Source organism: Stenomitos rutilans (genome assembly GCF_059505485.1).
This window is the reverse complement of sequence record NZ_JCACKR010000100.1, coordinates 1-50,447: the sequence shown is the minus strand read 5'-3', so window position 1 is coordinate 50,447 and position 50,447 is coordinate 1. Positions and strand designations below refer to the sequence as shown.

At 51.5% G+C, this 50,447-nt stretch carries 46 protein-coding genes and 1 tRNA gene; 23 read left to right on the top strand and 24 right to left on the bottom strand.

Annotation, left to right across the window (positions count from 1 at the left end; translation table 11 throughout):
* Positions 1 to 237: 237 nt before the first annotated feature.
* The gene (locus AC5JLP_RS20020; protein ID WP_496069707.1) at positions 238 to 1,860 is read right to left on the bottom strand and encodes a tetratricopeptide repeat protein; all 1,623 of its coding nucleotides are present in this window, start codon (positions 1,858 to 1,860) and stop codon (positions 238 to 240) included.
* A gap of 358 nt (positions 1,861 to 2,218) precedes the next feature.
* Here AC5JLP_RS20020 and AC5JLP_RS20015 point away from each other — a divergent pair, with 358 nt between their 5' ends.
* Positions 2,219 to 2,608, top strand: coding sequence for a hypothetical protein (locus tag AC5JLP_RS20015; protein ID WP_496069706.1), 390 nt, complete (start codon positions 2,219 to 2,221; stop codon positions 2,606 to 2,608).
* A gap of 188 nt (positions 2,609 to 2,796) precedes the next feature.
* On the opposite strand, the gene AC5JLP_RS20010 is transcribed toward AC5JLP_RS20015, so the two are convergent.
* The 4 genes from AC5JLP_RS20010 to AC5JLP_RS19995 all read right to left on the bottom strand — a co-directional run bounded on the left by AC5JLP_RS20010 (position 2,797) and on the right by AC5JLP_RS19995 (position 7,597).
* A complete protein-coding gene (locus tag AC5JLP_RS20010; protein ID WP_496069705.1) occupies positions 2,797 to 4,515 on the bottom strand; it encodes a mechanosensitive ion channel family protein in 1,719 nt (572 codons plus the stop codon).
* 341 nt (positions 4,516 to 4,856) lie between these two features.
* A complete protein-coding gene (locus AC5JLP_RS20005) occupies positions 4,857 to 5,330 on the bottom strand; it encodes a cupin domain-containing protein (protein ID WP_496069704.1) in 474 nt (157 codons plus the stop codon).
* 119 nt (positions 5,331 to 5,449) lie between these two features.
* A complete protein-coding gene (locus AC5JLP_RS20000) occupies positions 5,450 to 6,226 on the bottom strand; it encodes a cysteine hydrolase family protein (RefSeq protein WP_496069703.1) in 777 nt (258 codons plus the stop codon).
* Between the two features lie 408 nt (positions 6,227 to 6,634).
* Positions 6,635 to 7,597 carry a DUF1517 domain-containing protein gene (locus AC5JLP_RS19995; protein ID WP_496069702.1) on the bottom strand — a complete coding sequence of 321 codons (963 nt, stop codon included), beginning with the start codon at positions 7,595 to 7,597 and terminating at the stop codon, positions 6,635 to 6,637.
* Between the two features lie 512 nt (positions 7,598 to 8,109).
* Between AC5JLP_RS19995 and AC5JLP_RS19990 the strand changes: the two genes are divergently transcribed.
* Entirely contained in the window at positions 8,110 to 8,280 is a 171-nt protein-coding gene (locus AC5JLP_RS19990; RefSeq protein ID WP_496069701.1) for a hypothetical protein, read from the top strand.
* 71 nt (positions 8,281 to 8,351) lie between these two features.
* On the opposite strand, the gene AC5JLP_RS19985 is transcribed toward AC5JLP_RS19990, so the two are convergent.
* A complete protein-coding gene (locus AC5JLP_RS19985; RefSeq protein WP_496069700.1) occupies positions 8,352 to 10,787 on the bottom strand; it encodes a GAF domain-containing protein in 2,436 nt (811 codons plus the stop codon).
* Between the two features lie 115 nt (positions 10,788 to 10,902).
* On the opposite strand from AC5JLP_RS19985, the gene AC5JLP_RS19980 reads away from it, so the two are divergent.
* Together AC5JLP_RS19980 and ffh are read left to right on the top strand one after the other, a co-directional pair.
* Complete coding sequence (locus tag AC5JLP_RS19980) at positions 10,903 to 11,136, top strand: hypothetical protein (protein ID WP_496069699.1); 234 nt, start codon at positions 10,903 to 10,905, stop codon at positions 11,134 to 11,136.
* Between the two features lie 17 nt (positions 11,137 to 11,153).
* Entirely contained in the window at positions 11,154 to 12,620 is a 1,467-nt protein-coding gene (gene ffh / locus AC5JLP_RS19975) for a signal recognition particle protein (RefSeq protein ID WP_496069698.1), read from the top strand.
* Positions 12,621 to 12,637: 17 nt separating this feature from the next.
* Here the strand turns inward: ffh and AC5JLP_RS19970 are convergent, their stop codons facing one another.
* The gene (locus tag AC5JLP_RS19970) at positions 12,638 to 14,608 is read right to left on the bottom strand and encodes an ATP-binding protein (RefSeq protein ID WP_496069697.1); all 1,971 of its coding nucleotides are present in this window, start codon (positions 14,606 to 14,608) and stop codon (positions 12,638 to 12,640) included.
* A 586-nt stretch (positions 14,609 to 15,194) separates the two neighbouring features.
* On the opposite strand from AC5JLP_RS19970, the gene AC5JLP_RS19965 reads away from it, so the two are divergent.
* Positions 15,195 to 16,523: an ATP-binding protein gene (locus AC5JLP_RS19965; protein WP_496069696.1), complete on the top strand. Its 1,329-nt coding sequence runs from the start codon at positions 15,195 to 15,197 to the stop codon at positions 16,521 to 16,523.
* A 121-nt stretch (positions 16,524 to 16,644) separates the two neighbouring features.
* Here AC5JLP_RS19965 and AC5JLP_RS19960 read toward each other — a convergent pair whose 3' ends face one another.
* Positions 16,645 to 16,914: a GlsB/YeaQ/YmgE family stress response membrane protein gene (locus AC5JLP_RS19960; protein WP_496069695.1), complete on the bottom strand. Its 270-nt coding sequence runs from the start codon at positions 16,912 to 16,914 to the stop codon at positions 16,645 to 16,647.
* Between the two features lie 594 nt (positions 16,915 to 17,508).
* Between AC5JLP_RS19960 and AC5JLP_RS19955 the strand changes: the two genes are divergently transcribed.
* Positions 17,509 to 19,698, top strand: coding sequence for a DEAD/DEAH box helicase (locus AC5JLP_RS19955; protein ID WP_496069694.1), 2,190 nt, complete (start codon positions 17,509 to 17,511; stop codon positions 19,696 to 19,698).
* 40 nt (positions 19,699 to 19,738) lie between these two features.
* The gene (locus AC5JLP_RS19950) at positions 19,739 to 20,125 is read left to right on the top strand and encodes a hypothetical protein (RefSeq protein ID WP_496069693.1); all 387 of its coding nucleotides are present in this window, start codon (positions 19,739 to 19,741) and stop codon (positions 20,123 to 20,125) included.
* 112 nt (positions 20,126 to 20,237) lie between these two features.
* Here AC5JLP_RS19950 and AC5JLP_RS19945 read toward each other — a convergent pair whose 3' ends face one another.
* From AC5JLP_RS19945 to AC5JLP_RS19935, 3 genes are all read right to left on the bottom strand, one after another.
* Positions 20,238 to 20,495, bottom strand: coding sequence for a type II toxin-antitoxin system RelE/ParE family toxin (locus AC5JLP_RS19945; RefSeq protein ID WP_496069692.1), 258 nt, complete (start codon positions 20,493 to 20,495; stop codon positions 20,238 to 20,240).
* 4 nt (positions 20,496 to 20,499) lie between these two features.
* Complete coding sequence (locus tag AC5JLP_RS19940; protein ID WP_496069691.1) at positions 20,500 to 20,751, bottom strand: type II toxin-antitoxin system Phd/YefM family antitoxin; 252 nt, start codon at positions 20,749 to 20,751, stop codon at positions 20,500 to 20,502.
* A 69-nt stretch (positions 20,752 to 20,820) separates the two neighbouring features.
* Positions 20,821 to 21,513 carry a response regulator gene (locus AC5JLP_RS19935; protein WP_496069690.1) on the bottom strand — a complete coding sequence of 231 codons (693 nt, stop codon included), beginning with the start codon at positions 21,511 to 21,513 and terminating at the stop codon, positions 20,821 to 20,823.
* A 320-nt stretch (positions 21,514 to 21,833) separates the two neighbouring features.
* On the opposite strand from AC5JLP_RS19935, the gene AC5JLP_RS19930 reads away from it, so the two are divergent.
* From AC5JLP_RS19930 to bchB, 3 genes are all read left to right on the top strand, one after another.
* Entirely contained in the window at positions 21,834 to 22,025 is a 192-nt protein-coding gene (locus AC5JLP_RS19930; protein WP_496069689.1) for a hypothetical protein, read from the top strand.
* Positions 22,018 to 22,290, top strand: coding sequence for a type II toxin-antitoxin system RelE family toxin (locus tag AC5JLP_RS19925; RefSeq protein ID WP_496069688.1), 273 nt, complete (start codon positions 22,018 to 22,020; stop codon positions 22,288 to 22,290). The genes AC5JLP_RS19930 and AC5JLP_RS19925 overlap by 8 nt, the downstream gene beginning before the upstream one ends.
* 311 nt (positions 22,291 to 22,601) lie before the next feature.
* Complete coding sequence (gene bchB / locus AC5JLP_RS19920; RefSeq protein WP_496069687.1) at positions 22,602 to 24,128, top strand: ferredoxin:protochlorophyllide reductase (ATP-dependent) subunit B; 1,527 nt, start codon at positions 22,602 to 22,604, stop codon at positions 24,126 to 24,128.
* 89 nt (positions 24,129 to 24,217) lie between these two features.
* On the opposite strand, the gene AC5JLP_RS19915 is transcribed toward bchB, so the two are convergent.
* Positions 24,218 to 24,289: transfer RNA gene (locus tag AC5JLP_RS19915), tRNA-Gly, on the bottom strand.
* Positions 24,290 to 24,485: 196 nt separating this feature from the next.
* Here AC5JLP_RS19915 and folB point away from each other — a divergent pair.
* A complete protein-coding gene (gene folB, locus AC5JLP_RS19910; protein WP_496069686.1) occupies positions 24,486 to 24,887 on the top strand; it encodes a dihydroneopterin aldolase in 402 nt (133 codons plus the stop codon).
* A gap of 338 nt (positions 24,888 to 25,225) precedes the next feature.
* Entirely contained in the window at positions 25,226 to 25,960 is a 735-nt protein-coding gene (locus AC5JLP_RS19905; RefSeq protein ID WP_496069685.1) for a DUF4079 domain-containing protein, read from the top strand.
* 102 nt (positions 25,961 to 26,062) lie between these two features.
* Here the strand turns inward: AC5JLP_RS19905 and AC5JLP_RS19900 are convergent, their stop codons facing one another.
* Positions 26,063 to 26,407, bottom strand: a complete 345-nt coding sequence (locus AC5JLP_RS19900) for a hypothetical protein (protein WP_496069684.1) — start codon at positions 26,405 to 26,407, stop codon at positions 26,063 to 26,065.
* Between the two features lie 372 nt (positions 26,408 to 26,779).
* Here AC5JLP_RS19900 and AC5JLP_RS19895 point away from each other — a divergent pair, with 372 nt between their 5' ends.
* On the top strand, positions 26,780 to 32,650 hold the full coding sequence (locus AC5JLP_RS19895) for an alpha-2-macroglobulin family protein (protein ID WP_496069683.1): 5,871 nt from the start codon (positions 26,780 to 26,782) through the stop codon (positions 32,648 to 32,650).
* A 16-nt stretch (positions 32,651 to 32,666) separates the two neighbouring features.
* Here AC5JLP_RS19895 and AC5JLP_RS19890 read toward each other — a convergent pair whose 3' ends face one another.
* The 4 genes from AC5JLP_RS19890 to AC5JLP_RS19875 form a co-directional block, all read right to left on the bottom strand.
* Positions 32,667 to 32,930, bottom strand: a complete 264-nt coding sequence (locus AC5JLP_RS19890; protein WP_496069682.1) for a hypothetical protein — start codon at positions 32,928 to 32,930, stop codon at positions 32,667 to 32,669.
* 134 nt (positions 32,931 to 33,064) lie between these two features.
* Positions 33,065 to 33,280 carry a hypothetical protein gene (locus tag AC5JLP_RS19885; protein ID WP_496069681.1) on the bottom strand — a complete coding sequence of 72 codons (216 nt, stop codon included), beginning with the start codon at positions 33,278 to 33,280 and terminating at the stop codon, positions 33,065 to 33,067.
* 75 nt (positions 33,281 to 33,355) lie between these two features.
* Positions 33,356 to 34,243 carry a phytanoyl-CoA dioxygenase family protein gene (locus AC5JLP_RS19880; RefSeq protein WP_496069680.1) on the bottom strand — a complete coding sequence of 296 codons (888 nt, stop codon included), beginning with the start codon at positions 34,241 to 34,243 and terminating at the stop codon, positions 33,356 to 33,358.
* 114 nt (positions 34,244 to 34,357) lie between these two features.
* Positions 34,358 to 35,257, bottom strand: a complete 900-nt coding sequence (locus AC5JLP_RS19875) for a phytanoyl-CoA dioxygenase family protein (protein WP_496069679.1) — start codon at positions 35,255 to 35,257, stop codon at positions 34,358 to 34,360.
* Positions 35,258 to 35,586: 329 nt separating this feature from the next.
* Here AC5JLP_RS19875 and AC5JLP_RS19870 point away from each other — a divergent pair, with 329 nt between their 5' ends.
* On the top strand, positions 35,587 to 36,336 hold the full coding sequence (locus AC5JLP_RS19870; protein ID WP_496069678.1) for a type 1 glutamine amidotransferase: 750 nt from the start codon (positions 35,587 to 35,589) through the stop codon (positions 36,334 to 36,336).
* Between the two features lie 79 nt (positions 36,337 to 36,415).
* Here the strand turns inward: AC5JLP_RS19870 and AC5JLP_RS19865 are convergent, their stop codons facing one another.
* Both AC5JLP_RS19865 and AC5JLP_RS19860 read right to left on the bottom strand, forming a co-directional pair.
* Positions 36,416 to 37,333, bottom strand: a complete 918-nt coding sequence (locus tag AC5JLP_RS19865; protein ID WP_496069677.1) for a histone deacetylase family protein — start codon at positions 37,331 to 37,333, stop codon at positions 36,416 to 36,418.
* 224 nt (positions 37,334 to 37,557) lie between these two features.
* Positions 37,558 to 38,037 (bottom strand): MEKHLA domain-containing protein, encoded by a 480-nt coding sequence (locus AC5JLP_RS19860; RefSeq protein WP_496069676.1) that lies wholly within the window; start codon positions 38,035 to 38,037, stop codon positions 37,558 to 37,560.
* A gap of 128 nt (positions 38,038 to 38,165) precedes the next feature.
* On the opposite strand from AC5JLP_RS19860, the gene AC5JLP_RS19855 reads away from it, so the two are divergent.
* On the top strand, positions 38,166 to 39,050 hold the full coding sequence (locus AC5JLP_RS19855; RefSeq protein WP_496069675.1) for an alpha/beta fold hydrolase: 885 nt from the start codon (positions 38,166 to 38,168) through the stop codon (positions 39,048 to 39,050).
* Between the two features lie 5 nt (positions 39,051 to 39,055).
* Complete coding sequence (locus AC5JLP_RS19850) at positions 39,056 to 39,790, top strand: 4'-phosphopantetheinyl transferase family protein (RefSeq protein ID WP_496069674.1); 735 nt, start codon at positions 39,056 to 39,058, stop codon at positions 39,788 to 39,790.
* A 27-nt stretch (positions 39,791 to 39,817) separates the two neighbouring features.
* Here AC5JLP_RS19850 and AC5JLP_RS19845 read toward each other — a convergent pair whose 3' ends face one another.
* Entirely contained in the window at positions 39,818 to 41,113 is a 1,296-nt protein-coding gene (locus AC5JLP_RS19845) for a glycosyltransferase family 4 protein (RefSeq protein WP_496069673.1), read from the bottom strand.
* Positions 41,114 to 42,219: 1,106 nt separating this feature from the next.
* Between AC5JLP_RS19845 and AC5JLP_RS19840 the strand changes: the two genes are divergently transcribed.
* On the top strand, positions 42,220 to 43,731 hold the full coding sequence (locus AC5JLP_RS19840) for a UbiD family decarboxylase (protein ID WP_496069672.1): 1,512 nt from the start codon (positions 42,220 to 42,222) through the stop codon (positions 43,729 to 43,731).
* A gap of 9 nt (positions 43,732 to 43,740) precedes the next feature.
* Here AC5JLP_RS19840 and AC5JLP_RS19835 read toward each other — a convergent pair whose 3' ends face one another.
* A complete protein-coding gene (locus tag AC5JLP_RS19835) occupies positions 43,741 to 43,986 on the bottom strand; it encodes a hypothetical protein (protein WP_496069671.1) in 246 nt (81 codons plus the stop codon).
* A 132-nt stretch (positions 43,987 to 44,118) separates the two neighbouring features.
* On the opposite strand from AC5JLP_RS19835, the gene AC5JLP_RS19830 reads away from it, so the two are divergent.
* From AC5JLP_RS19830 to AC5JLP_RS19820, 3 genes are read left to right on the top strand one after another with little or no spacing between them, the layout of a single operon-like run.
* Positions 44,119 to 44,796, top strand: a complete 678-nt coding sequence (locus tag AC5JLP_RS19830) for a pentapeptide repeat-containing protein (protein WP_496069670.1) — start codon at positions 44,119 to 44,121, stop codon at positions 44,794 to 44,796.
* Positions 44,797 to 44,823: 27 nt separating this feature from the next.
* Positions 44,824 to 45,378, top strand: coding sequence for a pentapeptide repeat-containing protein (locus tag AC5JLP_RS19825; RefSeq protein WP_496069669.1), 555 nt, complete (start codon positions 44,824 to 44,826; stop codon positions 45,376 to 45,378).
* A complete protein-coding gene (locus AC5JLP_RS19820; protein WP_496069708.1) occupies positions 45,333 to 45,491 on the top strand; it encodes a pentapeptide repeat-containing protein in 159 nt (52 codons plus the stop codon). Before AC5JLP_RS19825 ends, AC5JLP_RS19820 begins: the two co-directional genes overlap by 46 nt.
* An 81-nt stretch (positions 45,492 to 45,572) precedes the next feature.
* Here the strand turns inward: AC5JLP_RS19820 and AC5JLP_RS19815 are convergent, their stop codons facing one another.
* Positions 45,573 to 45,830, bottom strand: a complete 258-nt coding sequence (locus AC5JLP_RS19815; protein WP_496069668.1) for a Precorrin-3B methylase — start codon at positions 45,828 to 45,830, stop codon at positions 45,573 to 45,575.
* Between the two features lie 162 nt (positions 45,831 to 45,992).
* Here AC5JLP_RS19815 and arfB point away from each other — a divergent pair, with 162 nt between their 5' ends.
* Positions 45,993 to 46,409, top strand: coding sequence for an alternative ribosome rescue aminoacyl-tRNA hydrolase ArfB (gene arfB, locus AC5JLP_RS19810; protein WP_496069667.1), 417 nt, complete (start codon positions 45,993 to 45,995; stop codon positions 46,407 to 46,409).
* Positions 46,410 to 46,469: 60 nt separating this feature from the next.
* Here arfB and AC5JLP_RS19805 read toward each other — a convergent pair whose 3' ends face one another.
* Positions 46,470 to 46,718 (bottom strand): Ycf34 family protein, encoded by a 249-nt coding sequence (locus AC5JLP_RS19805; RefSeq protein WP_496069666.1) that lies wholly within the window; start codon positions 46,716 to 46,718, stop codon positions 46,470 to 46,472.
* Between the two features lie 306 nt (positions 46,719 to 47,024).
* On the opposite strand from AC5JLP_RS19805, the gene AC5JLP_RS19800 reads away from it, so the two are divergent.
* Together AC5JLP_RS19800 and AC5JLP_RS19795 are read left to right on the top strand one after the other, a co-directional pair.
* Positions 47,025 to 48,419 carry a tRNA nucleotidyltransferase/poly(A) polymerase-related protein gene (locus tag AC5JLP_RS19800; protein WP_496069665.1) on the top strand — a complete coding sequence of 465 codons (1,395 nt, stop codon included), beginning with the start codon at positions 47,025 to 47,027 and terminating at the stop codon, positions 48,417 to 48,419.
* A gap of 241 nt (positions 48,420 to 48,660) precedes the next feature.
* Positions 48,661 to 48,843 carry a hypothetical protein gene (locus AC5JLP_RS19795; protein ID WP_496069664.1) on the top strand — a complete coding sequence of 61 codons (183 nt, stop codon included), beginning with the start codon at positions 48,661 to 48,663 and terminating at the stop codon, positions 48,841 to 48,843.
* Positions 48,844 to 49,052: 209 nt separating this feature from the next.
* Here AC5JLP_RS19795 and AC5JLP_RS19790 read toward each other — a convergent pair whose 3' ends face one another.
* A complete protein-coding gene (locus AC5JLP_RS19790; RefSeq protein ID WP_496069663.1) occupies positions 49,053 to 50,129 on the bottom strand; it encodes an NAD(P)/FAD-dependent oxidoreductase in 1,077 nt (358 codons plus the stop codon).
* Positions 50,130 to 50,447 lie beyond the last annotated feature (318 nt).

The following is a 50,447-nucleotide window of genomic DNA, read 5'->3' as shown; positions in this document are numbered from 1 at the left end:
CCTGGACTTGGCATGACCTTTTAACCTATCCCACCCTTGTCTGATGCACAACCGTAGTTCTTTTGGACTATTTTCTGTAATAGTTTGTAATAAACACTTCTATTTTTATTTACTTCCGCTCACGAAATAAAAGTGTGGTGCGTCAAGTATATTAATGCCCAAATTTGAGGGGTTCTGAGGTGGAAGTCCCCCAGAATTGGGGGATTGAGGGGGCGAAGGCAGCGTCTCTGATACTTCTCAGACATCCTCTGATGGAGCCGACCCTTTTAAAGTAGGTGTACTGTGCTGGAGCAGCGCTTGCGAAACCCGATCGAGCACTCCCTGCCAATCATCTGGTTGGGTTTGGCGAAACAGGCGCATGGTGGGATACCAGGGGGTATCTTCGCGGTGCAGCATCCAGCGCCAGTCAGGAAGGTAGGTCAGCAGCACCCAGACAGGTTTACCGAGCGCACCTGCGAGATGGGCGATCGACGTATCGACGGTAATGACCAGATCTAACTGAGCGATCGCGGCAGCCGTATCGGCGAGATCGTTTAATTGACTGCCCCAATCTTGTATTTGAGAATCCCATCCAAGTTCAGACAAAGCAGTCTGAGCAATGCCCTTTTGCAAACTGTAGTATGCGATATCTGACAGTTGCAGTAGCCATTCAAAGTGCTTCAGCGGGCACGATCGACTCTGGTTTTTCTTGTAAAGATGTCCACCAGACCAAACTAGACCAACCTTCAACCGAGGTGTCTCTGGATTGTTTGAACCAGCCACAGCAAGATCGATGTGGCTATCTGGTAGCGGTTTGAGATACGGTACTTGAGCCGGAACGCTTTCCAGAGTGGTGCCCAAAATCCCTGGCAGGCTCATCAACGGGGCGTAGACATCAAAATGAGGTGCTGGATAGCCTAACGGAATGAATTCCTCAATACCGGGCACCGTTGCTAGAAGGCGTATCAAGGGTTGGTGGCAGGTCAGGATGATGCGTCCGCCTCGTTGCGCCACGATCGCAGCATAGCGAATGAACTGAATCGTGTCGCCCAAGCCTTGCTCTGCGTGGAGCAAAAGCGTGCGTCCTGTCAGATCAGAACCATCCCAGACGGGTTGTCGAAACGGGCAGGGAGGAAACTCACGGGTTTTGAAGCGCCATTCATACTCTGGAAAACCCTCACGATAGTTGCCGTCTGTGAGTAAGATCAGCGATCGGTTGTAACGAGCATTGGCATCGTTAGGATCAAGGGCTAATGCCCGATCAAAGCACGCCATCGCTTCTTGAGCCTGCCCCTGATCTTGCAGTGCCGTGCCCAAACTATTAAGCGCATCAGGATAGTCTGGTTGCACTGCTAGTGCATGGCGATGATAGACGATCGCCGTGGTTGACTTCCCTTGCTGCTGCAAAATCGTGCCAATGGTATTGAGGGCAACGGCATCGTTAGGCTGCACTGCTAGCGCCTGGAGATAATAGCTCATGGCTTCATCCAACTTGCCCTGCTCAATCAGAATCACACCCAGGTTATGATACGCCTGCACGTTCTCCGGTTGAAAGGTAATGATTTGAGTGTAGGAGGCGATCGCCTCTTCAATCATTTGCTTGCCTTGCTTCCACAGCGCCACGCTCAAATTTTCCCGCGCACTCACGTAACCAGGACGTTGAGCAAGCGCTTTCCGATACAGGGCAATGCCTTCATCCAGCTTGCCCTGCTGACACGCAATCACACCCATTAAGTTCAGCGCATCAATCTGCTGGGGCTGCTGCTGCAAAATTTGACAATAGAGTTGTTCGGCTTGGGATAAGCGTCCGGCTTGATGGTGAGCCGTGGCAGTCGCCAGCAGTTGCGGAATGTTGATTGAAGAAGGGTAGAGTTTTTCCACGGGCAAAGGGGAAGTGAAGGGGAAAGGGAGCGAAACAGGCAGGGGTAGCAATCAGGGTTCAGCAATCAGCGGTCAGCCGTCAACTGTCCAGCTTTCTTCTAAAAACCAACAACTTCTTTAGCCTTAAACCTTCTGCCTCGTGCTTTTGAGTATTTGTTCAGCACTTTACCAGCATTCCCGGATGCCGTGATTTTCTACCTGACCATCTTCGATCGCCAGTACGCCTCTCATCGCCGAGACGCTAGTTTGCTAAGGGTTAACTTTTCGTTAAGATACTGAACAAGCTTCTATGGCTTGGATGGCTTCTATGATCGCCATCTGAGCCAGGTTACCGTCTTCGTTTCAGGTTGGCATTGGTATGTTTGATTTCATCCCCTTCGAGATTCACCTGAGCGCAGTTGCGATCGCGGGCACAGGCTTGTGGTCACTGTCGCTGTATTTAGGGTTTGCCACCCTTAGCGAGTGGGTCACCCATCAGCTTAATCGTTGGTTTAACTTTGCCGAGCGATCACTCTACACGTCCGCCGAAGAGTTTGAACGAACTCGCAAAGGCCGAGAAGCTCAAAATGCCTTTTACGCCTCTATTTTCAGCATTGTGCCCTTTCTCATTGCAGGCGCACTGTGCAACTACCTTGTAGAACTGACGCTGGGACGCAGTTGGGCCATCAGCGTTGGCATACTCGCGTGCATTGGTTGCGCCATCTACGAACTTGGACGACGCGATGGGCAAAGGTCGGAGAGAGAGTAGGGAGGAGGGAAAGCAGAAGGAAACAGGTAAAGGGCAAAAGGTAAAAGATAGAAGGCAAGAAATGAGGGATGAAGGCTAAAGGATAAGGTATGTAGCTTGCTTCCCGAAGGGTAGGCTAAGCTGACCGCTGACGGCTCAATCAACTCAAAACTCAAAATTCTTAACCTTCTACCCTCTCCCTTACCCCCTCACTCTCTACCATTCTCTGGAACTTTACCTGCAGTCTTTGGGGTTCGATCGCTGCCATCATTGCCATCAGTGAGATGCGGTAGGTCTGTTGAACTACGGAACCAGAGGGATTGTTGAGGGAGGCCTATCGCAATGCCTTCTTGATCGAGGGCGTACTTAAGGCGACGGCGAAATTCGCGGGCAACATTCCATTGCTGGAGCGGCAGGGTTTTGATCCACACCCGCAACGTGATGCCATCGTTGCTAATCTCATCTACGCCCAACACATCAGGGGGTTCAGGAATTCTTGTTTTCCAGGCTGGATCGCTAGTCATGTCTTCGCCAACTTTTTTGACAACAGCGATCGCGCGATCGACATTCGCATCGTAGGCGATCGTGATACCCAGATCCACCCGTGACCAGTCCTTCGAGAGGTTTTCGACCACCGTGATCGAACTATTGGGAATGGTAATCAACCGACCTTCAGAATTGCGAAGTTGGGTAATCCGAAGATTCAAGGTTTCTACCAACCCGGAGGCTTTGCCGATCTGAATCACATCTCCGACAGCGTACTGGTCTTCCCAGAGGATCAGCAGGCCGTTAATGATATCCTTGATCAAGTTTTGGGATGCGAAGGAAATCGCTAAGCCCAAAATACCCGCCCCAGCCAGGACGGGCCCCAGTTCTACACCGACGATCGACAGCGCAGTGAGTAACCCCGTACTAACCCAAAAAGTGGCAATCACGCTACGTAGCACGCGTGAAAAGGTGGTCACTCGTAGCGCTAAGCGTTGAGACGTATCGGGCGACAGCAATTCATTGGTTGTTAGAACGCTAAAAAAGCGATCGATCACCACGTCACTCACCCGGATGAGCAGATACGTCACCACAACGACTCCCAAAATCTTCAACGGCCCGGATAGTACGAGTGACTGCATCCAACGGGTATACGGAAACAGACCCAAAATGACCAAAATGCCGCTTAACCAGAGACCCAACTGAATCGTTTGTAACAATCGCCGCTGTACGTCATTGATAGTGCGGTAGCGCCGTTGAGCAATTTGCTCCTGCACCGCTGTCATCGCTCTTGTGCTGTTGGGGTCAGACTCTAGAGCGGTTTCATTCACTGCCTCAGACTGAGCTAGTAGTCGCTTTCGTTGCCCTTTGAGCCAACGTTGTACTAGCACCAGAAGACCGCTGACCACCACAAGCCCAAGGGCAATTTGTCCCGCTAACGATCCTTGCTTGAATAGCGCTTGCGGCTGTCGCTCCTGTCTAGCCGTAGTTAGCGCCTCCTTAATGGTTTGGGTCAACTCAGTGGCCCGCTGCTCTGGATCTTGGCCTTGAAGTTGAGCATCTAGCGAAGTGACCGTCATTAGATAGCGATCGCCAATGGAGATCACAGGTTGCCGGCTGGACTCGTCCACCACCGCTTTCACGTCTAATGTTTTGGGATCATTAGGATTATCTGCAACCTGATTGAGTCCCTTTTCAATGTTCTGCACCCGCTCTCGGATGGGAGGAGGGCCATCACGTCTCTGCTGAGCGCTGATACCGGGAGCCGCAATTGTAAACAAGGTTCGTCCGTCCAGTGCGACATCTGCCGTTGCCGCTGTAGAGGAGTTTGTGATCGCAGAAGAAGTTGCAGTCGCATTCGATGGGTCTGGTGCCGCAGTTGCTTTTGGTGCCTGAAGATAGGAGGGCACAACGCTTTGCCCTAAGCTCATGGAAGCCGTCATCACAATCAGCGCCAGCGTAGCCAGTCCCAAACTAAGCCGGGTAAACCACCTGCTACACCTAGATCGATACAAAAGAGTTCGCAGAGAGTGGTGTGTTTTTGCCTTTGCTTGGGTTATATCCAATTGCATACAGTCATCCAACGCACAATTAAGGCGATCGAGTTGCGCTTGTCTAACCGCGACTCGCAACGATCGTCCCGTAACCACCTTAATCGGCTCTCTGTCATAACCATCCTACTAGGGGAAGATTGACGCGAGCGGCGTGGTCCCCTGTAGATCTGGGCCTTTAGTCCTAGCAGTAGCCTGAACCCCGGTAGCAGTTCTACAAAACAGCGTATAGATTAGTCGGTGCTCAGTGTTGTAGCGAACACGGGCGACGGGGTACGTCTCAGCACTGCCATGTCTTCTTCATCTAGCTCAGCCGGAATGCCGCTGCGAATGAGTTCCGCAAAATCTTCGTTAGGCACCATAAAGCAGAGCGCATAGAGGCGATCTGGCCCTGTGTTTTCAATTTTGTGAATGCCTGTAGGCGGCACCAAAATGCTGTCACCTGCCTGAATAAAAACGGTTTTACCGTCGCAGGTTGCTACCCCTTCACCCTTCAGGACAAAAAACATTTCCACTGCAAGCTGATGGCGGTTTGGAGGTGTTTTACCACCAATATCAAAGATTTCGACGCAAAGAGTCAGCGACATATTTGCGATTTGGGGATCAAACACGATCGCCAAGCGGTTCGTATCATGAGGACTAATCCGAAACGCCTGGTAATCGAGCGGCGATTTGACAACCGGAATAACGCAGCTTTCAGAGTCCATGAGTATGCCTCAAAAATATGGATGAGAGCGTTTTGAGTTAAGTCAGGGGTTATGGGTAGAAAGTTAAGAATTTTGAGTTTTGAGTTAATTGAGTGGTCAACCTTTAGCCTTCTGCCCCTTTACTCCTTTGTTTTAATTGCAGTCAAAAGCGCGTGCGACTCTGCCACAAAACCAAAGCACTGCTTGACGTTATACAGGGTTGCTTGCCAGCAGTAGGTTGGGGAAGTGGTTGCGGTGCAGTCTGAAACCAGAATGCAGTCGTAGCCCAAAAAGCTGGCATCTTGCAGCGTTGCCATCACGCACTGATCGGCATTAACGCCTGTAAAGAAAAGCGTTGTCCTACCCAGATTTTTGAGGATGCTGTCTAAAGGGGTATCCCAAAAGCCGCTCATTCGATATTTATCTACCCGAACGTCGTCTGACTGTTGCTCTAGTTCATTGACAACAGCAGCAGCCCAGCTATCTTTAATCAACACAGGAGCACCGTTTGCTGGTAAAGGATCGCCCAATCCTACCCCGTCTCCGGTTGGATTATAAACGTGCCGTGCTGCCGCGCTAATGTTGAGCAAATCGGGACGGTTGCCCCAGTTCACCCACACGATCGGCACCTGTACCGTGCGCAACACTGGCAGCAAGCCTTGAAGTGGGGCGATCGGATCACGCGCCGGAGTGACATCAACGCCAATGTGCGCCAACCAGCCATCGGGATGGCAAAAGTCATTCTGCATATCAATCACCAAAATTGCCGCTTTTGCCAAATCCAGACGCAACGTTTTAGTCTCAGTGGGTAGCGTAATGATATGAGGTTCGAGCGCTGGACGCGTGATATCTGCGATCGTGGCATTCACCGACCAGGCATTGGGTGGAGTTCCTAACGTCCGAAGGGAAGAGGTCATTGCGGTTGCATCCCAAGAAAGGCCGTCACAAGAAAGGGCATCACGAGAAAGTGACTTTGTTTTAGTTAGGACTTACGCAAATTCTTGCAAAACTGGCCCCCAGCTCCCAATTTATAGCCCTAGCGGGCATACAAGAAAGGGGGAGCAAGCACTCAAAGTCTCCCAGAATTGGGGGATTGAGGCGGCGACTGCGTCAGTCCTATAGTCAAAGTAGCGATCGCCCACAGCAGATCGTTGACTCAACTCAATACTAGACTTCATTTTTTACTACAGATCCAGATTGCAAAAATGTTTGCCAGATACTAATCCAAACTCGAAATGGGTACGTAAAAAAAGGGAAGCTGAGCAGCCCCCCTTTTCTTCATTCGCAATGCAGCGATCGCTGCATCAAACCTGAGCGAGCAAACTTTAGACAAGCTTCAGATCGGGATACTGAACGATTACATCTTCAGTCGTTAGTACCTCGTTTTCAGCTTGCGGTGTCCACAGCACTTCTAACGCCAGGAGGCGATCGCCCGACACACCACCCAATTGCTGCAACGCTTGACGCAGATCGTTGGAGTTGTTGACCGTAGGCAATTGCAGTTTGCCTTGAGAACCAACCAGCAGCGTCACTACGATATATTCACCAGGGCCAGATTCTGCCAGAGCACCCGCCTTTTCAGCCACAGCCAAACTGCTGCTAGAGGCTTGCTTCAACTGATTGTTAACGTTAGACAGCGTTTCGCCAGTAAACTTACTGCGCTCTGCAATCAGCAGACGGTTGAACTGAGATTCTGCCGCTTCTAAACGGGTTTGCTGAACGGTAGAACCGGCATAAACCCAATATTCGGGATGGCGCAACAGTGCTAGTGTCGCTTCCTGAAGCACTTCAGATAAACCCGTTGTAGAGCTAGTATCGGCCTTGCGAGCGATCGCGTTTAGATCAGCCTGTAGCTCTCTTGCTTCTGCCAACAGACCAACCTGAAGTTTGGCAACCGAGATGGTTGGGCTTTCAGTGCTGTAACCCAGGCTGTCGTCGTCCGAGCGCGATCGACGGAAGCTTTGCACCAGAAAGTTTGCAACTGCCAGAAAAATCAAGATGCTGAACAAACCGCCAAAACCGCCGCCAATGCCAAAGACCGGGAACAGGAAAGGAAGACCGAAACCGCCACCAGGGTAGTAACCACTACCGTAGCCAGGGCCAGGTGCATAACTGCGTGGAGCGGAGTAAGAACGAGGGGCGGGGGCACGGAAGGAACCACCCCCAATACGTCCCCCACCAGCTGCTAAAGCACCATCCGCATGACCAAAGGACAGCGCAACCACCAAGCTGATCGCCACTATCGCTTTAACCCAGTGCTTAACCAATGAACGTAATGTTTTTTGCATAACCATGCCTACCCAGACGTTTGCTAAATGACAGTGAAATGTCGGCTCCCTGTTCCATTTTGCCTGAAACTTTGCAGCGGTTCACGCAGAACGAAAGCCACTGGTACGAACCTACGAGCCGAGTAGAGCGATCCAAGCCAGATGAGTCTCTGTTAAGAGTTGTTACTTTAGACCTCCCTACTACTGTATCGCCTTCGATCGCCCTTGAAAACCGATTAAAAGGAGTAAACGTGGGTAGAAAGCCGTACGATCGTGTTCGTTCATCCAGCCATGAGAAAGCTAAACCCGATGAAAACACCAGGGACTTTCTGCAATCGGCTGATGCGGTCGTTTCCAATCTTTTTTAGCAATCGTTTTAGGATTATTTCAGTTAGACTAGCCAAGCAAACGCTACAATAAAAATGTAAACATTTGTAACCGAACGTCAGCTATTGTGAAAGCGAGCGCTCGCCTTCAGATTTATAGGACGTATCGGATTCCGTTCAGCCTTATTTGATGAGAGCGACTGCACCATGACTCAACCCCAACCAACTGTTACCCCCAAGATCGAAGAACCAAAGTTTGGCTTTAGCGAGTACGCCGAGCGCCTCAATGGTCGTGCTGCCATGATTGGGTTTGCACTCGCGCTGGTGATTGAATACGTCACCGGCCAGGGTTTACTAGAGTGGTTAGGTTTAAACTAAGTTCAAATTTAAGGGACGAGTTTGAGGTTTCTACAGAGATATGGCATTGATCATGTTCCTACGGAAACCTTCTAAACCACATCCCCTACTGGAAGAATGCGAATGCGAGCATACTTTAGCCCTGTCACCCCTTGGAGTGGCTGCACCGTGCCACGCTCGATATGCTCATCCACCCAGCCTTCGCGCATCAGGTAGCGGAAGTACTGCTGATATTCTGCCCACTCATCCTCTGTGCAAAAGACGAGGGTTAGCATGCCAGGCTGGGTGATGCGTGCCCCCGTTTCTTCGTCGATCGCTTTATCAATGCGCTTTTTCACAATTTCGTAGCGCGTGTCACGGCTACCCCGCACATCAAACATGCGTTCTGTTGTTTCGTCGTGAAAAATGTCGATCGCGGCATCTTGCACCAACACAAGATGCGTCACTTGCATGTGTGTGATGTATAGCTCTTGGAGCTTAAAGGCCGTTCTGGCACAGTCGCATACGGCGCATAGCTGCTCGTAACGCAGACTTCGAAGCTGAAAGCTACCAAACTTGGGATCGATCGAGGCTCCCGCATACAGCATATGGTCAATGCCATCGGTAGCTTCGATGTCGCAGTAATGAGGCGTGGTGCGCTGCATCGTGTCTTGCCAGCGATCCCAGGTTTCGCGCAATCGCGCATTGATTTGCCTGATCAGGTCATCGTACTGGGCGCGCGCACGGTACACGCATTCATGGTCGTTCGCGCAAGCAGTCCGATAGGCCGTTACAGCCGCGATCGCCGCTTCCCCACACTGCGCGAAATAGTCGAAATAAAGTTCCAGATGATCCCGTAGATAGCGCAGGCGGCTGACTTCTGCATCGACCGTGACGCACTCCTGCATCTGCCGAATGTGTTCGAGCAAATCTAGGCGCAATTGCTTGCCCAAAATCGTGTCTCTGGCAGTGCAGGCGACCTCAACCACCGCTAACCCTAACCGAAACTGCTCCAGCAAATCGGCTTGAATCGCCCGATTACGCTCATCAGACGAGCCGCGAATATCTGAAATGCCGTAGAGAGGATACACGTTGCTAAACACGATCGGTTCTGGTGGCAACCCCAATCCCCGTCGCTCAGCTTCTTGCAAAAACCGCCACTCCACAGCGGGGTGAATGTTAGTAATAAACCGCTGCTGAATTAACTGCCGTTGCGCTGCCGTGAGCGCTCTGGTAAACGCAGGGATTAGTTGCTCAGCATAGCGACAGTCGATCGCATCAAAGTTGTGGGGGCGATCGCTCAAAAGCGCCACAACGCCAACCGCCCGTAGAGACGTAGATTGGGATACGGGGTCTTGCTGCGTTGAGACAGCAGGTTGAGAACTTTCTACAGGGTCATCACCCGGTGTCTTTAAAGAGTCCACCGATTCATCCTGTACTGTCGCATACCCCTCTGGAGCCTCTGCCTCCGTACCCCCCACAAGGGGTGATAGCAGGGGGATCAACAGCAAGGAACGCACCCCCATAGCGACCAATTGCCGCCCTCCGTCGGTGCGGGGATCTTGAGCAAGGTCAGGCACCGCAAGCACTTGCTTTGTACGAATGGCGTGCATGAAGTGAGACTGTTGCAGCGCCTCCAGAGGATACATCGTTGTGTGGGGTTCAGCCGTGATGGAACCCATAAACAAGCGAATCTGATCCGTTTCAATGCTCAGAACCAGCGTGTTTTGAGCACGAAAGAGCGATCGCGTTTGCTGATTCAGTTCGCTAAATTTTTGGGGCCGCAAAATGGAATCGCGATCGATCAACAGTTGCGTAATGCGGCGCACAATCTCGCGCTCGGTAATATCCAGCCCTTCCAGCAACAGCGACCCTTCAATCTGGTAGTTGTCTAACTCTAGCCGTTGGGTTAGCGCGTCAAACTGTGCTGGATTAGCTAGCATCTCTTCTAATGCCTGCGTAGTCAGGTGCGCCAGACCCAGAGCCGCAAACTCATCTCGCTGAGGATCTAAGCGCGTGGTGGTAATTTGATCCGATCGCAGCCAAAACTCAATGTGACGGGGTTCTGGATACAGCGGACTCTGAAGTGTGACCATGACAGGCTCATCGAGCAACCGCGAACCCTGTAGATTAACCTGATAAAGCCGCTGAAAGATCCGATGCAACAAATGTCTGCGGTACAGCCGTTGAATCGCATGATTGTCCGTTTCGCTGAGGCGCTGCTGAAGCACATCGCCTAGATTACCTTGAGCACCTTGAGACTCAACCGCTACCATCTGGCAGAAGTAATCATTAGCGTGCTGCAACGTCAGCGTGATCGGCTCAATCACCGCAATCAATAACCGACTGTATTGTTGAAAATGATGCCACCACCCAGGCCGTTCTAGCTCCGACTTGAGCCGTGCCGTCTCCGTAGAAGACGAATCGAGGGGCAAAGGCTCTAGCGCTATCGCCAGCCGATCCGGGGAATGTCTCGCCGGATCATTGGCCTGAGTAACGACCGCATCATGCTCGCTCAACGGCATAGTGGATGGCTCAGAAATATGCATAGTGGTCTGCCTTAGCGGGAGAAACACTCCAACGAGTGCGTAACGATTCAGGTTAGTCTCAGCTAGTATGCCCCGGTGCGTTGCTCTTCTGGTGTGATTCAATCCGTCTCTATGGATGAGTCGATTGCCAGAACGCTGCGAGGCCATCCTGTCACCAGCTTACTGCAAGCATTCTGGGGTAGCCAGTCCAGCCCCAGCACGCAACAACACTTCATCCATACCAGCCTTTTCGTGGATTCACCGGATGAAGCGAACCGAAAGCGCTAATCTGGATAAAGAGCAGGCAGCGATGTTCGATCGGGCTGCGTTGAGTGTCCCACGATCACGCTCTGCTGATAGCAATCCCTAGCTGGCAAGAAACGAGTCATGTTTGAAGCGCTCTCCGATCGCCTGGAGTCTACCTGGAAAAAGCTGCGAGGTCAGGACAAGATCTCCGAAACCAACATCAAGGATGCAGTCCGTGAAGTACGACGCGCTCTGCTGGAAGCGGATGTTAACCTTCAGGTCGTCAAGGACTTTGTGGCAGCGGTGGAAACCAAAGCTCAGGGAGCAGAGGTGATCTCAGGGGTGCGTCCCGATCAGCAGTTTATTGAAATTGTTCACAACGAACTCGTGCAGGTAATGGGGGGCGACAATGCGCCTTTAGCGAATGCCGACACCCCACCCACCGTCATCCTCATGGCAGGCTTGCAGGGTACGGGTAAAACCACAGCAACCGCAAAACTCGCGCTGCACCTGCGGAAAGAAAATCGCTCGACCCTGCTTGTGGCAACGGATGTGTATCGTCCAGCCGCGATCGACCAACTTCTCACCCTCGGTCGCCAGATTGATGTACCCGTCTTTGAACTGGGCAAAGATGCAAACCCCGTTGAGATCGCTCGCCAGGGAATCGAGAAAGCGGAGGCGGATGGCATCAACACTGTCATCATTGACACGGCTGGACGATTGCAAATTGATGCCGACATGATGGCAGAGTTGGCGCAGATCAAAAACGTTGTGCAGCCCCATGAAGTGCTGCTCGTCGTCGATGCGATGACGGGCCAAGAAGCCGCCAACCTCACCCAAACCTTCCACAGCCAAATCGGCATTACAGGTGCCATTCTGACCAAGATGGACGGCGACACGCGCGGTGGGGCAGCGCTCTCGGTACGGCAAATTTCCGGTCAGCCCATCAAATTCATCGGGGTCGGCGAAAAGGTCGAAGCGTTACAGCCCTTCTATCCCGATCGCATGGCCTCTCGCATTTTAGGCATGGGTGATGTCCTCACCCTCGTCGAGAAGGCGCGGGAAGAAGTAGACATGGAAGAAGCTGAAAAGATGCAGGAGAAAATTCTCTCTGCCAAGTTCGACTTCACCGACTTCCTGAAGCAAACTCGTTTGCTCAAAAACATGGGTTCCTTGGGCGGCATTATGAAAATGCTTCCTGGCATGGGCAAAATCAGCGACGAACAGTTGCAACACGGCGAAACCCAGCTTAAGCGAGCCGAAGCCATGATTGGCTCTATGACCGTCGCCGAGCGTAAAAACCCTGAATTGCTATCTGGTTCGCCCAGTCGTCGTCGTCGTGTGGGACGGGGCGCTGGCTATGCCGAAAGCGATGTCAGCAAGCTCGTCAGCGACTTCCAGAAGATGCGATCGCTGATGCAGCAAATGGGACAAGGACGCTTCCCTGGCATGGGTGGCATACCCGGAATGCCCGGTATGGGCGGCATGGGCGGGATGGGAAACATGGGCGGCAACCGTCCACCCCAACCAGGCTGGCGCGGCTACTCAACCGGAAGCAGCAATAAGAAGAAGAAGGAGAAGAAGAAGAAGGGGTTCGGGAATTTGTAACCTTTTGCCTTTTGCCTTCAGCACACGCTCACGTATTGACCAACCAGTTTGGCTAAAGCCTTCAGATCAATGGGCTTAGAAATGTATGCAACTGTTCCGGCTTGCAGGCAAAGGTCACGATCGCCATTCATTGCCATTGCCGTTTGCGCAATGATGGGAATGGTTCGATAGCGATCGTCTGTTTGAAGCTGATGCGTTAACGCTAACCCATCTTCATTTGGAAGATGAATATCCATCAGGATCAGGGCTGGCAGCGCACGTGCAAGCGCCTGCCTCATTTCGGTGCCATCCTTAACCCAGGTCAGTTCATACCCTAATTTGCTCAAATAGGTCAGTAGCAGCTTGGCGTTGTAAGCGTTGTCTTCTACTAACAACAGATGGTTCGATCGCATGTATCTGTCAGAAGGCGAAAGCACTTCAGCTTGTGGGTAAGGGTTTGCCCTTGAGCCATCAGACTCAGCATGATTGGCAACTGTGGCATCAGACACCTGGCCTTGATCGTGCCCCTCTCTGGTCAGTGAATATGGTGAGATTGGCTGAGCCAATTCAGCGAGAGCCGTATCGCCATCCGTGGCAGCAGGTTCCAGAGGCAGCACGATCGTAAAGCGCGAACCTTGACCAAGCTCCGATCGAATTTCGACGCGGCCTCCGTGAAGTTCTGCAAGTTTCTGAGTCAGCGCCAACCCCAAGCCAGTTCCTTCGTCCCGTTTCGCAGCCGGATTCAAAAGCTGTGAGTAAGGCCGAAAAAGCAACTGCTGCTGGTCTTCGGAAATACCTGTGCCTGTATCCCAAACCGTAAAATGGATCGCATCGCTGGCAGTCACCTGTAGTCCCACGCTCCCTTGACGGGTGAACTTGAGCGCATTCGACAGCAAGTTAAACAACATTTGCTTGAGCCGCAGTGGATCGGCCACAAGGGTTTCTACCTGAGGCGCAATCTCTAGCTTGAGCGCCAGTCCCTTATCGTTGGCTTTTTCTCGTACCAGGGCGATCGCGGTTTGACAAACCGACTGCACAGCAACGGTTTCCCAGTGCAAATCAAGCTGATTCGCTTCAATTTTGGAGAGATCGAGAATGTCGTTAATCAGCGATAGCAGGTGCTGCCCACTGCTCAAAATAATGTTGAGATACTCCTGGTGCTTCAGGTTGCTGGGGCTAAACCCTTGTTCACGCATGAGATGGGTAAAGCCCAAAATCGAACTCAGAGGTGTGCGAATTTCATGGCTTGTATTGGCTAAAAATTCGCTTTTCAACTGATTGGCTTGAGTCAGTTCGCAGTTGGAGACTTCCAGGGTTTGCCGTTGCTGTACCTGCGCTTGAATGCGCTCAATCTGCTGCCGAGCAGACCGATAGCGATCGAGGCTCTGCTCAATCAAACGCGCGTTCAAACACGCGGTAAACGATTCCATCTCGTCCATCGCCTCTGACTGAAAATCAGACGCAGCAGGAGCCAACAACAGCCAGCCCAAGACTGCCGTGCCATCGAGAATGGGCCAGCCGCAAGCAGGGAACTGGGCTTGCCAGCTTTGCAGCTCACGGTCGGATAAGGTCTGTCCCAACACAAACGGCATCAACGCTGTCATCGTGGGGAAAGACGGGTCTCCCAGCACCGCTTGGGAGTGGTTTGCCGCGATCGCGCACACGGTAAAACAGGGTTCCAGCGTTTGTGCAGAAGGGGCAATGCAATGACTCGTTGCATCCCCACTTCGCAGCACCATTGCACAGCTTTGCGACAGCCCCAGGTTCAACTCATCCACCACTACTTGCGCTAGAGGCTCATCAGCACCGGAAATAGCAAGCTCACGATCAACCTCAAGGGATGCTAAAACGCAGGCACTCAACCGTTGTCCCAAACGATTAAGGTATCGTTCTGCTTGTAGCTCTGTTGCCAACTGCTGCACCGTTGCCTGCAAGTCTTCTGGCGTGGTGGCAGTGGACACAGTTGAAAGCGTATAAGGAGCAGGGCACTCGGTCATCGGGCGATTCATTGGGAGCGCTCTCGGTAGAGAATTACTTGTAAGCGGGCTGTAGGGCGATGTATCAGCACATTGCCAGCCCAGCCCGTATGAGCACTGATGCATAACTATCCTTTATCAACCGGAAGCTTCGCTTCAACTGGACGCTTTAATGGAACCTGAAGTCTTCAAACTGGCGCGATCGACAAGCAAGTGGCACTCACTCAACAACCTGATGCCGATGGGGCTTAACGCAAGCATGAGAAAAAGTATGAAGAAAGTAACCAGCCTAAAATCAGACTCTTCTCAGCGGTTGTACTGAATCAATTGACAAAGGTATCCCGTTGGAATCCGCTCAATGGGCAACTGTTGCCAGACGATCGACAGAACGATCTACTAGTCATACGCTAGCAAACGGTCAGTAAAATTCGGTACAAGGTACCGTGAAATTACCATATAGGTTTTATTGCGTTTGCAAACATTTCTGACAGGAGCAGATGGCACACAGCCGATGAATCGTACAGCGAGTCGTGGAGTATTTCCGTTCAGGTCTTACTATGATGAATAAGCGATCGCCCTGGTACAGATGCACCGGGTACAAATGAACCCTTTAACGCCTATGTCCCCGCCCAAACTGTCCAAACGAATCTCGACTGCGCTGATTAATGCCCTCAGTGCGGGTGTGGTACCGCGCGTGGGGCTAGAGCACATCGCCGTGGGGCGTGAACGGGAAGTGCTTGCCCTTCTGCAAGATCTGGATAACGTTGCAGCGGGTGGAGCCGCCTTTCGGTTTGTGGTAGGGCGCTATGGAGCAGGCAAAAGCTTCACCTTGCAATTGCTGCGCAACTACGCGATGGAACAGGGCTTTGTTGTGGCCGATGCCGATCTCACACCAGAGCGACGGTTGGCTGGTGCCAATGGGGCAGGCGTTGCCACCTACCGCGAACTGATGCATAATTTGGCAACCAAGAGCCGTCCCGATGGGGGTGCACTCACGATCATCCTGGAGCGCTGGATTGCAGGCATTCAAACGCAGGTTGCTCAGGAAACAGGTAAAAAACCGAATGATGACGGCTTTGATGGTTACGTAGAAGCTAAAATCCGCGAAGTGGTGAGCGATGTCGCCGATCTGGTGAACGGGTTTGAGTTTGCAAATGTCATCATTGCTTACTGGTCGGGCTATCGCACCGATGACGACAGCAAGAAAACAGCCGCACTGCGCTGGCTGCGTGGCGAATTTCCTACCAAAACGGAGGCACGGGCCGCACTAGGGGTACGCGTCATCATTGACGATGAAACCTGGTATGACTACATCAAACTTTTTGCCCGGTTTGTGGCCGATATTGGCTATAAGGGCTTGCTTATCGTTTTGGATGAGGCCATTCATCTGTACAAAATCAACACCGCGATCGCCCGCCAAAACAACTACGATAAGCTGCTGGCGATGTTCAACGATGCCATGCAGGGCAGAGTCGGCTTCTTGGGCACGGTGATCGGAGGCACCCCACAACTACTGGAAGATCCGCGCCGAGGGCTATACAGTGACCCAGCGTGGCAGCGTCGTACCGCTAAAAGTCGTTTTGTTACGGTGGGTACTGAAGATGTGTCTGGCCCTGCTCTTTGGCTAGAGCCACTTGGAAAGGACGATATCTTGGGGTTATTGCAACGCCTGTCAGACATTCACGCGGCGCATCACGATAGCACATCGCGACTGACGCAACGAGAGCTACAGGACTTCTTAGGCGCTGTGACCAGTCGAGTCGGTGCAGACACATTACTCACGCCGGGTGAAGTGGTGCGCGATTTTATGGGTCTCCTCAACGTCTTGCAGCAGCATCCTAAAATGACGCTTAATCAGTTGATGCAAAGCCACACATTTCCTCAATCGAAGATGCAAAGCAATGCTTCGATCGAAGAAACAAATGAGTTTGCTGAATTTACTGTCTAGAGGAACGGCAACAGGAGTCATAGAGATAATTGCTGCAGGGACAAAGCACACTTAGGAAGCCTTTGGCATTGCAACTAAATGGCGATCGCTGAATGCTTTACCCCTACAAGCGCGTTACATTCTAAGCCGCACGACGGGTAATTAAGCCCCACAGGAAGATCGCAACGATTGCGCCAATAATTGCAACAACGATGCCACCAATGCTAAAGCCTGGAGCCGCTAAAGCAAGCGTTCCTGTTGTTAATAACGTGAACAATGTGCCACCAATAAAAGCACCAACCACGCCCAACGCAAGCGTAGCCAGAATACCACCACCCTGAGTACCAGGATAAATCGCCTTTGCGATCGCGCCCGCAATCAATCCTAAAACAATCCATGCAATCAAATTCATATCTCGACTCTCCTAAAAACCGAAAAACAGATGCTTAGCAAGTAACGATTAAGGCTTACTAAACTCACACTGGTATAAAGTATACTGCTCACCCCACAAAAAACTTATGGCTACCAAAAAATTTAATTATCTTATGGCATCTTATCGATCTGTTTTGGCTCCGCTGCCACAATCCCCTCCATTGAAAGATCGTTTAGGCATGTGCATCAGGACAACAACGCACTGGTTACAGGGCCACTAAAGCCCTACTACAGCGGCCCTCTTTGCTTTATGAAAAGGCTCCTGGCTTAGTCTTTAGCCATTAGCTATCAGCTATCAGCTATCAGCTTTAAACTCCAAGCTGACGGCTGACAGCTGACGGCTGACTAAATCAAACACAGCCTGCTTTTTACGCATGATTCAAGGCTACTATACGACAGAATACTAAGTTTAGTTAAACGCAGCTTCATAACCGACATAAAGGCTAGAAGCTGCACGTCAATGCTTGCAAAGATACAGCACTTACCCATGCCTTGACATGTCACGATCATCACCAAAGCCATGTGTTTCACATAACAGACCGAGCGATTTCAAAGGTAGTTCTTAACACTTGATATGACCTCTCCTTATCATGATCTTGCACCGTTTATTCAGGAGTATATCTACAGTGAGGGGTGGACTGATCTACGTCCAGTACAGGTAGAAGCCTGTCGCGTGCTGTTTAAAGCCGACGCGCACTTGCTCATTGCAGCAGGCACCGCATCGGGTAAAACAGAAGCCGCCTTTCTACCCGTGCTGACGCTGCTGCATAACGAGCCGCCAACAACCATTGGTGCCATGTACATTGGACCAATCAAGGCGTTGATTAATGATCAGTTCGATCGCCTCACCGACCTTTTGAAACAAGCCGATATCCCGGTTTGGGCGTGGCACGGCGATGTGAAGCAAAGCCGCAAAACGAATTTACTGAAGCAGCCCCAAGGCATTCTGCAAATTACGCCCGAATCGCTAGAAAGTCTCCTGATTAATAAGCATACGGAATTGCATCGTCTCTTTGGAGCGTTGCGCTTTGTCATCATTGATGAAATTCATGCTTTTATCGGTTCCGATCGCGGGGCACAGATCCTATGTCAGCTCTCCCGGCTTGCTCAGATCACCCAAAACCAACCGCGCCGCATTGGGCTATCGGCAACGCTTGGCGACTATGCAATGGCGGAGGACTGGCTGCGATCGGGTACCGATCGTCCCGTCATCACCCCGCATTTACCTGCTGCACCCCGCACCATTCAACTCGCGCTTGAACACTTCTACACCTCCAGCCTCACCGTGCGAGCAAGAGGCGATACGCGAGATGCCGCCTTCAGCCCCTATCAGCATCACTTATTCGAGCAAAGTCATTCCCGTAAATGCCTGATTTTTGCCAACGGACGCTCTGAAACCGAAAACGTCATCGCGTCTCTGCGGCAGATCGCTCAGGCAAAAGGCTTTCCTGATGTGTATCATGTCCACCACGGCAGCATTGCAGCATCCCTGCGAGAAGCCGCTGAAAACGCCATGCGTGACCCATCGAGTCCCACCGTTACCGCTGCTACGGTGACGTTTGAGATGGGTATTGATTTGGGACAGCTCGATCGCGTGATTCAGCTTGAAGCACCACCATCCGTTGCTAGCTTTTTGCAGCGTCTGGGGCGATCAGGCAGGCGAGGCAGTCCGGCTGACATGCGCTTTGTGTGCGCTGAAGACAACCCCACAGGCGGCGAATCGTTACCTGAACGCATTCCTTGGCAGTTGCTTCAGTGCATTGCTGTCATTCAGCTTTATTTAGAAGAAAAGTGGATTGAGCCGATTGCCCCTCTGCGTTACCCTCTCAGCCTGCTGTATCAGCAAACCATGAGTACGCTCGTCGCACTGGGTGAACTCTCCCCCGCAGCTCTGGCACAGCGCATTCTCACCCTGCCGCCCTTTCGATCGCTCTCACAGGATGATTTCCGTCAGGTACTGCGTCATTGGATTGAGCTAGACCACATTCAGCGCACCCCAGAAAACGGCCTGATTGTTGGGTTAGCCGCAGAACGTCTGGTGAAAAACTTTAAGTTCTACGCGATTTTTCCCGATAGTGAAGAATATGCGGTTTGGAGCGATGGCATCGAACTGGGTACCGTCGTTGTGCCGCCCGGTGTGGGCGATCGCCTCTCCTTGGCAGGACGCATCTGGGAAGTCACGGAAGTTAACAGCCGTCGCAAAGTGCTTCAAGTGAAACCCGCGATCGGCACCTCTAGCGTTTCCTGGCGGGGTAGCAGCGGCAATATCCATACCCGCGTACTGCAACGCATGCGACAGGCATTGCTAGAAGACATCGAGTATCCTTATTTGCAATCTGGGGCCAGGGCGCGCTTAGCAGAGGCACGCAAACTCGCCAAGAAAGAAGGGCTAGAGAGTAGCTACCTCTTTCCGCTCGAAGGGAACGCCTGTTGCATTCTGCCTTGGGCAGGGACGATCGCCGTTCGCACTCTGGAACGCTTCTTGCGCCTGCACTGCCGAGACACGCTGAAAATTAAAGGCGTGATGGGACGATCGCCCTACTTTCTGGTGGTCAATATGGGTAAATGCAGCACGGTGAGCTTGTATCACGAAATCAAGTCCCTGAGCGATCGCCGGATGAGCGCAGACGAGTTACTGACTGAAGAGGAAGCGCCCAAACTCCAAAAATACGACGAATTTATTCCTTCACCATTGCTGCGTCGAGCCTTTGCTGCCGATTATCTCGACCTTGAAGCGCTGGGTTGCGTCGTGAGCCATTGGTAGTAAAGGCACCAGATTTTCGTGTAATTCTATCTTTAGATAGATGAAACCTTCGTACGATCGCAGCCCGTTTCAAGGGCTTCGCGACGTTCAAGGGCACTCTAGTTTGAATGCACGTCTGACTCAAAGGGTGATATGCGATCGTGCCATTACTACCAATACTGTTATGTCAACTCATCAGCCTCTTGTCGTCGATCTCGGTATGTCTGACACTGACTATTTGGAACAGCTAGCTCAAGGACATGACCCGGTGAAAGCGTACCGCAACCAGTCTTACCAAACAGTTTTGCTTAGCTACGGCATCCCGCTTGCAACGGCTGCCCAAATTACACCCCTAATCGACAAACTCGACTGTTCGATCGAAGAAAAAATGCTCGTTAACCAAACCCTCAAGCACATCTGGCATCAACTGATTGGTCAAACTGCCTGACCTAAACTATTTCCCTTTCCGTTAACCAGCACCACATCAAGGCATTCACTGGAAAAATGGCTCTTGATCAAAGTTATTTTGAGCGCGATCGCGAGTGACTGATTCCTTTCGCTTAATCGCCGTAGTGGGTTCTTGCTCCAATAACGAAAACTACTTTATCCGCTTCTAGAATTTCGTAAACAATACGATCAGTTAGATTGAGCCTATAGAAATATAGTCCTTTTAGTTCTCCTTTCAGAGCTTTTCCAGCATAAGGATTCACAGCCAGAATTTGCTGCGCCACTTGCTGAAACTTCTCTTTTTGCTTCGGTATTCGTAAAGCAATATCCTTCTGAACTTGCTTCGAGAAGAGAACCTGAAACGATTCCATGCCTTCAACCGAATACCTGATCGGCTGTTAGAATCTCACCCCGACTGTGTTCTTGGCGTGCTCGTTGAATATCCTCCAGCAAGGTTGGATCTTTAAGCAATTCAACCGTTTCAATTAAGGCTTCAAGCTCTTCTTGACTAATTAGCACAAAGCTTTTGTTCGCCTGTACGATCGCCACTCCTTCAGGATCTTGACTGGCGCGATCGAGAATCTCATCAAAATTATTTTGAGCGTAATCACTCGTGATTTGATACATAAATGCTTCCAAACGTTTTTAATATCCTGTCGGAGATAACCTTTTAGAAGTTGATGTGCATTTAGGGTTTTATACAGCGCGGCCTAACGCAGACAACACCATCTCAAACAGCTCGTTTGCATTGTTAGTACATCCAATAGCACCATGACGGCGTGACTCCGCAATATGCTCCGGATTCCTTGAACTAGCGTAAATAATAAATGGAGTTTGATCCCCAATAGAGCGTAGCTTATCGAGGAGCGTATAACCTGCGCGAGAATCAGGCGGTCGCCCCATGTCAGAAATAATTGCATCGAACCGTTGGCGAGAAATTTTCTTTAGCGCCTCGTCTGTCGATATTGCTAATACAAAACTAACGCCTAGCGCTTCGAGTGCTTGACGCTCGTAGCTATTGTTATTGGGGTTATCGTCCACCCAAAGGACTGTTGATCTACTCGCACGTCTTATGGTGCGAGGCGTAACAACCTCAGCGACAACATCTGCGGCAATCATCGCCTCTTTCGCAACGCTTTCACGAGTCTTATCTCCATCAGGGTTTGACGCAGCAGCAGCAGACAACGCAGCAACCACTTCAGCTTGTTTCTTCTTTAAAGAAGCTTCAAATCCAGCCCCTTTAAGCGATAGCTCTCCTAAGCTGGAGAAAAACTCACGCAAATCTCGACCAAACCGGATCAGGATGAACAAAAGTACTCCCGGCCAGATAAGGACGTTGAGCAATTTTGTGATTGCATCGAATAGCTTAACAATATCGTCAACACTCACGGTTCACCTAACCAAAACATAAGAAGTAGCAAGCATCAACAGCTAATTTCGCAATACGCCCTCACCAAAGACTGAGCAGCATGATCACTAACTAAGGGAGTTTCAAGCATTCTAGTGCTTGATCCAACTATTAACAGATAACAGGTATAAATAGACCATTGAATCGACTCAGCTTAGTAGATCTTGCGGAACGTCATGAGGGATAAAGATCGTTGCAGGGTTGGTGGAATTCTATTGCTCAAGAAGCGACTCTATGCTAACAGAGGCAGTGGTTTGGGCGATCGCCTATACTTTAAGCACCTAACTCGATGCAGTAAGCCATGCAAGGGATTCAATTTTTGGTTGATCGCCAGGGTCGCAAAACGGCTGTAGTCATTGACTTAGAGGAGCATAGTGAGCTTTGGGAAGACATTTATGATGCGTGGTTGGCGCGATCGCGTGAGGATGAACCGCGAGAACTGCTGGAAGATGTAAAACAGCGTCTACTGGAACAGGGAAAGCTGAGTGACTAGCGGTGAAAACGCTTACCAGATTAAATTTTCTCGATCTGCTCGAAAGGAATTAGAGGCATTAGATGCCGCATTGGTGAATCGCATCTTTCCGAGAATCGAAGCTTTGAGAAACGAGCCACGTCCTTCTGGTTGCCGCAAATTAGTGGGTAGTGAAAACACATGGCGCATCAGAGTGGGAGATTACCGAGTGCTTTATAGCCTTGATGACAAATCCAACACAATTGACATCATTGCAGTACGCCATCGCAGCAAAGCGTATGAATAGCGATTGCAAGAAGATCCCGTGTTACAAGGTTTTACAGCACCGCGTCAGCATTAAGAATGATGACAAGCCAAGATGTGAGTTAGTTGCTCAACCAGCGCTGAAACGTAACTACAGCAGAGCGTTCAAGTGATTTGCAGTGCTGACAAAACCTCAAGCTACTGAATAGGCCGCTTATCAGAACGCGAGATGTCTGAGAAAATCGATAAGCGATTACGGCTCCGCGATCGTGCTGCGGCACTAAAGCAGGACTAAGGGTTGAGGCACACTCCACACCCTATACCCCACACCCCACACCCCAACCGAGGTACTCTATGAAATTGGCTTACTGGATGTATGCAGGTCCCGCCCACATTGGCACACTCCGCGTCGCCAGTTCCTTCAAGAACGTCCACGCCATCATGCACGCGCCGATCGGCGATGACTACTTCAACGTCATGCGCTCCATGCTGTCACGGGAACGCAACTTTACCCCGGTTACGACCAGTGTGGTCGATCGCAACGTGCTGGCGCGAGGTTCTCAAGAGAAGGTGGTAGACAACATCACGCGCAAAGATGCCGAAGAGCATCCCGACCTGATTGTGCTGACACCCACCTGCACCTCCAGCATTCTGCAAGAAGACCTGCAAAACTTCGTTGAACGCGCTCAGATCGAGTCCAAAGGCGATGTCATGCTGGCGGATGTCAACCACTACCGCGTGAATGAACTGCAAGCGGCCGATCGTACCCTTCAGCAGATCGTGCAGTTCTACATCGAGAAAGCACGTCGCAAAGGCGATCTGCCTACAGACAAAACCGAGAAACCCAGCGTCAACATTTTCGGCATCTCCACCCTTGGTTTTCACAACAACCACGACTGCACCGAGTTAAAGCGCCTGATGGCAGACCTGGGCATTGAAGTCAACGAAGTCATTCCCGAAGGTGCTTCGGTTCACAATATTAAAAATCTGTCCCGCACCTGGTTCAACCTGGTGCCTTACCGCGAACTGGGTCCCCTATCCGCCGCGTATCTGGAGCAAGAATTTGGCACTCCCTTTGTAGACATTACACCGATGGGTGTGGTGGAAACGGCACGCTGCATCCGCCAGATTCAGGCGATTCTGAACGCGCAAGGTGCCAACGTGGACTACGAAGACTACATCAATGAGCAAACTCTGCACGTCTCGCAAGCCGCCTGGTTTTCAAGGTCGATCGACTGCCAGAACCTGACCGACAAAAAAGCGGTCGTCTATGGCGATAGCACCCATGCAGCAGCCATTACCAAAGTGCTATCCCGCGAAATGGGCATTCATGTCGTTTGGGCAGGCACCTTTTGCAAGTATGACGAAGCCTGGTTCCGCGAACAGGTCAGCGAGTACTGCGACGAAGTGCTGATTACCGATGATCATGGTGCAGTAGGAGACGCGATCGCCCGTGTGGAACCGTCTGCCATCTTTGGTACCCAGATGGAACGCCACGTCGGCAAGCGATTGGATATTCCCTGTGGCGTGATTTCTGCCCCCATTCACGTCCAAAACTTCCCGATCGGCTATAAGCCCTTCCTCGGTTACGAAGGCACCAATCAACTCGTAGATCTGATCTACAACTCTTTCACGCTGGGTATGGAAGATCATCTGCTCGAAATCTTTGGCGGTCACGATACCAAAGAAAGCATCACCAAAGGCATCTCTGCCGATTCTGACCTGGCTTGGAGTAAGGATGGGCAGGCAGAACTCAACAAAATCCCTGGGTTTGTACGCGGTAAGGTGAAGCGGAATACCGAGAAATTTGCGCGCGATCGCAATATCGAAATCATCACCGCTGAAGTACTCTACGCCGCGAAAGAGGCGGTTGGCGCATAGGCTTATGATTCGATAGCGCAGGTTTAGCTGCTTAATGAAAGAACTCCCACTGGAAACTAGCGGGAGTTCTTTCTGACTTTTCTGAGGGAAGCGGGTGACGCGATTCGAACGCGCGACATTCACCTTGGCAAGGTGACGCTCTACCACTGAGCTACACCCGCGAAATTCAGACGATCTTTAGCTTCTCAAACTAGAGTCAATCTGTCAACCTTTTTTGATCAAGAGATCTCAAACCGTAAGACCGTAGACTGGGTAAGGACTGAGCTGCGATCGCGCTGATACCGTCAAGCACGGCAGTGATTTGCTAACCCTCCAGCCATTCACTCAATGTCTTTTGCTTCCTCCAGAACTCAACTGATGGATCGGATTCAACTCAGCGGCATTCGCTGCTATGGCTATACAGGTGCTCTACCAGAGGAGCAAGTCTTAGGGCAGTGGTTTGAAGTGGAACTAATACTGTGGCTGGACTTGACGCTGCCCGGACAGAGCGATCGTCTAAGCGATACGCTCGATTACCGCACCGTGATTGCGACCGTGCAGGTGCTGGTTAGAACTTCAAAATTCACCTTGCTAGAGCGTCTCGCAACCGCGATCGCTGACGCCGTGCTGTATCCCACCTCACCGTCAGAGTCCGCTTCCGTACAGCAAGTTCAAGTACGGTTGTCTAAGCCTGCTGCACCCATTCCAGATTTCGGCGGCGCGATCATCATTGACATCACGCGATCGCGGGCAACACTAAATAAAAGCCCTACGGAGTGACGCAGCGGTGTCATCCACAGGGCTAGAGACGCAGTTAGGAGGTATCTTGTTTCTCACGTTAACTAGAGAAATTCAGTTGTCGTCATCTTTTAACAAGTTCTTAAACTTTTAAGCAGTGCTGAACGTTGGGCATGTGAGAGGGCAGAAGGGGAAGGGCGTTGGTGACAAGTTAAGGGATTGAGCTGAGAATCAAGCCATTTGCATGAACTTAGTATGCCGCACTCATCGAGTATCCAGGAATGCCTTCTGCCTTTTGCCTTCTACCCTTCCACACTCAGCCGTCTCTCAGATTTGGCTGATACTCTGCTAACATCCTTGAGTGTTCTAGGTGATGCTGTATGGATCTGAATCCCGACGATATTGTCCTATTGCTACATCCAGCGATCGCCGTGACGATCGTGTTTCCGCTTATTGGCATGGTGCTTAGGATGGCGTGGCAGACCCGTCAGCGTCGTCTGGAAGTAAAAGCACAAAACAAAAGTAAAATTCCCCCTGGAGTGGGGCAAGAACATGTACAACTGGGCCGCTGGTTGACTGGTGCGGTCGTAGGCGTTTACTTTCTCGGCATCACTCATCCGATTTTTGCTAACATTCAGGAGAAAGATCTGCTGAGTAAAGAGCCATTCAAAGTCACGTTTATTGTGCTCCTTTACGTGGCGACGATCGCGTCACTAGTCTTTTTGTATCGAGCACAAGATAAGGTTTGGCGAGGCGTCTTCGCAACCCTAACCGGGATTGGTGTTGTGGTGCTTGGCTTCCAGGATGGGGTTTACCGTTTGGATAATGCCTGGTTTGCGTCTCACTTTTACTACGGCTTGGTCGCGGCGCTGCTGATGGTGTTTTCGCTGGCGATCGTGCGCGACATCTATCAGGATCGGGCAAATCGTTGGCGGACGACCCACGTCGTGCTTAACTGTTTCGCCCTTCTGCTCTTTCTTGGGCAGGGAATCACAGGCACACGGGATCTCTTAGAAATTCCGCCGAGCTGGCAGAAAAGCACTATCTACCAGTGCAATTTTGATAAAACGTCGCCTAGTTACAAAACCTGTCCCCCGCTAGCACCACCTAAGTAAAGTTCAGGTCGTCTGCTTCAGGCGTGCCGATGTTGTCGCCTGTTGGTAGATGCCGCCTGTTGCTAACCGCGATGCAGCCTGAACTCACAGCAGGCGCTCATTCTAGAACGAGATACGCGGAAAGATAATGACGCTGGGTCGATTGTAACGATCGCGATCGTAGTCTCGGCGATAACGGTCATCGCGGCGATCGCGCCAGTAGCGCGATCGTTCGGCTTCACGCCGTTCCCAATCGCGCCGATCGCGCCGATCAAAGTCCCGATTCCGGTAAAAGTCGATCGTCCGTATGCGCTCTACATCGCGACGATTGTCGTAAGACCGACCGTAAGACTTGCGTTCATAGTTACTACGATCGTAAGCTCCACGATTGTGTCGATCGCCGGCAAATGCCGCTGTCGGTGCAAGAACGGCGATCGCACAGAGGACAGATACAGCAGTACGAAACATCTTGCGAACCTCCTAATCACAGGTTAGAACTTGCCACTAGTTTCAAGTTAGTAGAATGCTGCTTTAAGTAAGCAACCCGCAATCACTACTCGCTTCTCTTGCTACCACGAGTGAGCCAGGTGAATTGCGTTCGGCTACTTACCCGTATTTTAACTGAACTGACGTGCTGCAACCCTATGCCTTAAGCCTTAACCCTGGCTTCCGTGATCGATCGCGCAACTAAGCTCCTGCTTCTTTGCTAGGACGAGTCTTTTCTATTTCACCAGGAACCGGAGTGATAGTGGCATTACTACGGTTCCTCGCCAGCCCTGATAGTAAAGATTTATAGCCAATACGGGGAATTGCCCCATCCTTGCGGGTAGGAATGATGTGGTGGCAGGCGATGTGCCGACCGCGATCGGAGACACAGTGGGGAAAGTGGTGATGAGAAGTCGCAATGGCATCAAGCCGTGGTTTGTTGTGCTAGCATTATGCGTTGCTCTTGCCATCAAAGGCTGTAGCGTTGCGAACATTACCCCGATCGCAAACCCCCAGCCCTCTGTTGCTGCTCTAGCCGCCCCTAAGCTACCCGACTGGATTGAGCAGATTAGCCCTACGGGCGAGGCCGCTACTACCGCTCAAATTCGCGTTCGCTTTAAGGAACCGCTGCTTCCCGTTGAAAGCCTGGAGAGTAAAGAACCACAAGATTTGCTGAAGAAGTTTGAGCTGGTGCCCCCGCTGCCTGGTCAGTGGCGCTTTTTGACACCGCGTATGGTCGGGTTTCAGGGTGATCAAGCCATTCCCAAAGCCACCCGCGTGCAGGTGACGCTCAAAGCAGGTTTGGCAGACCTCAAGCAGCATCGCCTGGGTCAAGATATTGCCTGGACGTTCAATACCGAACCGCTTAAGCTTACCAACTTGCCTGGTACACCCGTTGCAGGCGCACCGCAAGGCGAAGCGGTAGAGCCACTCGATCTCAAGCCCGTTCTCAAATTTACATCCAATACAGAACTCGATTTAACCTCGCTCAAAGACCATGTAAAGCTGACACCAGGTAACGACCAGAACGGGGTTGGACTCCATGTGGCGCTGGAGAAGAGTGAAGAGAAAGTCAGAGAAGAATACCCTGAAACAAAATCACCCACCGAACAGTTTGATCCATCTGCGCGTGACTGGATCTACACGATCGAACCCCAACAGTCTCTCGCAAAAGCCACTCGCTATCGCTTGCAAATCACGTCAGGATTGATGTCTGCCAAAGGTAATGTGGCGAGTGAGAGTGTGTTTGCGAGTCAGGTTGAAACCTATTCACCGCTAGCATTTCAGAAAATTAGCTATTACGGACAACCCGATGCTGGCGGCACTCCGGGACGCTTTGTGAATGGCAGCGGGCAGTTAGAGTTCAACAACGAGGTGGATGCAGAAGCTGCGATCGCCCAGATTACCGTCGAGCCTGCCCCTAAAAAAGATGTTCCCTTAGTGCGCGTCTACGAGGGCGATCGCATTGTTGCCCTTAACCCCTGGGCACTCGACCCTGCGACAAAGTACACCGTGAAGTTGGGTGCTGACCTTAAAGATAAGTATGGGCAAACACTCGGCAAGCCAATGACGATCGACTACGCCACGGGCGATGTCGCGGCTGACCTGTGGGCACCCTCTGGGCTGAATATCTTTCCAACGGGCAAAAACCTTCAACTCAATCTTTCGACGGTCAACCTGTCTAGCTACAAAACGGCCTTTACCGTTGTGCAGCCCACGGATCTGGTCTATGCCGATTCTGCCTTTCCCAGCGACAACGGCAAGGGGTTATTGCCCAGTTCCTCAGCCTGGAAGAGTACGTCTATGAAGGGGCAAAAGAACCAGGCGATCGACCTCCCCGTACCGCTGCAAAAACAGTTAGGTGGCCCAACCGGAATGCTGGCCTACGGTGTACAGGCGCGTACCAATCAATACCAGGATGGCAATCAGCAGAAATGGCGCGAACCGACTACATATGGTTTGGTGCAACTGACTAACCTGGGTGTCTTTGCCCAATGGTTCCCCGAAGCTGGCATGGTACGCGTGAGCCATCTATCGGATGGTGCAGCGGTTGCCAATGCGACGGTGCAAATCTACCAATCGAAGCTAGACGCAAAAGATCAGCCTGAACCTAGTGCCTGTGCTACAGGTAAAACCGATAAGACCGGGACTCTGTTACTCGACAGTAAAGCCTTGCAGACCTGCATGGGCGGAGCAGGGCGCTTTACCGATGCACCGAAGCTGCTGGTTGTGGCGCAAGAAGGCAAGGACTGGGCGTTTACACGCACTCTGGAGTACAGCGGTGCTTATGAGTACGGCGTGGATGCCGGGTGGCAGAGCAGTAAGCCAGATTCACGAGGCATTATCTTTTCCGATCGCCAGCTCTACCAACCGGGCGAAACGGCCTGGTTCACGGGCGCGGCTTACTATTTGCAAAACGGCGCATTGAAACAAGACAAAAACGCCCGTTACACCCTCACCCTGCGCGACTCCAACGGTCAGGAAACTAGTCTGGGGACCGAAACTACCAACGAATTTGGCACGTTTTCTAAAGAATGGGCGATCGGCAAAAATCAACCCCTCGGCTATTACGCCATTCTCGCCAAGAACGCGAACGAGGTTGAAATTGCAGGTGAATTTCGCCTTGCCGAATTCAAACCCCCGAACTTTAAAGTCGCGTTGACTTTAGAAGGCGGCAAAGCCGCTGAACCCAGTGCTTCAACTCAAAACTCAACACTTGAAACTCAAAACTTTTCCTCGATCGCCTCTGTCGGTCAGATCATTACCGCCAAGACCCAGAGCAATTACCTCTTTGGCTCCCCTGTAGAAGGTGGCAAAGTCGAATACTACGTCACGCGCAAGCAAGCAGAATTTGCACCCAAAGGCTGGGATGGCTTTGCGTTTGGGCAACAGTGGTTCTGGCCCGAAGAAGCGCCTACGGTGACGACGGACGTGCTGCAAACTAATCAGGTGTTGAGCAAAACCGGGGATAGTAGTCAAACCGTGGCGATCGACAAAGATCTGCCTTATCCCATGACCTATCGCGTCGATGCTCAGGTCTCAGATGTGTCGAATCTTTCGGTTGCCGACTCCAAAACCTTTTTGGCGCTGCCAACCGACAAGCTGATTGGGCTACAAAGCGATTTTGTGGCAACGGCAGGGCAGGATTTTCCGGTCAAGGTCATTGTCACTGACCCCGCTGGCACCCCAATCTTGAATCAAAAAGTGCATCTGGAGCTCCAGCAGATGACCTACAGCCGCGTGTCGAAGCTGGTGGAAGGCAGCCGCACCCAGCAAGATCAGGTGGAACACAAAACCGTTGCTACGGCTGATGTCCAGTCAGATGCCAGTCCACAAAGCGCTAATTTGAAACCGACGACTTCCGGGTCATACCGCGTGCGTGCGACGTTTGGAGACAACAACCCAGTCAGCGCGACGGATGTGCAGCTTTGGGCAACAGGGGATACCGCCGCCAGTTGGGGCAGTCGCTACCGCAATAATCGTCTGGAAATCAAGCTCGACAAGAAGCACTATCAAGTGGGCGAAACGGCAACTGCGCTGATTCAATCACCCTATCCCGACGGTGAACTGTACTTTGCGATCGTGCGCCATGATACCCTCTACAAAACCCTGACTAAAGTGCAGGGCAGTGCGCCCAGTGTCCAGTTCCAGGTGACACCTGAGATGCTACCCAATGCGGCGGTCGAAGCCGTGCTGGTGCGCCAGGGCAAACCGCTGGAGCAGGTAGAACCCGGCAGTTTAGATAAACTCGTCCGCATTGGCTTTGCGCCGTTTGAAACTGACTTGGGTTCTCAATATCTCAACGTTGAAACGACTGTTACTCCCAGCCTTCAACCAGATGACGAACAAACCATTCAACTTCGAGTCACGAACCAGGGACAGGCTACCAAAGGACAGGTGACGCTCATGGTGGTGAATGAAGCGGTGCTGCAACTCAGCGGCTACCGTCCGCCTGACCTGGTGAAGACGGTCTATGCCGAACAGCCTGTTTCCATTCGTTTGAGCGACAACCGACCCGATGTCGTCCTGCAACCGCAGGCATCTCCTCTCGAAAAAGGGTGGGGCTATGGGGGAGGTGCTTCTAATGGCGCAGGCGGCACTCGCATTCGCACCGACTTTAAAGCTCTGGCATATTACAACGGCTCAGTGAAAACAGACGCGATCGGCAACGCGACGGTCAAATTTAAGCTGCCAGATGACCTCACAACCTGGCGCGTCATGGCAGTTGCCACCGATGAGAACTTGCATTTCGGCGGGAATAGTGACACCACCTTTGTCACGACGAAACCGCTGATTGCGAACCCCCTGTTACCGCAGTTTGTGCGTCCGGGCGATCGCTTCCAGGCAGGCGTTTCGGTTACAAATACGGCTGGACAAACGGGCAATCTGGCGGTTAACGGCTCCGTCACCGATCCGCTGAAGCTGGACAACTCCTCTGGTCAGCAGCAGGCGCAGGCAGCAACGGGCACCAGTGCCTATCGCTTCCCAGTGGTCGTGCAGTCTACAGGCGACGCAAAAGTGAAATTTACCACCCAGCTTGGGAATGCCACCGATGCCTTTGAAGTGCCGCTCGACATCAAACCGCTCGACGTGACGGAACAGGTGGTAGAAGCGGGAACGACCACCGATCAAGCCACCATTCCATTGAATGTGGATAAAAACGTGGCACCCGATGCCGGAGGACTGGATCTTTCCCTTGCCAGCAGCCTGATGCCGACGCTATCTGCTCCCGCTAAACAGGTGTTAGACGAAAACGATCTCCCCTTCCTGGAACCTACCGCCAGCCAACTGACGATCGCCGCTAACCTGCAAACCCTCGCCCAAACCTACGGTCAAGCGTTTGCTGACTTTGATTCAAAACAACAGGCAACCCAAGCACTCGATCGCCTGCAAGCCCTTCAAAAGCCCGATGGTGGTTTCGCCTCCTATCCCAGTCAGGAGACATCCGACCCCTTCGTCACCCCCTACGCCGCCCAGGCGATCGCCCTCACCGATCGCGCCTTCCCCAACTCAGAACTCAAAACTCAAAACTCAAAACTCAAAACTCCCCTAACCCCCTACCTCAAAAAACTCCTTGCCGACCCTGGACAGTACGACTACTGCAAAGAAGCCCTCTGCAAAAATCAGGTACGGCTGGAAACGTTGATAGCTTTGGCAGCGCTGGGCGATCGACGCAATGACTTCCTCTCCGACCTTTACAGCCAGCGCAACCAGCTTGATCCGGTTAGCCAGATCAAACTCGCGCGGTACCTGGCCCAATTCCCAGAGTGGCAGCAAGAAGCCAAAGGGATGGTGAGCCAGCTTCAGGAAACCATTTACCAGACGGGACGCAACGCCACTATCAATCTGCCTCCTAACTGGCGGTGGCTGAATTCGCCAACGACTGCTCAGGCTCAGTCGTTACGGCTCTTCATTGCTCAAAATGCCAAGTCTGAAGACCTCGATCGCTTACTCAAAGGTCTTCTTTCGCAGCGACGTAACGGTACCTGGCAGGGCACTCACGACAACGCGGAAGCACTGACGGCTTTAGTTGAATACAGCAAGCTTCAGCCCACGCCACCCAGCTTTGAGGCAACGGCAACCTTGGCAGGCAAAACGCTCAGTACCGCTAAGTTTGAAGGCTACCGTACCCCTGGTGCAGATGTATCGGTGAAGATGGCAGATCTTCCGCGCGATCGCAACGACCTGACCCTCAAAAAGACAGGTCAGGGCATCTTGCACTATCTGGTGGCCTACCGCTACCGGCTTCAGGGCAACCAACCCGGTAGATTGAATGGCTTGCGCGTCACCCGCACCATTCGTCCCGCCAACGAAGACAAGGTGCTGTACAAAACAGGGCTATACGCACCCGATCCGCTCACCGTCTCCGTCGGGCAGGTCTACGATATTGGGCTGGAAATCATTACCGATCATCCCGTCGATCATGTGGTGGTGACTGATCCACTACCCGCAGGGTTTGAAGCCGTCGATAACAGCTTCCAGACGACCACGCCCTACTTTCAAGCGCAGGGCGATAGCTGGCAGTTAGGCTACCAAACCATCTACCACGATCGCGTCGTTGCCTTCGGTGATAAACTCGACCCCGGCGTGTACACCCTGCACTACCTCGTCCGCTCAGTCACTCCAGGCACATTCCTCTACCCCGGTGCCGAAGCTCATCTGGAATATGCCCCAGAGGAATTTGGGCGATCGGCCTCCTCAAGCCTGGTGGTGTCAGAGAAGTAGAGACGGCAACCTGCCTTTACGGTGCTTCTTTCTGATGAATTAACTGCTCAATCATTTGCTGCTGAAGCCCTGCTGTTTCAGCCTGCTTTTGAGTCGTTGCTTTCAGTTCAGCCAGCTCCATTCTGAATTCAGTATTAGACTCTATCAGTTGCCCCATCCCTGAGGCCAGTCCTTCAATGCTTTCACGCTGATGCACTGACGCTCTGACTAGCTCACCTGCAATAACTACTAATTGAGCAAGCCGCTCATCAATCGTTTCTAGTCGTGATTCAATAGTCATGCCGCGATCGTGCTATCAACGTTTACTGGCTGCTGATTATATCAGATGTATCGAGATCAGGACGATCTACATCCTCATACCAATTTGAATTGAAAATGCGACACATCCTGTAGGGGCAAGGCATTGCCTTGCCCCTACCCAACGATTGATCTGTAGCCGTCATTCTTTAAATCGGTATGCACAGTCATGGCGTCCGATGTCATCGGCTGCGCGATTTGCTCGGAAGACATGGGCGAAAAGGGCAATCGGTTGGCGGCATCTTTTTTACGGGCTTGGTCTTGTGTGTTCTTGAGGCGATACCCCATGCGATTGAGCCTTTCACCGATAGTTTGACGAGTCGGCCAACGCACTAACCCCCCTCGTTTGGCTACAAGGCTGTCTTACCTGGTCTGAAAGAAGAGGCTAGCTTGAGGGCATAGACCCAATCAGGCATTGACCAGTGCATCGTTGCAATACTCTGCAAGCATGGATGTACGATCGCCCGCCTGTGTCCAAAGGATAGGAAAAAAGCTCTCATCCATCTCCGTCTGGCCTATACGACGGTAACGGCTAAAAATGTAGCCTGGGCCTGTTCCAGCAGGGTCAAACTGAGCCTCGGCTGGCAGCGTCGTAATGGCGAAACTTCGACGGGTCTGGTCAGGGGTGATGTTTCTCCCCGAACCGTGCCACAGATTGCCATCTAGAAAAACGCAGCTCCCTGCTGGAATAGCTATCGCTAGACTTTCAGGCTGGTCAATCCCTGCTTCCTCTGCTGCCGTCCAGAGCAATTGCCGATAATCCTCTTTAGGCGCATGAAGAAAGCGAAATTGGTCGGAGCAACGCCATTGATGCGAACCAGGAACAACCTCTAATGGCGCGGCTGAAGGCGTTCCATCGCTGAGGGCAATCCAGCAGGTCACCACAGACGTGGGATTGATGCAGGCAAACGCCGTGTTGTTGCGATGGAACGATACTTCCGGCGCACCGGGCGGTTTAATCCAGCAGCTATCGGTTGCCAACCGCGCCCCGCTCCAGCCTGCCAGCGTTGCATTCAGCCGAGCCACTTCTGCTGAGAGCGAAAGGCTAGCCACCGTCCGATCGCAGCGCCACATACCGCACATCTGGCGGGTCGCCGTTGGCTGACTCAATCCGGGTCGTCCGTGCCATTCATCGGGGTAAACACCCGTCTCAAACTGAGTGGCAAAGAGCGGATCGAGCCGAGCGTCAATGCGATCGACCACCGCCAGATCCAAAAACTTCTCTAGAATCAAAAATCCGTCTTCTCGAAACTGATGGATTTGTTCGTCGCTAAGCTGAACGGGCACATGTGTCATACAGCGGTTACTGATTTGGAAGCCACAGTCCTATGAATATGAGTATGGGGTGTAGGGTGTGGGGTGGGGTGAATGCAAATGAAAACGGCTGTAATCTATCCACACCCATACGCTTTAAGCCAGCACAAGCGGAGGCTGTTCTGTCAGCGCATCCGCACAATATCCCGCTAGGAAGGGAGTGCGGTAGCCATCTTCTTGCCACACGATCGGGAAAAAGCTTTCGTCCATCGTGTCATCACCAAAGCGCTTGTAGCGTCCGGCAATGTAGCCTCCTGGCACATAAGCGCCTGTAGGCTTAAAGCGAGATTCTGCCGGAATATACGCCATTACCAGGCTGCGTCGGATAACGCCCAGCATCTGGTTCTTGCCGGAGCCGTGCCACATATGACCGTGGTGGAACGCACAACTGCCTGGTTTCATCTCTAGTTCCAGTACGTCTGGTGCTCCAACGCCCGATCGCTTAGCGGCCTGCTCCATCTCCCAGCGATAGCTGCGACTGGGTGCATGAAACTCTGGCACCGCATCCGATAGCACCCAACGGTGAGAACCCCGCACATACTCAATGGTGCTTGCTCCCCGAACCGCGTGGCTGAGCGCAATCCAGCAGGTGACTAGCTTCTGGGGGGTGTGGTAAAAGGAATACATGGAATCTTGATGGAGCGTGGTTTCGGTGGCTCCGTAGGGTTTCATCCATAAGCTGTCGCTCAAAAGACGAGAGCCGCTCCATTGCCCCAGAGCCGCCGCAATTTTGCCAACTTTAGCCGCCAGTACCACTGACGCAAAGGTACGATCGCTCTTCCAAACGTTGCTCATTTGACCCGATGCGCCCGGTAACCCCAACGATGGATTCCAGTACCACTCATCGGGATAAACGCCCGTTTCAAACTCGCCCGAAAACAGCGGTTCAACTCGCCCCACTAGATGATCGACCAGAGCTTCATCCAGCAGGTTTTCGACGATCAAAAACCCATCTTCGTGAAACTGACGCAACTGTTCTTGAGTCAAAGAAACCATTGTGTTGCCTGTGCTAATGCTTGAGCAGAACGATCGCGGGTGACCGCAAGAGAAACAAGATTAATGCTACTCTTCATTCTCTAACCCTGACAACTACAGACCCAAAACAAGGCGAAAAATCACTAGTTTTTGACAGATGATGGTAATCGTATCGGCTGCTACAGAAACGTTCTTTGATTGATTCAATCGTCTGGAAACCGTCCTCTAAATGAGGCAACACTGTGAAAATGCCCTTGAGTAACGTAGCGTTAAACTTTACCAATCTTTAACCTTACTGCATTTAATTAGCTGGATATTCTTCCGCTTCTTCTGCTAGAGCGAGATCAAAAATGGAAATAGAGACACCCAATCTTCTGGTCATTCGGCACGAAAAATGCTCTAGCCTGGGTTTGTTAGAAGCGGCTCTCAAACCTCATTCAGTTCCGTTTAAGTATCTCGATATCGCTCAAAATGAGACGTTGTTGGAACCGATCGCTCATTACTCTCACATTGTGGTCTTAGGTGGTGCCATCAGTGCCTATGAGCATCAGCAGTATCCATTCTTGTACGATGAGTTTAAGCTTTTGGAAACCGCGATCGCGCAGGGTATTCCAACATTAGGAATCTGTTTGGGGTCTCAAATTCTCGCAACTGTTTTAGGGGCAAAGGTTTATCGAGGGCAGGCTGGACGAGAAGCGGGTTGGTGTGATGTTCAGTTAACAGAGCAAGCTGCGATCGACCCATTACTTGATCGCTTTCCACAAGCGTTCAAAGTCTTTCAGTCGCACCAGGATACCTTTGATTTGCCTTCTGGCTGTGTCCATTTGGCAAAGAATGAAAAATATACCAATCAAGCCTTTCGCTATCAAAACCATGTATGGGCTATTCAGTTTCACCTCGAAATTGATGAACATGTTTTAGAAGATTGTTCTGCGGTAATTGAGCAGGAGTTGAAGGATAGTGAAATTCAACATACAAACTTAACTCAACTTTTGAATGAAGCAAGATTTCATTCTCCTTCTGTAGCGCCTTTAGCGAATCAATTTATGCATCAGTTTCTTTGGAGGCAAGAGGGCAAAGTGCTGAGTGCTGAGTGCTGAGTGCTGAGTGCAATTGCTTCCACCTGCTGAACGTCTCTTTTGGCTTTTGCACATTTGGCAGTTTCTACAAACGAAGCCCTTACAGTCGATATTGACGATAGACTTCACCCGCAGCACGATGAACCAGGGAGTGACGGTAGACGAGTGCTTGCATATCGTCTGCATAGCCGCCGCCAATGACACAGGCGATCGCGTATCCCGCTGAAACACAGGTGCTAAGAACCTGCATCTCGCGGCGAAACAGTCCTGTATCGGTGAGGCACAGCTTACCCAGACGATCGCTTAGGTGTGGATCAACGCCCGCGTCGTAGAGCACTAAATCTGGCTTGAACTGATGCAATAAGTCGGGTAAGTAACTTGCCAATGTTTGCAGGTACGCGTCATCTTCCATCCCTTGTGGCAGGGGTACATCCAAGTCACTTTGCTGCTTGGTGCCTGGGAAATTGACCTCACAGTGCATGGAAAACGTGAATACATCCGGGTTGTCTTGAAAAATAAACGCGGTACCGTCTCCTTGGTGCACATCCAAATCGACGATCAGAACGGTTTTGACCAGTGCCAGGTTTTGTAAAACACGAGCCGCGATCGCCAGATCATTGAAAATACAAAAGCCCGATCCATAGTTGGGAAACGCATGGTGTGTGCCGCCTGCCGTATTGGACGCTAACCCATGCTGCAACGCTAGCTTTGCCGTAAGGATGCTACCACCTACCGCAACACACGTCCGATTAACCAACGCCGGACTCCACGGCAGCCCAATGCGTCGCTGCGCTTTTGCATCCAGCGTACCCTCACAATATGCCTGCACGTACTCTGGTGTATGCACCAACTCCAGCCATTCCTGCGGCGATCGCTCCGGCACATGAACCTGCGTTGCATCCACCACCCCATCACTCAGCAGCTTTTCATAGAGCAACCGGAATTTTGACATGGGAAACCGATGCCCTTCTGGCAACGGTGCAACGTAATCTGGGTGGTAGACGATCGGTAGGGGCATGGAGGCGGAAGGGGGCAGGGGAGGCGGGGCAGCAGGGGTAGCAGGGAGAGTTTTGAGTTTTGAGTAGTGCTCTGCGCTGACAATCTAGAGAGTTTTGAGTTGGAAAAGAGACTTTAGGAGTCATGTGAAGCGGTCAGCTAACCCTGCGGGAAGCAAGCTACAGTGGTCAGCCGTCAGCCTTTTTCTAAAAACTAAAAACCAACAACTTCTTTAGCCTTCATCCCTCATCCCTCATCCTCTTCCAAAAACTTCCATCGCTCGAACATCGCCGCTTGTCCGCATCGCTGGTTGTGCTCATCCAGTACGTCCCAAATGATTACATCCTGAATCCAGAAGCGTTGTCCGGTGCTGGAAATGCGGATGCCTTTGTAGTCGTTGATATAGCCCTGGGTTTTGGCTTGAGCGAGGAGACGATCGCGCTCCTCTCGCTCGATCAGTTCTGCAGTGAGGCGCGAGGGCGTTTGGGTGAACTGTGTCCAGTCCATTTGCCACAGTTTCAGCGCTTGATGGTTGCCGTAGTTCAAGATGGGATCGAGTTCTGTGCCATGAGAGACGAGGACGAATGGTGCGTGAAAGAGGGCATGGGCGATCGTTGTAGGGGCATCGTCTACGGTTAATAGAGGGCGATCGAGCCAATGCTGAAAGCTACGGTACAACCGCTGACTGTGTTGCATCACCATCGATTGCTGCCAGGGATGTACCATGCTTGCTACGGTTTGTAGGATTATTCTGTAGGGCTATCCGTATGCGGCTGACTGGTTTAGACGCTTACAGAAGGAAACCTACAGAATACTATGATAAAAGTGTTGCAAATTCTTCATAAAACGCTGTGGTGACTCAACAACTAACCTTCGCACCGCTGGAAAAGCTGACCTGGAGTTGGCGCGGCTACTCCATTGCATACACTGTTGCGGGCACGGGCCAGCCGTTACTCTTAGTGCATGGGTTTGGTGCGTCTTTCGGGCATTGGCGGCAGAATATTCCCGTGCTGGCAGCAGGGGGCTATCGGGTGTTTGCGATCGACCTGCTGGGCTTTGGGGGGTCGGCAAAACCGGCACTAGATTACAGCCTGGAACTATGGCAGGACTTGTTGAAGGATTTTTGGAGCGCACACATTCAGCAACCGACGGTCTTTGTTGGGAATTCGATCGGTGGGTTGCTGTGCTTGATGATGCTGGCGAACCATCCTGAAACGGCTGCTGGGGGTGTGTTGCTCAATTGTGCGGGAGGCATGAGCCATCGTCCTGATGAGTTGAACCCACCATTGCGGCTGGTAATGGCAGCGTTTACTGCGCTGGTGCGATCACCCCGTTTAGGTGGCTTTGTCTTCAACCAGATTCGCCAAAAGCATCGCATTCGTCGCACACTGTCTCAGGTCTACCGCAATCGAGAGGCCATTACAGATGAGTTGGTAGACCTGCTGTATGCGCCTTCTTGCGATGAGGGTGCCCAAAAAGTTTTTGCCTCTGTGCTGACTGCGCCACCTGGCCCCAGCCCATCAGAATTGCTGCCTCGCGTGAGTCAACCGCTACTCGTACTCTGGGGTGCTGCCGATCCCTGGACACCGATCGCGGGTGCATCGATTTATCAGGAATTTGCCCAAACTCATTCGCTCACGTTTGTGTCGATTCCCGATACGGGGCACTGTCCCCACGACGATCGTCCCGAAATCGTCAATCCTCTGATTCTAGATTGGCTCAAAGAAACTGGGGTTTAGAGCGCGTGTCCGAGAGCTTAGCAACCCGATCGCTAGCCGAAATCGAGATCCATATCTGGCAGGCGAGTCTTGCCGTTTCGTCTGATGAACGTGAGCAATTTGTCCAAACGCTGTCAGTCGATGAGCAGAGGCGCGCAAGTCGCTTTCGGTTTGCGCGGGATGCTCACCGTTTTATTGTCAGTCGGGGCATTCTGCGTGCGCTATTGGGACGTTATCTCCAAACACCGCCAGATCAGATTCAGTTTTGTTACAGCGATCGCGGTAAGCCATCTTTAGCCTATCCATCATCAGCCCCTGAACTGGCCTTCAATTTGTCTCATTCAGACGATTTGATGGTCTGTGCGATCGCGCGCGGGTGCTCTGTTGGCATTGATTTAGAAGCGATTCGTCCGGTTGCTAATCTTGCCGACCTAACGCAGCGCTTCTTTTCACCACGAGAACATGCGGTGATTCACGCTCTACCAGACGATCTGCGGTTGCGATCGTTCTTTCAGCATTGGACGTGCAAAGAAGCACTACTGAAAGCTACTGGAGACGGACTCATGAGCCTGAGCACGATCGAAGTTTGCATTAAGGATGACAAAGCAACGCTGATGCAATGGAGCCGCGCGCCTCAGCCAGCCGCCCTATGGCTACTACAGCTCTTTACACCAGCACCCAGTTGTGTCGCCGCGATCGCAGCCGATTCTCTAGATCAATCAATCACCTTTTGGCAATGGGAACGTGATTTCAGCCCCTAAGTGCAGCCTCGCTCCAATGAACGGACCTTACGCACTCACTGGGGTCAATGCTTTGGCAGCTTCTTCCTGAGAGGCTGCTTCAGATGACTCCTCAAGCAGCGTTTCATACAATTGTCCCAGTTGAGTTGCCACACCATCCCAGCTAAAGGTTGCTTCAACCCGCTTTCTCGCAGCCTGCCCCAACTGGTTCCGCCAAGCTGGATTGAGCAAAATGCGATCGATCGCCGCTGCAAAGGCTGCATCATCTTTGGGGGGAGCCAGTAACCCGGTCTCTTCAGGCACGACGGTGAATTGCAACCCGCCAACATCGCTGCCTACAACAGGCGTACCACAGGCCATCGCTTCGATCGTCACTAAACCAAAGGGTTCATAATGGCTGGGCACTACTGAAACATCGGCGGCGGCGTAGTAGGTAGGCAGTTCCTCCTGGGTCAGGCGACCGGGAAAGTGGGTCACGTCTGTCAACCCCAGGTCTGCCACGATGCTTTCGATGCGATCGCGCTCATCGCCATCGCTATGTCCGGGACGGCTACCCCCCCCAATGATCAACCGTACCTTCTCAGTGGCGCGCGCCTCGCAACGGTGGATTGCCCGTACAAGAGTTTCAATGCCTTTGCGAGGGTCAAAGCGTCCCACGTACAGCACCACTTTCTCACCGGGTGCAATGCCCAACCGTTGCCGTGCTTCAGCTTGCGTCACCGTACCAAAGTGATCGATGCGCGTACCGCAGGGAATGATATCGATATTGCCACGAGTTGAAACCAGCGATCGCATATGGTCATGCTCTTGAGGGCTGGTGGCTACTACCCGATCCACCTTTTCCAGGCACGTCTTCTCGACCCCAAGGCGGGTTTTAGCAATGAGTGGAATGGTTGAAACGGCTTTATACTTCACCGCTCCCAGAGAGTGATAGGTATGAGTTTGCGGGACGGCAAGCTTTTTACTTAACTCCATGCCAACCCAGGAAGACAGCCAATAGTTGCTGTGAATGAGACAGTAAGGTGTTTCTAACTGCTTTTGAAACTGCAAAAACGCCTGTACAAACTCTGGTAAAAACTCAAAGATTTCATCACGTGGAATGAATGTCTGTGTGCCTGCTGTTAAGCGAATGGTGCGGCAATGGGGCGTGTGCTGAACGATCGCCTCTTGATCGGGGTTAACACGGCGGGTAAACATATCAACCTGCCAACCCTGGTGCGAAAGAGCCTCGCCGACATGGCGGACATAAACGTTTTGCCCTCCAGCTTCTTCTTTACCAAATTCAATGGCCGGGTCACCATGAACGGAGATCAGAGCAATACGTTTTCGATTGGAAAGAATCATAGCGTTGTGAGTTTCGGTTCTACTAGCGTTGACAGTTACCAAGCGTGACGAATGCCAGGTTAGCGAGCTTAAAAAGCACAAATTGCTTTCGTTCCACGACTGCAAACAAACATCAATTTAGATGAATAGTGGCGCTGTAACATCGTTCTAAGGAAAGAAGGTGACAATCAAAGGGGGGATTTGGCTTGCTCGATCGATGTGTATAGATCTGAACGTTGTCTGCCGCTAAGGCTTGGCTCCCCTTTCATTCAGGCAAGATCAGCAAGCTTTCCGAAGAATGACTAAGACTTCTACTTGATCGGATGAAAGCTTATTCAATCCATCTTTGTAAGAGTTAATTGCAGCATTTCATAAACCTAAATAAGGCTTTTTTGAAACAATTACTATTAGCCCTAGATTGTGCCTTACAGCATTTCAGGAAGCTTTACTTTACCGAATCAATAATGCTTAAAAAAGTTTAAAAGGCTACAGAAAATTAATCGTCATAATGCAGACCTTTTTATTTATTTCATTAAAACTTTACCATAGCTTTGCAATGAAAGCACTTTGAACATTGTGAGGAACAATATCTAAAAGAGCGCAGGATTGTATCATTTGTATGCTCTCTAGCTGCACGCCAACTACGTAGTCAAAACGCTACTTCACGAAACTTAAGCGACTGTTTGTGTCTTACAAAGCTTTTACACAGAGAAAATTACTGATGCAGTGATTTAAACACGTAACATGTTTGTAACAAATGCAACTAAAGGCCATTTGTGTATCACATCAGTAAAAACTAAGTCAGGCGTATGAATAATAATTTTTTCTTATTTGGATTCTTGTTTCACGGCGCACAGCCGTTTTCTTTTGCCTCCATCAATTCAATCCACTGTGGCTGTCCTAAACAACTCATGCCGTGGTCCGATGCCTATACCTGCTCCCGTCTTTGCAAGCCTATGGCTTAGCGTCTCAAAAGAGCGCTGTTATAGCACGGCAGCGATCGACCACATAGTTGGCTTAGGCGTCCAGGTCAGCTACCGGGCAGAGGGCGATCGGCTTAGCGACGAATCCGTCCGAAGCGTAGACTCTCGCTTCATAATGAGGAAGATGCTTTACATGGCTTCATCATGGCGAGAGATTTGCGTGGGTTTATCAGACAGCTAGAGCAACGGGGGCAACTGCGGCGGATTACAGCGCTGGTTGATCCAGACCTGGAAATTGCCGAAATTGCTCAGCGGTTGCTAGAGAAGGGTGGCCCAGCGCTGCTGTTTGAGAATGTTAAGGGGTCGCCCTATCCTGTGGCCGTAAATGTGATGGGCACCGTAGAGCGTGTGTGTTGGGCCATGAACATGGAAACGCCTGCTGAGCTAGAGGCACTAGGGAAGAAACTGGCATTGCTGTATCAACCCAGACCCCCAAAAACGGTGCCGCAGGCGATCGCGCTTGGGCAAGCTCTCTTTGATGTCCTCAAAGCCAAACCGAGTCGAGATCTGCTGCCGCCTTGTCATCAGGTCATATTGAAAGGTGAGGACGTTGATCTGACTCGATTGCCGCTGTTGAAGGTGTATCCGGAGGATGCCAACAAAGTGGTGACGCTGGGGTTGATGATCACGAAGGATTGCGAAAACAAAACGATTAACGTGGGTGTGTATCGCTTGCAGTTGCAGTCTAAAAACACGATGACGGTGCAGTGGCTATCGGTACGGGGAGCCACGCGCCACCTTCGTAAAGCGGCTGAACGGGGGCAAAAGCTGGAAGTGGCGATCGCTCTTGGCGTTGATCCCCTCTTGATTATGGCGGCGGCGACTCCCTTACCGATCGACCTGTCAGAATGGCTGTTTGCGGGGCTATATGCAGGTGAAGGGGTCCATCTCGCCAAGTGCAAAACGGTAGATTTACAAGTGCCTGCTGACTCGGAAATCGTCCTCGAAGGGACAATTACTCCGGGTGAAACGGCTGTGGATGGCCCCGCTGGTGATCACATGGGCTTTTATGGTGGCGTGAATGAAGCTGCACCACTCATTCGATTCCACTGCATGACCCATCGCAAAGACCCGATCTACCTCACTACCTTCAGCGGTCGTCCACCCAAGGAAGACGCGATGATGGCACTGGCGCTAAACCGCATTTACACACCCATCTTGCGGCAGCAAGTGCCCGAAATTGTGGATTTCTTTTTGCCAATGGAAACGCTGAGCTATAAAACCGCGATTCTGGCGATCGACAAAGCCTATCCGGGTCATGCTCGTCGGGCTGCGCTTGCCTTCTGGAGCGCGTTGCCCCAATTCACGTATACCAAGTTTGTCGTTGTGGTAGATAAGGATATCAACATCCGCGATCCGCGTGCCGTGGTTTGGGCGATCGCGTCCAAAGTCGATCCTGCCCGCGATGTCTTTATCCTGCCCGAAACGCCGTTCGACTCGCTGGATTTTGCCACCGAAAAGTCTGGTCTGGGCGGACGCATGGGCATTGATGCCACGACCAAGATTCCACCCGAAACCGATCGCGTCTGGAACACGCCCCTAGAATCTGATCCAGAAGTGGCGGCAATGGTCGATCGGCGCTGGGCAGAATATGGGTTGACAGACCTGAATTTAGGCGAAGTCAACCCAAATCTGTTTGGCTACGATATGCGCTAGTGGAATCTGTCAGTGTCCTGAGAGGTTGGCTTTAACAGTTTGGCTGTTGTGGGATTCTTCGGCACCGGGACGATCGTCAACTTTTGAATCGACAACATCGACCTGCTCAGCCTCAGGGTGCTCTTCGTTAATGTCGTTATCAACGCCATGAGGATAGCGATCGAGAATTGAGTCCTCTACTGCGGCGGCTTTAAGCTCGGTTGGATTCGGTGTCTGAAAAACGGGTTTATCTTTTTGTGAATGATCTGAAGTCATAACGTGTACCATCCATCGAAATTCTCCAATACCTTTAAGTGTTAAATGGTTTTTGTTGGGCTACGTCAGTCTAGAGAGATAAGGACATGGGGCACACTTTAGCAGTGCCAAAGCCGAACAGGATATAACCCAATGAAACGCATGTTTTGGCTGGTAGCTGCTTTACTGTTTGCTTGTACCGCAGGCTGTACCTGTACAACAGACCATCAGTATAATTACGAGCACCTCCAGCGCTTGCTCACTACCAAGAAATGTCAGGGCTGCGATCTTTGGCACGCAGACCTTGCTGGGATGAATTTAGCTAAAGCAAACTTGCGGAATGCAGAGTTAGTCGGTGCAAGGCTATCCACTGCTGATTTACGCGGTGCGGATCTCAGTGGTGCAAAATTTGTGTTTTATGACAGTGGTAATAGTATCTATAGCTCTTGTCCTGGTCTAGACGTGAGAGCTTCCTTAGCTGGAACAAAATTGAGCTATGCAAAATTAGAGGGTGCTAATTTATCAGAAGTCGATATGAGTCGTGCCATCCTCGATCATGCCGTCTTAAAAGGAGCAGATATGGGTCGTGCGGCGTTGGGGGCTGCAAAGCTCAACTCAGCCGATCTAAGGCGCGTGAACTTGCGTTCCGCTGCCCTGAACGGAGCCAATCTACAAGGAGCCGATCTTAGAGAGGCAAATTTAATCACTGCGGAACTTTATCAAGCTGATTTGAGTGGAGCAAATTTAGCAGGAGCGAAGTTAGATGGAGCAGTCCTCTACAAAACCAATTTCACTGGAACAATCATGCCAGACGGCAAGCGCCATCAGTAGAGATTTTTTAAGTTGCTGTCTAAAACAATGAAACTCAAGCTTTTGCTGACGACTGCTTTACTGTTCGCTTGTATCACAGGCTGTAGTGAGGACTGTAAAACAGACCACCAGTATAATCCCGATCACCTCAAACGGTTGCTTACCACTAAGGAATGTGACGGCTGCGATCTTTGGCACGCAGACCTGACTGGAATAGATCTAGCTAAAGCGAACTTGCGGAACGCAGATCTAGTCGGGGCCAAGCTATACACTACCAATCTACGTGAAGCGGATCTAAGTGGAGCTAAGTTTCAGGTATTTAGGAGTGGTAATAGTATCTATAATTCTTGTTCTTATCTAAAGGTTGAAGCTTACTTAGCGAGAGCAAACTTGAGTAGGGTAAAGTTAGCACGTGCAGATTTATCAGGAATAGATATGGGCAGTACTATTCTTGATCATGCAGTCTTGAGAGAAGCAAAAATGTCTGGTGTGAGGTTAGATTACGCCCAGCTTAATTCAACTGATCTAAAGCTTGCCCAGCTTATGGGGCAACATTCATTGAGGCAAATCTACAAGGAGCTGATCTCGGAGGTACAAATTTGAGTGGTGCAAAGTTTAATAAAGCAAATTTGCGTGGGGCAGATTTATCAGGTGCTAACTTAGACAGAGCTGATTTTGATGGAGCAATCATGCCAGATGGCAAGCGGCATAAGTAGAGGAACGTTTTCTAGTTGCTTCTCACCATCGCCAGTTTTGCTCTCCTAGCCCTCATGGTTTGAGGAGGTGGCTTGGATGTCTTAGCTTCCAGGTGGCGTGCGATATGCGCCAAAATATTTTTCACTGCGGTAGCGCAACCAAACGCGCAGAGCCTGTGGAATCTGGTCTTTCTGTTCTTTGGTCAGGGTGTTGTAGAGTGCCAGTGCTTGATCGCGTTCCCCTCGACACGCCGCATTGTTGTGAGCATCCCAGTAGCTACGAGCCACACGAATGCGCCGACAGACTTCTTTGACTGACGCGGCTCCTGTAAGTGGTGGTTCTGGTTTCTGCTTTGCCATTATTTTGGATTAAGGCTTACTGTTGCGATCGTACCGTGTCTCTTCACGCGATCGCCTGCCAAACCACCAAAACTGCCGACTGGTAGAGCCAGCAAGCGATCAACTGCTTTATGCTAAAAGCATATCCACTGAAACGACGATCGCCCCTCTCCCGCCAAGATCATGCTACAGATTTCCAACACCGTGAGCATTCCAGAGCATGAGATCGAACTCAGTGCCATTCGCTCTCAAGGGGCTGGGGGACAAAATGTGAATAAAGTTGCAACGGCAATTCACTTGCGTTTTGATGTGGTGCATTCTTCGCTGCCCGATCGCTACAAAGAGCGGATCTTAAAGCTTACCGATCAGCGTTTGACCAAAGATGGCGTGATTGTGCTTAAAGCTCAGGAGCATCGTAGCCAGGAGCAAAATCGGGAAGACGCGTTGAAGCGGTTGCAGGAGATGATTAGAGGGGCGATCGTCTTACCCAAACCGCGCAAAGCCAGTAAACCATCCCGTAGCTCTCAGCGCAAGCGTCTCGACAGCAAGACGAAGCGAGGGCAAATCAAACTCTTGCGCGGCAACGTTGACGATTTGTAGAGACGTTACAGGCGCATTCGTAGGGACGTTACATGTAACGTCCCTACTGCAACCGATCGCTCATGTTGGCACCAATTCACCTGGACGCAGTTTTGACCACTTGCCTTTTTCTTCAACAAAGCTCAAGCAGCCAACCACATCCCATTCCATCTCAATAATCTCGCCTTGATGACGAATATTGACATTGACAGTGGGTTCTGTCGCTTCAAAATCTGGAGTTTCAGTTAAATGTGGCTGTTGGTGTTGATGTTCGACTGCATTGTAGGTGGTGCAGCGATCGACGTAGTGGCAGTTAATGCAAATACACATGGCTTAAATTTCTCGCATCGAAGCGTGAACATTCAGAATGTCAGATGCTTTTCTGTTACTCTAGCTCAGACGCACTCATCATGCAGCGGCTACCAGGTTGATTTTCGTTGCGATCATTCCTGTCGGATGGTGCAGAGAAGGACTGGCAACGTTAGGCTTTGGTAAGTGAGTGCAGGCGCGTATTGATTTAGTGCTGGAGTGTCTAGCACCAGTTGGGTTAGCGCCAAATTGTAGTGTCAGTGATGGTTAGGTTGGACGGGCTTGAATCAGCGTTTAGATTTGAAGTATCAATTGAGTGTTCCAGCAGTGTCTTCTGCACTCTCTCCCAAAACATGGCCGTTTAGCCTGGATTGGTTGCCACACTCGGCGTGTTTGGTGGGTGGCACTGTGCGGGATGCGCTATTGGAGCGAGAAAGTGAATATCTCGATCTCGATTTTGTCATGCCTGTAGGTGCGGTTGAGACGGCGCAGGCGATCGCACGTCACCACAAGGCAGGGTTTGTACTGCTGGATGCCGAACGTCAGATCGCGCGGGTTGTCTTTGAGCAGGGCACAGCAGACTTCGCACAGCAGGTGGGATCAACGCTGGAAGCCGATTTAGAGCGACGGGATTTTACGGTGAACGCGATCGCCTACAATCCTCACACCGATCAACTTCTCGATCCACTGCATGGGTATGCCGACTTGCAGAAACATCAGTTGCGTATGGTTTCGCCTGAAAACTTGCGAGAAGATCCGCTGCGATTACTACGAGCCTATCGACAGGCGGCGCAGCTTGGCTTTACGGTCGAGGCCGAGACGCGATCGGTCATCCGCACCTTGGCACCGCTCTTGCAGCGAATTGCGGCTGAACGCGTGCAGTCAGAACTCAACTATCTGCTTAGTTCCACCAGAGGCACAACCTGGCTCACGATGGCATGGCAGGATGCACTCCTGGATGATTGGTTTCCCGCTGCGACGGCCCAAAGTCTGGCGTTAGTGGCGGCGATCGACCATACAGCAGGCATGCTACAAGAAACCATCCCTGCCTTTGCCTGGGAATTGTTCAGCCGCATTCGGAATCTTCCCAAAAATCAGCGCCCCAAACCCTGCAATAGCTCCGATAGTGAGCGATCGTCTCCCCCAAAGCCAGAGCTAACAGTAACTGGCTCAACTCGCACTTGGCTTACAACTGCCAAATTGGCGAGTTTATTGCCCGTCAACGTTGCTCAAGCTGAGCTGCAACTGAAGCGGCTCAAGTACAGCCGCACGGAAGTTCAAGCCGTTAGCACGATTTTGAGGAGCTTGCCACAACTTTGTCTGACTGAACCGCTAGATGTCGCCAGTGCTGATGGTGTCAGCAGCGCTACCTGGAACCTGAAACCCTTCACCCACCTGGAGCGTTCCTTGCGAGAACAGTACGAATTCTTTCAAAGTGCAGGTGCGACATTTCCTGCAACCGCTCTGCTTGCGATCGCGCTAGGTACTCCTGTGGAGGCGATCGCGCCGCTCATCCACCGCTTTCTCACGCCTGACGATCCCGTTGCCCATGCTAGTTCCTTACTAACGGGGCAAGACCTGATGACAGCATTGAAGCTACCTGCTGGACCACGTATCGGGCGTTTACTGTCAGCAATCCAACTAGCTAGAGCTGAAGCAAAAATTACGACTCCGGCTGAAGCACTGCAACTGGCAGCAAAGTTGGTGGAGAGTGAGGAGTGAAGGGGCAAAGGTAAAGGGTAAAAGGCAAAGGAATGCGAGTTTTGAGTGGATGAGTGGTCGGGAGGCTGGAGTTAACGTTACTGCTTTCACAAGCCAAGCTGGTATCCATGAGAGTATGTTAAAGTGATATTCTCACTTCTTCAGGTTTTGCATCAGCGCCTCACCAGCTTAGAACACAGGCTGGGTTTTTGAGCGCTGAGGGTTCGCTGCTTACTTGTCGGCTGTTTTATAAGGGGTACACATGGCTAAACGCCGCAACCAAAAGAAAGAAAAAGCTCTCCGTAATCAGGCGTATGCACGGAAGTTTCGTAAGAAAACGAACACAGGTCGCTTTGGCAGACGACGCACAGATGGCGGCGGTCGGGATGATGCCGAGGGTGATCAAGAGGGCGCTGCTCGGACTGGTGAAGGCGCTGCCGACTAGAATCGAGACACCGACAACGCGTTTCTCCCTGAGCTGGTACAGTTTCAGGGAGTTTTCGTGCGAAGCGTTTAGTTTGAAGGCAGCAGGCAAGGGAGTTTTTAGTTTTTAGAAGGAGTCAGGAACGGCTCAGGCACTAGCAACTAACAACCAACAACTGGCGCAAAACTCTCAAGCTGATCGCTGGCCTCTAAAACGAGAGGAGAACTGTATCAAAGCGCCTGCCTGATGTACTCAGCGACAGCTAGCCCTGACAAAAAAGCCTGTTCTACTTTCATTCCACCACACCAGTCGCCTGCACAAACCAACGGTATTAGCGTTGTTGCTGCTAAATACGGTGTTGTCAAAGGTGTTTTGGCAAAGGCGTAACGCCAGCGATGTACTTGCAGCCAGTCTGGTTTGGCTAACCAGGGCACCAGCCTTTCAGCCGATCGCTTTAGCAATTGATGCCCTGCTGCTTGAAGGCCGATCGCGTCCAGATATGGCTCTGCAAAGGCAGCCGTACTTTGCACCACAAAAACAGGCTGGGGCGACGAAACCCGCTTACTGCTGTCTACCCCTAACCATGCCAGGTTGCCGTCCTTCACGAAAGTCAGCGATCGTACATTAGGATACTGACTGTCCCAATCCTGCTGGCGATCGGATAGATACCCAGCCATCACACTCAAACAGGGGTTGAATGTCACATTTTGCATCTGTTGGAGAAAAGATTCAGTCAGCCTATCTGACGGTAATGTTTGGAGCAGCGCTACTGCTTGAGGAGCTGGAATGGCTAGAACGATCGCTCTCGCTGTCAGCGTTTCTGCCGTTGTTGTCTGATCTGAATTCGTTCTCTGGGTAGCCAAGCTCCAATAGGCATCGTCAACAAGCGTTAATGATTGCACCAGGTGGCTAAAACGAATGTCTAGACCACTCGCCAGCGATTTAGCGATAGCGGTCATCCCGGCAGGCGCAACATAGCGTGGATAGCGTTCTGCTTCGGGCGACTCGCTGAGCGTACCATCAGGATTGAGTGTGTGTACTGTATCTGTCCAAACCTGGAGTATCTCTGCCGCCAGCATTGGTTCAAGCAACGCTCTAAACGCCTTTCCTTTCAGTGTGAGATAGCAGGTGCCGTGATCCGCTAACGTTTCGTGTAGCCGACGCGTGGCAATCCGTCCACCAACACCGCGCGACTTCTCCAAAATGACCACGCGATCGCCCGCCTGATGAAGTTGCTTCGCACAAGTCAGCCCAGCCATACCCGCACCAACAATGGCGACATCAAAGTCAAAAGAGGGAGTGGTCATTGCGTAAAGTGTGTTTTCGGACACTTGAACGATTATAGGAGGGAGTGGGAAATGGGGAGTGGGGAGTCGGGTAAAGGCAGAAGTGAGAGAAACTGGGGAGACAGGGGCGCAAGGGGCATGATGCTGACTTCTGATTCAAAACTTTCTCACTCCTCACTCCTCACCTCTCTCTTCAGGCGAAAACGCTGAAAACTAACCGCTGAATGCTCAGCGCAACTGAACTCAAAACTCATCACTCAAAACTTTCTTACCCCTCACGCTTTATACCAATTCCTCAAGATTAAGCTACAGATGATATAAAGTAGCTGTTGGGTTCAA

Coding starts and splice junctions, on each gene's coding strand:
- AC5JLP_RS19930 (WP_496069689.1), top strand. CDS start 21,834: ATGCAAGGGATTCAATTTTTGGTTGATCGCCAGGGTCGCAAAACGGCT.
- AC5JLP_RS20005 (WP_496069704.1), bottom strand. CDS start 5,330: ATGGACTCTGAAAGCTGCGTTATTCCGGTTGTCAAATCGCCGCTCGAT.
- AC5JLP_RS19995 (WP_496069702.1), bottom strand. CDS start 7,597: ATGCAAAAAACATTACGTTCATTGGTTAAGCACTGGGTTAAAGCGATA.
- folB (WP_496069686.1), top strand. CDS start 24,486: ATGGATCGGATTCAACTCAGCGGCATTCGCTGCTATGGCTATACAGGT.
- AC5JLP_RS19875 (WP_496069679.1), bottom strand. CDS start 35,257: ATGGTTTCTTTGACTCAAGAACAGTTGCGTCAGTTTCACGAAGATGGG.
- arfB (WP_496069667.1), top strand. CDS start 45,993: ATGCTACAGATTTCCAACACCGTGAGCATTCCAGAGCATGAGATCGAA.
- AC5JLP_RS19825 (WP_496069669.1), top strand. CDS start 44,824: ATGAAACTCAAGCTTTTGCTGACGACTGCTTTACTGTTCGCTTGTATC.
- AC5JLP_RS19890 (WP_496069682.1), bottom strand. CDS start 32,930: ATGACTATTGAATCACGACTAGAAACGATTGATGAGCGGCTTGCTCAA.
- AC5JLP_RS19955 (WP_496069694.1), top strand. CDS start 17,509: ATGACCTCTCCTTATCATGATCTTGCACCGTTTATTCAGGAGTATATC.
- AC5JLP_RS19945 (WP_496069692.1), bottom strand. CDS start 20,495: ATGGAATCGTTTCAGGTTCTCTTCTCGAAGCAAGTTCAGAAGGATATT.
- AC5JLP_RS19905 (WP_496069685.1), top strand. CDS start 25,226: ATGGATCTGAATCCCGACGATATTGTCCTATTGCTACATCCAGCGATC.
- AC5JLP_RS19830 (WP_496069670.1), top strand. CDS start 44,119: ATGAAACGCATGTTTTGGCTGGTAGCTGCTTTACTGTTTGCTTGTACC.
- AC5JLP_RS19950 (WP_496069693.1), top strand. CDS start 19,739: ATGAAACCTTCGTACGATCGCAGCCCGTTTCAAGGGCTTCGCGACGTT.
- AC5JLP_RS19985 (WP_496069700.1), bottom strand. CDS start 10,787: ATGCATATTTCTGAGCCATCCACTATGCCGTTGAGCGAGCATGATGCG.
- AC5JLP_RS19835 (WP_496069671.1), bottom strand. CDS start 43,986: ATGACTTCAGATCATTCACAAAAAGATAAACCCGTTTTTCAGACACCG.
- AC5JLP_RS19795 (WP_496069664.1), top strand. CDS start 48,661: ATGGCTAAACGCCGCAACCAAAAGAAAGAAAAAGCTCTCCGTAATCAG.
- AC5JLP_RS19870 (WP_496069678.1), top strand. CDS start 35,587: ATGGAAATAGAGACACCCAATCTTCTGGTCATTCGGCACGAAAAATGC.
- AC5JLP_RS19790 (WP_496069663.1), bottom strand. CDS start 50,129: ATGACCACTCCCTCTTTTGACTTTGATGTCGCCATTGTTGGTGCGGGT.
- AC5JLP_RS19965 (WP_496069696.1), top strand. CDS start 15,195: ATGTCCCCGCCCAAACTGTCCAAACGAATCTCGACTGCGCTGATTAAT.
- AC5JLP_RS20010 (WP_496069705.1), bottom strand. CDS start 4,515: ATGACGGCTTCCATGAGCTTAGGGCAAAGCGTTGTGCCCTCCTATCTT.
- AC5JLP_RS19990 (WP_496069701.1), top strand. CDS start 8,110: ATGACTCAACCCCAACCAACTGTTACCCCCAAGATCGAAGAACCAAAG.
- AC5JLP_RS19860 (WP_496069676.1), bottom strand. CDS start 38,037: ATGGTACATCCCTGGCAGCAATCGATGGTGATGCAACACAGTCAGCGG.
- AC5JLP_RS19815 (WP_496069668.1), bottom strand. CDS start 45,830: ATGGCAAAGCAGAAACCAGAACCACCACTTACAGGAGCCGCGTCAGTC.
- AC5JLP_RS20015 (WP_496069706.1), top strand. CDS start 2,219: ATGTTTGATTTCATCCCCTTCGAGATTCACCTGAGCGCAGTTGCGATC.
- AC5JLP_RS19970 (WP_496069697.1), bottom strand. CDS start 14,608: ATGAATCGCCCGATGACCGAGTGCCCTGCTCCTTATACGCTTTCAACT.
- ffh (WP_496069698.1), top strand. CDS start 11,154: ATGTTTGAAGCGCTCTCCGATCGCCTGGAGTCTACCTGGAAAAAGCTG.
- AC5JLP_RS19900 (WP_496069684.1), bottom strand. CDS start 26,407: ATGTTTCGTACTGCTGTATCTGTCCTCTGTGCGATCGCCGTTCTTGCA.
- AC5JLP_RS19940 (WP_496069691.1), bottom strand. CDS start 20,751: ATGTATCAAATCACGAGTGATTACGCTCAAAATAATTTTGATGAGATT.
- bchB (WP_496069687.1), top strand. CDS start 22,602: ATGAAATTGGCTTACTGGATGTATGCAGGTCCCGCCCACATTGGCACA.
- AC5JLP_RS19880 (WP_496069680.1), bottom strand. CDS start 34,243: ATGACACATGTGCCCGTTCAGCTTAGCGACGAACAAATCCATCAGTTT.
- AC5JLP_RS20000 (WP_496069703.1), bottom strand. CDS start 6,226: ATGACCTCTTCCCTTCGGACGTTAGGAACTCCACCCAATGCCTGGTCG.
- AC5JLP_RS19980 (WP_496069699.1), top strand. CDS start 10,903: ATGAGTCGATTGCCAGAACGCTGCGAGGCCATCCTGTCACCAGCTTAC.
- AC5JLP_RS19805 (WP_496069666.1), bottom strand. CDS start 46,718: ATGTGTATTTGCATTAACTGCCACTACGTCGATCGCTGCACCACCTAC.
- AC5JLP_RS19845 (WP_496069673.1), bottom strand. CDS start 41,113: ATGATTCTTTCCAATCGAAAACGTATTGCTCTGATCTCCGTTCATGGT.
- AC5JLP_RS19960 (WP_496069695.1), bottom strand. CDS start 16,914: ATGAATTTGATTGCATGGATTGTTTTAGGATTGATTGCGGGCGCGATC.
- AC5JLP_RS19840 (WP_496069672.1), top strand. CDS start 42,220: ATGGCGAGAGATTTGCGTGGGTTTATCAGACAGCTAGAGCAACGGGGG.
- AC5JLP_RS19865 (WP_496069677.1), bottom strand. CDS start 37,333: ATGCCCCTACCGATCGTCTACCACCCAGATTACGTTGCACCGTTGCCA.